The sequence below is a fragment of the Nocardioides renjunii genome, from assembly GCF_034661175.1.
GTDB lineage: Bacteria > Actinomycetota > Actinomycetes > Propionibacteriales > Nocardioidaceae > Nocardioides > Nocardioides renjunii.
The window spans coordinates 2,930,169-2,985,246 of record NZ_CP141058.1; the positions used below are offsets into that span (position 1 = coordinate 2,930,169).

The following is a 55,078-nucleotide window of genomic DNA, read 5'->3' on the forward strand; positions in this document are numbered from 1 at the left end:
GTGACGATGGCCGTCGCGATGGTCACCGCCGGCGACTGACCGGCTCCGCTCAGATGCGGTCCAGCAGCCAGGAGGGGCTGAGCACCTGCGCCGGGGACACGTTGGCGGCCAGCGCGCGGTCCGCGGTCACCACGACCACGTGGGCACCTCGCCCGGCCGCGCGGCTCGCCTGCGACCGGATCTCGGCGTCGCCGTCGCGCGCCGCGTGCACGGTGGTGACGTGGGCGTCGCGGCCGGCCCTCACGCCCGCCTTGGCCTGGCCCTCGAGGACCAGCACCACCTCGTCGTACGACGTGTCGCCCACCAGCAGCCGCTCGTGCAGGCGACGGGCCGCGCCGGCGCGGTCCTTCCACCAGCCGTCGGGAACGGAGCCGACGACGTTGGCGCCGTCGACGACCAGGACCGAGCTCACTTGAGGAACTGGGAGAAGTCCTTCGGGAGGTTGAGCTGCTCGGCGGCCTTCTCGTAGTCGATGTCCGCGCCGTCGGGGTTGCCGAACGGGTTGGCCGCCTTCTCGCTCGCGGCGGCCTTCTCGGCCGCCTTCTGCTGGGCCGCCTTCGCCGGGTTGCCGGAGACCCGCTTCTTGCCCTTCTTGGCCTTGGCCTGCGCCGGCTGACGACCGCCGGAGCGCTTGCCGCCGCCGAGGCCCGGCATCCCGGGCATGCCGGGCATCCCGGGCACGCCGCCGCCGCGGGCCATCTGCTCCATCATCTTGCGCGCCTCGAAGAAGCGGTCGACGAGCTGGTTGACGTCGCTGACCTGGCGCCCCGAGCCCTTGGCGATGCGGGCGCGGCGCGAGCCGTCGATGATCTTGGGGTTCTCCCGCTCGGCGGGGGTCATCGACTGGATGATCGCCTGGATGCGGTCGATCTCGCGCTCGTCGAAGTTCTCGAGCTGGTCGCGGAACTGCCCCATGCCCGGGAGCATCCCCATGATCTTGGTCATCGAGCCGAGCTTGCGGATCTGCATCATCTGCTGGAGGAAGTCCTCCAGCGTGAAGCCGCCCTTGGTGCCGAGCTTCTCCGCGGCCTTCATGGCCTGCTCGGAGTCGAAGGCCTTCTCCGCCTGCTCGATCAGGGTGAGCATGTCGCCCATGTCGAGGATGCGCGAGGCCATCCGGTCGGGGTGGAAGAGGTCGAAGTCGGTCATCTTCTCGCCGCTCGAGGCGAACATGACCGGCTTGCCGGTGATCGAGCGGATCGAGAGCGCCGCACCGCCGCGGGCGTCGCCGTCGAGCTTGGTGAGCACGACGCCGTCGTAGCCGACGCCGTCGAGGAAGGCCTGCGCGGTGGTGACCGCGTCCTGGCCGATCATCGCGTCGACGACGAAGAGCACCTCGTCGGGCTGCACGGCGTCGCGGATGTCGGCGGCCTGCTGCATGAGCGTCTCGTCGACACCGAGCCGGCCGGCGGTGTCGATGATCACCACGTCGTGGAGCCGGCGCCTGGCCTCCTCGATGGAGGCCCGTGCGACGTCCACCGGGTTGCCGGTGCCGTTGCCCGGCTCGGGGGCGAAGACCGGGACGCCGACGCGCTCACCGTTGACCTGGAGCTGCTGGACGGCGTTGGGCCGCTGGAGGTCGGCCGCGACGAGCAGCGGCGTCTTGTCCTGGTCCTTGAGCCACAGCGCGAGCTTGGCGGCGAGGGTCGTCTTGCCGGCGCCCTGGAGGCCGGCCAGCATGATCACGGTGGGGCCGGACTTGGCGTAGCGCAGCCGCCGGGTCTCGCCGCCGAGGATGGTGACGAGCTCGTCGTGGACGATCTTGATGATCTGCTGCGCGGGGTTGAGGGCGCCGCTGACCTCCTCGGAGCGGGCCCGCTCCTTCACCGCACCGACGAACTCCTTGACGACCGGCAGCGCGACGTCGGCCTCGAGCAGCGCGATGCGGATCTCGCGCGCGGTGGCGTCGATGTCGGCCTCGGAGAGCCGGCCCTTGCCGCGGAGGTTCTTGAAGGTGTCGGCAAGGCGGTCGGAGAGTGTGGCGAACACGGTGTGGGTCTGTCCCTCGCATCGGTGGCTGAGTCAGGGCTGTCGTCAGAGGTGGAGTCAGGGGTGGAGTCAGGGGTGGTACGACGACCAAGACTAACGGCCCGACCCCGCCCGGACAGCCTCGACGGCCACACGGGGCGGAGCGCGGCTCAGCCGCCGAGCGCGGTGCGGACGGCGTGGGCCGCGGCCGCCGCCCTCTCCTCCGAGGGGCGCACCCCGCCCACCTCCTGGACGTAGAACACGTCGACCGCCTGCGGGCCCAGCGTCGAGACGTGCGCGGAGGCGACGGTGAGCCCGAGCCCGGCCAGGGTGGTGAGCACCCGGTGGACGACGCCGGGACGGTCGGAGGTGCGGATCTCGAGCACGAGCGAGGCGCGCGATGCGTCCGGTCGGACCTCCACGATCGGCGGCAGCTCGTCCTCCCGCCGGGGCGGGAGGTCGGGCAGCTGCTGGGTGCCCTCGACCACCCGGCGGATCCGCTCGCGCACCACGGCGGGATCGAGGTAGGCGTCGGGAACCTCCCACGCGCTGACGCCCCACTCCCCCTCGCCGTCGACCTGCGACCAGGCGCGGGCGGCGTGCACCGGCACCCGCATGGCGGCGAGCCCGCCCGCGACGGCGGCGAGCAGCCCCACGCGGTCGGCGGCGATGACCGTGACGGTCGCGCCCACCTCGTGCGGGGTGATCTCGACCGACACCGCCCCGGCCTCGCGGCGTACGACGTCCGGCACGGGCAGCGACTCGACGGGGACGACGTGGGTGATCTCGGCGCCGAGCGCGTGCCCGGCGCGCGACACGAGACGGTCGACCAGCGAGGCGCGCCACGAGGTCCACGCGGCGGGCGACGCCGCCCGCGCGTCGGCCTCGGTGAGGGCGCGCAGGAGCTCCAGGCTCGCGGCGTCGGGCACGTGCGTGAGCAGCTCCGCGGTGGTCGCCGGGTCGTCCGGGTCGCGCGTGGTCGCGAGGTCGGCCAGCAGGAGGTGCCAGCGCACGAGGGACGCCACCACCTCGGAGTCGAGGTCGGTGAAGCCCATCCGGGCGACGACCTTGCGGGCCACCGGCTCCCCGGCGACCGAGTGGTCGTGGAGCGAGCCCTTGCCGATGTCGTGGAGCAGTGCCGCGACCAGCAGGAGGTCGGGCCGCCGGACGCCCCGGATCAGCGCGCCCGCCTCGGCGCAGGTCTCGACCACGTGGCGGTCGACGGTGAAGCGGTGGATTGCCGAGGCGTGGGGCAGCAGGCGGATCTGCTCCCACTCGGGGAGGAAGGTGGCGATGCCCTCCACCTCGTCGAGGGTCTCCCACACGGGCAGCAGGGCGGGACCGCTGGCGAGCAGCCGGACCAGGGCGTCGCGCGCGGGCGCCGGCCATGGCGCCGGGAGCTCGGCGCCCTCGCGGACCAGCCGGGCGGCGGTCGTGGGCGCCAGCACGGCGTTGCGGCCGGCCGCCTCCGCGGCGGCCCGCAGCAGCAGCGTCGGGTCGTCACCGGGCCGGGTGCCTGCGTCCAGCACGACCTCGCCGCGCGAGAGGGCGATGCCGGGGGCGACACGTTCGAGGGCGGGCGTGCGACGCCCCTTCTCCCCCGTCGGGCGGACCAGCACCGCGTCGGTGCGCCGCCACGCCAGCCGCGAGAGGTGGCCGATCCGGCGGCCCAGGGAGCGCACGTGGCGCTGGGCGGCCTCGGCGTCGGCCAGGTCCAGCCGCTCGGCCAGCGGACCCCACATCTCCGGGGCGATCCGGTCGCTGGGCCGCCCGGCGAGGTCGTGCACCTCGTCGCGGACGTCGAGCAGCATCAGGCGCGCGGTCTCGAGCGCGGGCGTCGAGGCGTCCACCAGCCAGCTGGCCTCGATGGCCCTGAGCACGCCGGCGTCGCGGAGGCCGCCCTCGGCCTCCTTCACGTCGGGCACCGCCACGTGCGCGAGCTCGCCGGTGACGCCGTGGCGCTTGCGGGTCATCGCCTGGAGGTCCGGCAGCCGGGTGCGGGCCTGACGCCGCCAGTCGGCCAGCATGGTCGTGCGCAGCCGCAGGCTCAGGCCTGGGTCGCCGGCGAGGTGCCGCGCGTCGAGCAGGCCGAGCGCCACCCGGAGGTCGGCCGCGGCCTCGAGCACCTCGCTCATCGAGCGCACCGAGTGGTCGAGGCGGCGCCCGGAGTCCCACAGCGGGTACCACAGCGTGCTGCCCAGCTCACCGATCTCGACGTCGTCGTCGTGCACGAGCACCACGTCGAGGTCGGAGTGCGGGGCGAGCTCGGCGCGTCCGTAGCCGCCGACGGCGACCAGGGCCACCCCGGCGGCGGGCCCGCCGGAGGCGGCGTACGCCTCGCGGCAGAGCTCGTCGGCCGAGGTGGCCCTGGTCTGTCGTCCTGCTGCGCTCACGCGGCTGGTCCCGAGACGAGCACCATCAGAGCGCGGACGCGTCCTGCTCGCCGGTGCGGACCCTCACGACGGTCTCGACCGGGCTGACCCACACCTTGCCGTCGCCGATGCGACCGGTCTGCGCGGTCTTGACGATGATCCCGACGACGTCGTCGGAGTCGGCGTCGTCGACGACGATCTCGATGCGGATCTTGGGCACGAGCGCGATGTCGTACTCGGCACCGCGGTAGACCTCGGTGTGGCCCTTCTGACGGCCGTAGCCGCTCACCTCGGACACCGTCATCCCGGCGACGCCGAAGGTCTCGAGCGCCTCGCGGACGTCCTCCCACTTGTGCGGCTTGATGACCGCGGTCACGAGCTTCATGCGCTGGCTCCTTCAGTCTTGGTGGTCGTCGCGGCCGGGACGGTGGAGGCAGCGAGGACGCTGCTGCTGCCGCCGCTGGTGCCGCTGTGCAGGTCGTAGGCCGACTCGCCGTGGGCGACGAGGTCGATGCCGTTGACCTCGTCCTCCTCGTCGAGGCGCAGGCCGATCGTGTACTTGATGGCCAGGGCGATGACGGCGGTGAGGACACCGGAGTAGACGACGGCCACCAGGACACCGAGGGTCTGGTCGCCCAGCGAGCCGAACCCGCCGCCGTTGATGAGCCCGTCGACGCCGCCGGCGCCCTCAGCGGTGGAGAAGACACCGATGAGCAGGGTGCCGATGACGCCACCGACGAGGTGCACGCCGACCACGTCGAGGGAGTCGTCGTAGCCGAGCTTGTACTTCAGGCCGACGGCCCAGGCGCAGACCGCGCCGGCCACGGCGCCGATGGCCACCGCGCCGCCGATGTCGACGGCACCCGCGGCGGGGGTGATCGCGACCAGGCCGGCGACGATGCCGGAGGCCGCACCGAGCGAGGTGGCCTTGCCGTGCAGGAGGCGCTCGATGAGCAGCCAGCCGAGGATCGCGGCGAAGGTGGCCAGGGTGGTGTTGGCGAAGGTGCGGCCGGTCTCGGAGTAGAACTGCGAGAGGAAGGCGTCGGGGTCCTCGTCGAAGGTGGTGCCGAAGACGATCGAGCCGACGTTGAAGCCGTACCAGCCGAGCCAGAGCATGCCCGCGCCGAGCATGGTGAGGGTGAGGTTGTGCGGGCGCATCTGCTCGCGCGGCCAGCCGATGCGCTTGCCGAGCAGGAGGACCAGCACGAGGGCCGCGACGCCGGCGTTGATGTGGACGGCCGTGCCGCCCGCGTAGTCCTGGGCACCGATGCGGCCGCAGATGAGCGAGTCGTCGGTGCAGCTGAAGACCATGTGGGCCATCGGGAAGTAGACGATGACCGCCCACAGCGGGAGGAAGACCAGCCAGGCGGAGAACTTGAGCCGGTCGGCCACCGCGCCGCTGATCAGCGCGGCGGTGATGATCGCGAACGTCATCTGGAACATGACGTAGATGTAGTTGTCGGTGGTGACACCGTCGAGCCACAGCAGCTCGAACGGGTTGGCGAAGAAGGTGCCGTCCCCGCCGAAGCCCATCGACCACCCGACGGCGACGTACAGGATGCCGACGATGGCGGCCGCGATGAACGACATCATCATCATGTTGAGCACGGACTTCGACCGTGACATGCCGCCGTAGAACAGGGCCAGTGCGGGCACCGTCATCATCAGGACGAAGGCAGTCGCCACCAGCATGAAGGCGTAATAGCCGTCCACAGAACCTCCAGGAAACGTACGGGTGCGGTCCGCCTGGGCCATGACGCCGGTGTCATGCAGGGGTCCACTCGTTCGTCGGAAGCCTGCGGCGAGGAGGTTTCGCGGGGCCGCGACGGATGTTGCGCGCAGGCAACGGAATCGGCCGTCGTGTTACGGGTGTGTGAACAGGTCGGCCCGCGAGCCCGCCTTGTTAGGGTTCGGCCGTGTCCAGACTGGCCGTGATGGCGCACTACGACGTCGCCGGGGAGCTGCGACCGCACGTGCGTGGGCAGGTGGAGGCGCTGGCCGCCTCGGTGGACACCCTGCTGGTCTGCACGACCGCGCAGCTGCAGGACTCCGCCCGCGCCTGGCTGTCCGAGCGCGCGGTGGTGGTCGAGCGCGCCAACTACGGCTACGACTTCTTCAGCTACAAGGTCGGCCTCGACGCGGCCGGCGACCTCACGGCGTACGACGAGGTGGTGGTGTGCAACGACACCTACGTCTTCGCCCTCGACTCCTACGCGCCGGTGTTCGCGGAGATGGACACCCGGCCGTGCGACTTCTGGGGGCTCACGGGCGCCGAGCGCGTCGCGCCGCACATCCAGTCGTTCTTCATCGCCTTCCGGCCCTGGGTGGTGGGCTCGCGGGCCTTCACCACCTTCTGGGAGGAGATGGAGCCGATCTCCAAGCGGCGCCAGGTGATCCGCCGCTACGAGGTCGGCATGTCGCGACGGCTCTACGAGGCCGGGTTCATCTCCGACACCTACTTCGTGGAGACCAGCGAGGACCGGCGCATCGCCCGGGAGCGGATGCGGTGGTGGGCGGCGCACCGCTCGCACTTCCCCCGCACCCGCGCCGAGGTCCGCGAGTGGCGCGAGCGCGCCAACGAGCCGTGGAACCCGGCGCGGAGCCTGGCCGACCGGGTCCTCGACAACGCGCGGCTGCCCTACGTCAAGATCGACACCCTGCGCTACGACCCCTACAACCTCGACGCCAAGCGGCTCCTCGAGCTGTGCGAGCGGCGCTTCCCCGAGCGCTTCGCCGGCGTGCGGGAGTTCCTCGAGGAGACCGCGCAGTACTACCCCCTGCGCGACACCGAGCGGCTGCTGCCGACCCCGCTGGCCCTCGAGCCGCTGTTCCCCCGCGTGAGGTACTCCGATGCGCGGTGAGCGTCGCCACCAGGTGAGGCTCGACGACGCGACCGAGGTCCTGGTCGCGTCCGGGCTGGTCGACACCGACTACGTCGCCGCCCAGCTCGGCACGACGTTCGCCACGGTGCAGGAGGCGGCGCGTGCCGCCGTGGCCGCCGGTGACGTCTCCCCGCACCCGCTCTTCGAGGCGCAGTGGATCGGCCGGCGGCGCTCGTGGCAGCGCCTGGGCCAGCACCCGGTGCTCTGGTACGTCTCCGAGCGGCGCCGCCGCAACCGGATCTCGCCGCACCCGCTGGTCGACCCGCGGATCATCTTCGCGGCCTACCCCGAGGCCCGGCACCACCCCTACGGCGCGCTGTCCTACTGGCTCTCGGTCTCCGGCGGCGGTACGCCGCTGCCCACCCGCACCCTGCCGCGGAAGGTGTCCTGGGCGACCTACCGCGCCGCCGCGATCGCCGCGGCCGCCGACTGGCGCGCGGAGGTGGTCCTCGAGCGGCCCGAGCTCGTCGGCCCCACCCCCGCCCTGCCGGATCGGCTCACCACCTCCCCCGCCGTGACGGTCGTGATGTCGGCCCAGGACGCCGGCCCCCTGGTCCACCAGACCGTCGCGTCGCTGCAGGCGCAGACCCTCACCGACTGGCACCTCGTCGCGGTCGACCGCGGCTCCCTCGACGACACCGCCGCCGTCCTCCAGGGCGTCGCCGCCTTCGACGACCGGGTCACCGTGGTCCGCGAGGGCCGGTGCGGGCACGCCCAAGCGCTCAACGTCGCCCTCGAGCACAGCACCGCCGAACACGTCGCCTTCCTGCCGCTGGGCCGCGAGTGGCTGCCGGAGATGCTCGAGGAGCTCCTCGCCCACGCGCACCACTCCGGCTCCTCCGCCGTGCTGGCGGGCGTCGGGGCGGTGGGCCGTTCCCGGCTCGAGCTCGTCGGCGGCCGCCCGGTCGACCTGGCCACCGCCCTGCTGAGGCGGGCGGCCATCAAGGACGTCGGCGGCTTCGACGAGACCCTCGGCGCGTCGGTCGAGCGCGACCTGCTGCTGCGGCTCACGCGCGACCAGGAGCCGCTGCCGGTCGACGTACCCGTGCTCCGGCGGCCCGACCCGGTCCCCCACGGCTTCGGCGACGACTGGCGCTCCGCCGTCCTCGAGCGCCAGCTCGTCGACTGGGACGCCGCCGCGGCGCGCAAGACCTCCGAGGACCTCGTCAGCCACGTGCTGCCGGTGGGTCCCGAGCCTCGACGCACCGTCGAGTGGCTCAGCTCGGTGCCCCGCGACGGCTCGGAGCTGATCCTCGTCGGCGTCCGGCTGCGCCGCGCGCACCACGTGCTGGCCGCCAGCGTCGCCGCGGTCATCGCCGGGGCGCGCTTCGTCTCCGTCCCCGCCACCGTGTCGATGTCGGCGGCCCTCAACGCCGGCATCGCGCAGGCCGCCGGCAGCACCGTGCTGCTGGTCCGGCCCGAGGCGATGCCGCCGCGGCAGCCGATCGCCGAGCGCCTCGCCGAGGTGGTGCGCCAGCCGGACGTCGCGACGGCGCAGCCGCTGGTCGTCGACCTCGACGGCGTCGTCCTGAGTGCCGGCGCGCGCTTCAGCCGCGGCAACCCGCACCCGGAGCTGTTCCTGGCCGGCCTGCCCACCAGCGACGCCGTACGCATCGGGCAGAGCACCGTGGCCGCCCCCGCCGCACCCCTGGTGGCGCTGCGCACCGACACCGCCGTGGCGCTGCGCGGGGTCAGCCCGCGATTCCACTCCGTGCTCGCCGAGACCGACCTCGGGCTCCGGGCCGAGCGGGCCGGCCTCGGCCGGTCGGTGGTCGTGCCCGACACGGTCATCACCTCCCGCACCCCCTACGCCGGCGACGAGGAGCTGATCGGGGCGATGGGCTCGCTGCGTGCGTCCGTCGAGTCGCTGCCCGACGGCGTGCCCGGGGCGCACGACGACCGGGCCCCCGACCTGCTGCTCCGCGCCGGGCTCGAGGTGACCGACCAGCGCAACCGCCGGGTCTCGGGCGACCCCGAGGACCGCACGGCCCCCTCCGTGCTGGTGCCCGAGCTGGTCGTACGCCCCGTCGACGGCATCCGCGAGTCCCCGCCCCGCCTGCGGTGGGCTGTCGACATCGCCGCGCCGGCCGCCCAGCGCGGTGACCGGTGGGGCGACACCTACTTCGCCCGCTCGCTGGCCGACGCGCTCGAGCGCCGCGGGCAGCACGTGGCCATCGACCGCCGCGACGCCCGTGAGCGCGACTCACGCGACTTCGACGACGTGCTCCTCGTGCTGCGCGGCCTCGACCGGGTCACGCCGCGTCCGGGGCTCCTCAACGTCGAGTGGATCATCAGCCACCCCGACATGATCGCGCCCGAGGAGGTCGCCGGGTTCGACCTCGTCTACGCCGCGAGCACCACCTGGTCGGCGCGGATGACCAGGGAGTGGGGCACTCCCATCCAGCCGCTGCTGCAGTGCACCGACACCCGGTGGTTCCACCCCGACCGCGCGGAGCCCGACACCGGTCCGGCCCTGCTCTTCGTCGGCAACTCGCGCGGCGTCTACCGCTATGCCGTGCGCAGCGCGCTCGCGATCGGTGCGGACCTCACCCTCCACGGCAACGACTGGACCGAGTTCGTCGAGCGCGACCAGATCGCGTCCGGTGGCGTCGCCAACGAGGAGGTCGGCGTCCTCTACGCCTCGGCCGGCATCGTCCTCAACGACCACCACCTCGACATGCGCCGCGACAGCTTCGCCTCCAACCGGCTCTTCGACGCCGCGGCGTGCGGTGCCCGGATCCTCAGCGACCGCATCGACGGCCTGGAGGAGACCTTCTCCGGGCTGGTGCTCCCCTTCGACAACGAGCACGAGCTCGCCCGGCTCGTGCAGCCGCCCTACGACGCCTTCCCCGACAACGAGACCCGCCGCCGCATCGCGACGCGGATCATCGCCGAGCACAGCTTCGACAAGCGCGCCGAGACGCTGATCGACGACGCCGTACGCCTCCTCCTCGCCCGCCGCTGAGCCAGGGCCGGGCGCCTCACACGTGTCCGAGATGTGGCCCTCGATCGAGGTCGCCCCGGGGCCGCGCCTGGGACACGTGTCCGAGATGTGCCCCTCGACCGAGGTCAGCCGGGGCCGCGTCGCGGACACGTGTCCGACTTCTGGCCCTCGCCCGAGGTCGCCCGGGGCAACATCTCGGACACGTGTCCGGCCCGCGGAGCAGCCGAGCGCCCAGCCCCTCAGCCCAGGAGCGCGTCGACGAAGGCGGCGGGGTCGAAGGGGGCCATGTCGTCGGGACCCTCGCCGAGGCCGACGAGCTTGACGGGTACGCCGAGCTCGCGCTGCACCTGCACGACGATGCCGCCCTTGGCGGACCCGTCGAGCTTGGTGAGGACGATGCCGGTGACGTCGACGATCTCGCTGAACACCCGGGCCTGGATCAGGCCGTTCTGGCCGGTGGTGGCGTCGAGCACCAGCAGCACCTCGGTGACCGGGGCCTGCTTCTCGATCACGCGCTTGACCTTGCCGAGCTCGTCCATCAGGCCGGCCTTGTTCTGCAGGCGGCCGGCGGTGTCGACCAGGACGGTGTCGATGCCGTTCTCCGTGCCGTGCTTGACCGCCTCGAACGCGACGCTGGCGGGGTCGCCGCCCTCGGGGCCGCGCACCACCTCGACGCCCACACGCTCGCCCCAGGTCGCGAGCTGGTCGACAGCGGCGGCGCGGAAGGTGTCGGCCGCACCGAGGGTCACCGTGAGGTCCTCGGCGACGAGGATGCGGGCGATCTTGCCGACCGTGGTGGTCTTGCCGGCGCCGTTGACTCCCACGACCAGCACGACGCCGGGCCGGCCGTCGGTGCCGGTCACCTGGACGCGGCGGTCCATGTCGGTGCCGACGAGCTCGATCAGCTCCTCGCGCAGCACCGCCCGGGTGTCCAGCGCCTGGCCGCCATCCACCCGCAGCCGGGTGCGCAGCCGCTCGACCAACGCCTGCGTGGGGGCGACGCCGACGTCGGCGGTGAGGAGCGTGTCCTCGATCGCCTCCCACGTGTCCTCGTCGAGCCGGTCACGGCTCAGCAGCGCCAGCAGGCCCTTGCCCAGGCCGCCCTGCGAGCGCGACAGCCGCTGCCGCAGGCGCACCAGCCGCGAGGCCGTGCTCTCCGGCTTCTCGATCGCCGGGGGCTCCTCGACGAGGGTCCCAGTGGTGTCGACCGCGGGCTCCGGTGGCGCCTCGGTGGCGACGTCGGTGTCGCTCGGGGGCGGGACGATGACGTCCGTGCCGCCGGCCGGCGGCTGGACGCCACGGCGTCGCCCGGAGGTCAGCAGCCCGGCGAGCGTGATGACGCCGACGACCGCGATGCCGATGATCAGATAGAGCCAGTCACCCATGGCGCCATCCTTTCAGAGGCGCGTGAGGCGCTGCAGCCGGGTGATCACCCGGTGCCGTCGCCGCGGCGTGACCTCCTCGAGCCGGGCTCGCAGGGCGTCGCGCGTGGCCGCGAGGCGGTCACCGCGGGCGCGGGCCCGCTCGAACCTGTCCTGCACGTGCGCCAGCTCGGCCAGCAGGGCGTCGAGGGCCGCGGTCAGCCCCGACGCGGACGCACCGGCCACCATCGGGGCGGCCGTCCCCCGCCCCGGACCCGCGATCCAGACGACCTCGTGCGGCATCAGCCTGAACCACCGCACGGCCGCCTCGCCCAGGAGCGCGGGCGGGGTCACCCGGACCGACGAGAGTCCGGCGGCCGAGAGCCGGTCGTCGAAGTCGTCGCCGTACCAGCGCACGTGGTCGCGCTGGCCGAAGCGGCGCTCGCACTCCTCCGGCGAGCACCCGAGGTCCTCCTCCGTCGCGACACCGACCTTGATCGGGACCTCGAGCAGCGCGATCCCCCGAGGACTCAGCACGCGGGCGACCTCGCGCATCGCCGCGCCGTCGTCGGGCACGTGCTCGAGGACGTGGTAGCAGACGAGCAGGTCGACGGAGCCGTCGCGCAGCGGCAGCCGGTCGATGCTGGCCAGGGCGTCGACCTCGCGGGCGTCGTAGCCGGCGTCGAGGCTGATCCGCCTCCGCGCCCCCAGCCGCTCGAGCAGGCGCGTCGACTGCTTCGACGGCGCGATCTCGACCACCAGGTCGAGGTCGCGCAGGCGCGGAGCGAGCGTCCCGAGCAGGAGGGAGAGGAACCGGTGCCGCTCCAGGCTGCCGCACCGCGGGCACGTCGCCCCGGGACGCCCGTCGGGGCCGGGGCGGAACGGCCGGTGCACCATCGCGTCGCACGCGGCGCAGTAGCTCACCGGGACCTGCGGTCGTGAACCGGTCACGTCGGCAGGCTAGTGGCACCGCCCCTCCAGCGGCGGTGCCGCGCCGAGGTCGCCACGAGGCGGAGGCCGCGTCACGAGCGGCTCACTGACGGCTCACTGACGGCTCACTGCCGGCTCTCGCTGTCCTCCAGCGTCGGGAGCGTGTCGACGCCCTTGCGCATCGCGCTGCCGAGCTGCGGCGCGACGGGCATCTCCTCGCCACGGTGGGGGTAGGCGACGTAGACGGCCACGGCAGCGGCGACGAGCACGCCGATGGTCATCATCACAACGATCGCGAGCACGGGGATCCTCCGAGGTGGTCCGGGCAGGTGGTTCGAGCAGGGACCTCCACCGTGACACACCCCGACCGCCGGACCGGCACCGGCGAGGGACCTCGGCGCGTCGCCGTGGCGGGTGTCACGCCTCCCGCAGCAGCGGTACGACGGCCGCGCGGACGACGTCGGGCATCGGGACCACCGGCCGGTCCCCGGCGCCGCGGGAGTTGTCGACGTAGACGTGGACGAAGCGCCCCTCCGCCGCCGCCTCGTCGGACGACCCCTGGAACAACCCGATCCGGTAGACGACCGAGCTGGTGCCGACCTTGTCCACGACCAGGCCCATCTCGACGGGCTCCGGGAAGCCGATCTCGCGGAAGTAGCGGCACCCGGTCTCGGCGACCACCCCGATCTGGGGCAGGGCACGGACGTCGACGCCGGTCGCCTCGTAGAGGTGGGCGTTGACCGCGGTGTCGAACAGCTCGTAGTAGGTGGCGTTGTTGAGGTGTCCGTAGGCGTCGTCGTCGCGCCAGCGGGTGGTGGCGGTGCGCCAGGCGACGTAGTCGGCCCGGGTCGGCAGCTCAGGGGGCATGCCGCGCATCCTCCCAGCCGGGTCGGCGGGCCCGAGCAGGTGGCCGGACCGGTCAGGTGGCCGGACCGAGCAGGCGGCCGCACCGAGCAGGTGGCTCAGCGCGACTCGAAGGCCAGCCGGAGGCCGAGGGCGGCGAAGGCGGCGGCGAAGAAGCCCTGGATGCGCTCGACGAGCCGGGGCCGCGCCAGCACGCGCTCGCGCAGCAGCCCGGCGCAGACGCCGTAGGCCGCGAAGACGAGGAACGTCAGCGCCATGAAGACCAGGCTCAGCACGAGCATCCGGCCGGTGGCGTGGGGGGTGGACGCCGGGACGAACTGGGGCAGGAACGCGAAGAAGAACAGCGTCAGCTTGGGGTTGAGCAGGTTGAGGGTGATCCCGGACGCCATGACGCTCCAGGTGGAGCCGGGGCGCTCGTCCGTGCCGGTGATCGGCTCGCGACGGTGCCGCCAGGTGCTCCACGCCATCCAGAGCAGGTAGGCCACGCCGAGGTACTTCAGCACCGCGAAGGCCACGCCGCTGGCGTGCAGCACCGCCGCCAGCCCGGTGAGCGCCGCGACGAGGTGCGGCACCGTGCCCACGGTGCAGGCCAGCGCCGCGACGACCGCGGCCTTCGGTCCGCGGCCGAGACCGGCCGCGATGGTGAAGACGGCGCCGGTGCCGGGCGTGGCGACGATGACCAGCGCGGTGGCGAGGAAGGCCCAGGACATGGAGCCATGCTGCCAGAGCTCAGGCCGTCGTGGCGCGCTCCAGCCGCTGCGAGATCACCGCGGAGACGCCGTCGCCACGCATGGTGACGCCGTAGAGCGCGTCGCCGACCTCCATCGTCCGCTTCTGGTGCGTGATCACGAGGAGCTGGGAGTTCTCGCGCAGCTCCTCGTAGATCTGCAGCAGGCGGCCCAGGTTGGTGTCGTCGAGCGCGGCCTCGACCTCGTCGAGGATGTAGAACGGCGACGGCCTCGCCTTGAAGAGGGCGACCAGGAAGGCGACCGCGACCAGCGAGCGCTCGCCACCGGAGAGCAGCGAGAGGCGCTTGACCTTCTTGCCGGGCGGGCGGGCCTCGACCTCGACACCGGTCGCCAGCATGTCGCCGGGGTCGGTGAGCACGAGCCGTCCCTCGCCGCCGGGGAACAGCCGGGCGAAGGTCTGGTCGAAGGCCTTCTCGACGTCGGCGTAGGCCTCGGTGAAGACCTGCTCCACACGGGCGTCGACCTCGCGGACGATGTCGAGGAGGTCCTTGCGGGTGCGCTTGAGGTCCTCGAGCTGCTCGGTGAGGAACTTGTGGCGCTCCTCCATCGCGGAGAACTCCTCGAGCGCGAGCGGGTTGACCCGACCGAGCATCGACAGCGCCCGCTCGGCGCTGCGCAGCCGCTTGACCTGCTCCTCGCGGACGAACGGCGCCGGCTCGGGCGCCTCCTCGCCCTCGGGCACCTCGCCGCTGAACGGGACGGGGTTGGCCGGGCCGTAGTCAGCGACCAGGCCGTCGGGGTCGAGCCCCAGCTCCTCGAGCGCGCGCTCCTCCAGCTGCTCGATGCGCATCCGCTGCTGGGTGCGGGCCATCTCGTCGCGGTGCACGGAGCTGACCAGCTCGTCGTGCTCACGGCCGAGGTCGCGCAGCCGGGTGCGCACCGTCATCAGGCGCTGCTCGCTCCCCTGACGCGACTCCTCCACCGCGGCGCGCTCGTCGGCGGCCAGCATCACGGAGCGCTCGAGCTGGTGCAGCACCACGCGGACGGCGACGGCGACCGCCCGGGCGGCACGTCCCTCGCGGAGCAGCCGCTCCCGGCGCTCGGCGGCGCGGGCGCGGGACTCACGCTCGGCCTGGGCGGCGCGGAGCAGCGAGTCGGCGCGGCCGTGCAGCGCGCGGGCGCGCTCCTCGGCGGTGCGCAGGGCGAGGCGCGCGTCCATCTCGCCCTGACGGGCCTCGCGGGCGGCGTCGGCGAGCTTCTCCCGGTCGGAGGTGTCGGGCTCCTCGTCGGTCACGTCCTGAGCCGCCGCGAGCCGGGCCTCGAGCTCGGCGAGGCCGGCGAGGTCGGCCTCGCGCGCCTCGCGCGCCGTCACGATGGCCCGCTCGAGCCGGTCGGCCTCCCCCTTGGCGGCTCGCGCCTGGGACCCGTGCTGGCCGAGCTCCTCGGCCACCGCGGCCAGGGTGGCGTCGGACTCGTGCAGCTTGGCGAGGGCCACGTCGACCCGCTTGAGGGCGTCGTGGCGCGCCGCCTCGAGGCGGGAGATCTCGAAGCCGAGCCGCTCGGTGGCGGCCGTCGCGTCGGCCAGCATCGTCGTGGCCTCGTCGACCGCGGCCTGCACCTCGATGAGGCTCGGCTGGCTGCTGGAGCCACCGGCCGCGAAGTGGGAGCCGAGGACGTCACCCTCACGGGTCACGGCCACCACGTCGGGCAGCTCGGCGACCAGCTGCCGGGCGGCGGCGAGGTCGTCGACCACGGCGACCCGGTGCAGCAGACGCACCAGCGCGGGGCGTACGTCGTCGGGCGCGGCGACCACGTCGACGGCGTACGTCGCGCCGTCGGGCAGGCCGGGCCAGTCGCGGTCGCCGGCCGGGGCTCCACCCAGCACCAGCCCGGCTCGGCCGAGGTCGTCGTCCTTGAGGTGCGTGATCGCCGCGACGGCGGCGTGGGCGTCGGTGACGACGACGGCGTCGGCGGCCGTGCCGAGCGCGGCCGCGACGGCGGTCTCGAAGCCGTGGTCGACTCCGAGCAGCGCGGCGACCGAGCCGAGCAGTCCGTCGACGCTGTCGGTGGCGGCGAGCAGGGCGCCCGCGCCGTCCTTGCGGTTGAGGCCGATCTCCAGGGCGTCGCGGCGAGCGACCAGGCCGGCGCGCTCGCGGTCGGCGCGCTGGGCGTCCTCGCGCGCCCGGGCGAGCTGCTCCTCGACGTCGTCGAGGACCGCCACGGCCTCCTCGTGCTCGGAGTCGAGACCCTCCTCACCCGCGTCGAGGCCGGCGACCTTGGTCTCCAGCGCCAGGAAGTCGCGCTGGGCGCGCTCGGCGCGGGTGGCGGCGTCCTCGCGGGCGTCGGTGAGGCGGCGGATCTCGGCGTCGGCGGCCTCGGCGCGGGACGTGAGGGCGTTGACCTGGCCGGTGAGCCGGGCCAGCCCCTCCCGCCTGTCGGCGGCAGCGCGCTGGAGGCCGGCGATGCGCTTGTCCTCCTGCGCGGCGGCCTCCTCGGCGGCGCGCCGGGCGACGACGGCGGCGTCGAGGGCGGCGCGCTGCTGCTCGACCTGCTCGGCGATCTCCGCCTCCTGCCGGCGGACCCGGCCGGCCTGCTCCTCGAGCTCGTCGGGGTCGCGCCCGGAGTCGACGGTGTCGCCCTCGGCGGCCCCCGCGGCGTTGCGGATCCGTTCGTCGGCGAGCGACGCGGTCCCGCGGAGCCGTTCCTTGAGCCCGGACAGCGCGAACCACGTCTCCTGGGCGGCCGCGAGCCGCGGCAGGTCGTCGCGCAGCGCCGCCTCGAGCCGCGACTCCTCCTCACGGCCCGCCGCGATCTCGGCCTCCACCTGCTCGCGGCGCTCGAGCAGCACCGACTCGTCGGCGAGCTCGGTCTCGAGCGCGGTGCGGGCGGTGACGAGGTCGTCGGCGAGCAGGCGGGCGCGGGCGTCCCGCACGTCGGCCTGGACCGTCTGGGCCTGGCGCGCGACCTCCGCCTGGCGCCCGAGCGGCTTGAGCTGGCGGCGGATCTCGGAGAGCAGGTCGGCCAGCCGGGTCAGGTTGCCGTCGGTGGCGTCGAGCTTGCGGAGCGCCTTCTCCTTGCGCTTGCGGTGCTTGAGCACCCCCGCGGCCTCCTCGATGAAGCCGCGTCGGTCCTCGGGGGTGGCGTGGAGGATCGAGTCGAGCTGGCCCTGGCCGACGATCACGTGCATCTCGCGGCCGATGCCGGAGTCGCTGAGCAGCTCCTGCACGTCGAGCAGCCGGCAGGACTGCCCGTTGATGGCGTACTCCGAGCCGCCGTTGCGGAACATCGTCCGGCTGATCGTGACCTCGGCGTAGTCGATCGGCAGGGCGCCGTCGGAGTTGTCGATGGTCAGCTGCACCTCGGCGCGGCCCAGCGGCGGCCGGCCGGACGTCCCGGCGAAGATGACGTCCTCCATCTTTCCGCCGCGCAGGCTCTTCGCGCCCTGCTCACCCATGACCCAGGCGAGCGCGTCGACGACGTTGGACTTGCCCGACCCGTTGGGCCCGACGATGCAGGTGATGCCCGGCTCGAGCTGCAAGGTGGTCGAGGACGCGAAGGACTTGAACCCCTTGAGGGTCAGGCTCTTCAGGTACAACGCGTGCTCCTCACCGGGTCAGGCCAACTCCCACCGCCACGTGGGTCACTGAAGACTGGGGAAGCTCAGCGCGGATCACCCTACGACACGCACCGCCGCGGCAGCCGTTGCGCGTGGGCGTGCCACGAGGCCATGCTGGGTCGATGCGGCGGACCGTCACGAGGACCATCGTCGGAAGGGTGGTCGGCAGGGTCGTCGCGCTGGTGACCCTCGGTGCGCTCGTCGGAGCCGTCGTGGCACCGACGACCGCGGGGCGGGCGGACGCGGCCCCGGGGCCCGTGACGCGGGAGCACCTGCTCACCCGGGCCGACGTCGAGTCGGTCCACCCCGAGACCCGCGACCCGCTGCGGATCGTGCTGCGCTCGCCCGTCTTCGCCCCACGCGGGTGCGAGGACCAGGCGCAGGTCGTGCGCGGCAGCAGCGTGATCCTGGCCAGCTTCTCCCCCAGCGTCCGGCGCCGCTCCCTGTCGATGGTCGACCACCACGTCGTCCGCTTCTCCTCCGTCGGGCAGGCGCGCTCCCTCGTGCAGCGCTACCGGCACTTCAGCAGGAGGTGTGTCGGCGACGTCGACACCGACGACGGCGAGGGCGGCGCCGTACGCCTCAAGTACCGCGCCTGGTTCCCGCCGCGGGTCGGTCAGGAGTCCGCCGGGATGCTCGTCGGCTGGTTCTCCCGCGGGTCCGCCGACTGGCGGCGGGTGCTGGTGAGCCGGGTCGGGCGGACGGTGTCCGTGCTCGACGTCAGCTTCACCGACGTCCGCCCGCCGAGGTCCGGGGTGCTTGAGCTGGGCGAGATCGCGGTCGACCGCCTCGGCTGACGGTCCGACGGGTGCGCTCCTAGAGGTCGCGCTTCATCTGCTGGGCCGTCACGCCGTAGCCGAGCGAGTCGTAGAGCCGGATGGCCGTCGTGTTGTGGCCGAAGACGTTGAGCCCGATGGTGGTGGCCCCGAGGTCCCGCGACGCCTCGTGGAGGGCCTCCATCAGGGCGCGGCCGAGGCCCTCGCCGCGGCGCCCCGCGACGACCTCGACGTCGTAGATCCACGCGGAGACGCCGGCCGCCCGCCGGCGCACCTCGATCCACCCGACGCCGACGGCGTCGCCCGTGTCGCCGTCGAGCGCGGTCCACAGGTGCATCCCCGGGCTCGACAGTCCGTCCGGCAGCAGCTCGGCGAGCTGGACCGCGGCCCGCTTGGCGGCGGCGTCCGCGTCGAGCTGGCCGGAGGCCGCCATCTCCGCGGCGTACTCGTGCTCGGACCGCTCGCGGTAGGCGGCGTACTCCTCCGGGGTCATCGGCCGCAACCGGATACGCTCAGCCACGACCGAGCACCTCCCGCAGCGCGGCGAGCACCAGCAGCACGGTGTCGGGCCGGGCGTTGCGGCCCATCAGGCCGATCCGCCACACGCTCGCGGCGTACGCGCCGGCGCCGGCGCCGATCTCGATGCCGTGGCGCTCGAGGAGCTCGCGCCGCACGGCGGCGGAGTCCACGCCGTCGGGCACCCTCACTGTGGTGAGCTGCGGCAGCCGGCTGCCCTCGGCCGCGAACAGCTCGAGCCCCATGTCCTCGAGCCCCGCCTGCAGGGCCTCGCCGGCGGCCCGGTGGCGGGCCCAGACGGCGTCGAGCCCCTCGTCGAGGACGCGCGCGAGACCGGCGTGGAGGCTGGCGACCATCGCCGTGGGGGCCGTGTGGTGGTAGGTCCGCTGACCGCCCTGGACCCCGGCCTCACCGACGTAGCCGCCGAGCATGCCCAGGTCGAGGTACCACGACCTCGGCTTCTCGACCCGGCGCTCGAAGGCCCGCTCGCCGATGGTGAACGGCGCGAGCCCGGGCGCGACGCCGAGGCACTTCTGGGTGCCGGCGTAGGCGACGTCGACGCCCCAGTCGTCGGCACGCACCTCGATGCCGCCGATCGACGTCACGGCGTCCACCAGCAGCAGGGCTTCGCTGCCCTGCGCCCGGAGCGCCGCTCCGAGCGCGGCGATGTCGGAGCGGACACCGGTCGAGGTCTCCGCGTGCACCGCGGCCACGATGGCCGGCGCGGGATGCGCGGCCAGCACCCGGTCGACGTCGACCGGGTGACCCCACTCGTGCTCCACCGCGACGACCTCCGCGCCGCAGCGGGCGGCCACGTCGGTCATCCGCTGCCCGAACAGGCCGTTGACCGCCACCACCACCACGTCACCGGGATGGACGGTGTTGACGAAGGCCGCCTCCATGCCGGCCGAGCCGGTGGCGCTGAGCGGGAGCGTGCGCGTGTTGGTCGTGCCCCACACCGTGCGCAGCATCTCGCAGGTGTCGTCCATGATCCGGAGGAACTCCGGGTCGAGGTGGCCGAGCAACGGCTGGGCGAGGGCGCTGGTCGCCTCGGGATAGGGGTTCGAGGGACCGGGACCGAGGAGGTGGCGCTCGCGGATCATGGGACCGAACCTAGCCAACCGGTCGCGCTCAGAGCACCGCACCGGGGTTGAGGATGCCGTCGGGGTCGAGGGCGTCCTTGATGCGCCGCGTCAGCGCCATCACGTCGTCGCCGAGCATCTCCGGCAGCGCGACCTTCTTGGTCCGGCCCACGCCGTGCTCGCCGGTGATCGTGCCGCCGAGCCGGATCGCCGCGCGCAGCACGTCGTCGAAGGCGGCGCGGGCGCGACGCTCGGAGTCGGCGTCACCGGCGGTGTAGACGATGATCGGATGGGTGTTGCCGTCGCCCGCGTGGGCGACCGTCGGGATCTCCACGCCGTGGCGCACGCCGATCTCCGTCACGGCCGCGAGCAGGTCCGGCAGCAGCGGCACGGCCACCCCGACGTCCTCCAGCAGCAGCGCGCCGCGGGCCTCGACCGCCGGGAACGCCGCACGCCGCGCCGCGACGAACATCTCGCCCTCCGCCGGGTCGTCGGTGACGACGACCTCGGTGGCGCCGGCGGCCGTGCACGCCGCCTCGACGGCCACGACCTCCGCCGTACGGGCGTCGCCGGGGGCGTCGGACTGCACGACGAGGAGGGCGCCGGCCCGCCGGTCGAGCCCGCGTGGCGAGAAGTCCTCGACGGCGTTGATGGAGGCCCGGTCCATCAGCTCCATCATCGACGGGCGCAGTGTCCGGCGTACGGCGACGACGGCCGCGGCCGCGGCCACGACCGAGGGGAAGGACGCCACGAGCGTCGCCGGGGGCAGCGGCAGCGGGACCAGTCGCAGGATCGCCCGGGTGACGATCCCGAGCGTCCCCTCGGAGCCGACGAAGAGCTTGACGAGGGACAGGCCGGCCACGTCCTTGATCCGCTTGCCGCCCAGGGTCACCAGCGTGCCGTCGGCGAGCACGACGTCGAGGCCGAGGACGTAGTCGGTCGTCACGCCGTACTTGACGCAGCACAGCCCGCCGGCGTTGGTGGCGACGTTGCCGCCGATGGAGCAGATCTCGAAGGACGACGGGTCGGGCGGGTACCACAGGCCGTGCTCGCGGACCGCCGCCTTGACCTCGGCGTTGAGGGCACCCGGCTCCACCACCGCCACCTGGCAGTCGGCGTCGACCTCGATCGCGCGCATCCGCTCCAGGCTCAGCACGATGCCGCCGTCGACGGCGCTCGCGCCACCGGACAGCCCGGACCCGGCGCCGCGCGGGACCACCGGGACGCCGTGCGTCGCGGCCCACCGCACGGCGGTCTGCACCTGCGCGGCGTCCTCGGCGCGCACCACCGCCACGGGCGTGCCCGCGGCGGTGTCCCGCGCCCAGTCGAAGCGGTATCCGGCGACGGTGGCGGGGTCCGTGGCGACCACGCCGGCCGGCAGCGAGGCCACGAGGTCGGCGAGGGCTTCCACCCGGCCATCGTGGCACGGACGGGGCCCTATGCTCCCGGGCATGGACGACACCGCCGCCGCCATCGTCGCCACCCGGCGCCAGCACATCCTCGACGGCACGGACGTCACGCAGGGCCGCAGCCTGGAGATCGGCCCCCTGGCCACCCCGATCCTCACCCGCGACATGGGCGACGTCCGCTACGTCGACGTGGTCGACCTGGCGGGGCTGCGGGAGCACTACGGCACCGACGCCACCGTGGTGACCGAGGACATCGTGGAGGTCGACTTCTGGCTGACCCGCGAGGACGGCAGCGTCAGCACCCTCGCCGACGCGGTGGCCCCCGACGGTCCCTACCACCACGTGGTGGCCAGCCACGTGATCGAGCACGTCCCCGACATGGTGCGCTGGCTCCAGGACGTCGCCGACGTGCTCGTCGACGGCGGGTCGCTGCTGCTCGCCGTGCCCGACCGGCGCTTCTGCTTCGACGCGCTGCGCTCGCCGGCGACGGTCGGGCAGGTGCTGCAGGCACACCACGACGGCGACCGGATCCCCTCGGTGCGCGCCGTCTACGACTACGCCCGCACCTCGGTCGAGTTCCCCACCGCGGCCGCCTGGGCCGGCGCATGGCCGCCCGAGCAGCGCACCGCGCCGCTCGATCGCGCCCGGACGATGGTGGCCCAGCAGCAGCAGGGGCTCTACGTCGACTGCCACGTCTGGCCGACCAGCCCCGTCGGGCTCGCCGACCTCCTCGCCGACCTCGTCGAGCTCGGCCTCGTCGACTTCGGGGTGGAGCGCGTCACCGCGACGCAGCGCGGGCACCACGAGTTCTACGTGACCCTGCGCCGCTTCCACCGCGGCCGCGACCGGCACGTCCAGGCCGCCGAGGCGGTCGCCGCGCTGGCCGGCCTGCGCGCCGACCTCCCCGACGAGGACCGCACGTGGCCGCACCAGGTCCGCGAGGCGGAGCTGCTCGAGCAGCAGCAGGTGCTCGAGCGCCGGCTGGCGCGGGCGGAGGCACGGCTCGCCACGGCCACGGCGGCCCGCGACCGGGCCCGCGAGCAGCGCGACCGCGCCCGCAGAGACCGCCGGCGAGCGCGGGCGCGTGCCCGTGAGCTCGCCGCGCTCGTGGAGCCGCAGCGGACCCGGCCCGCCGTACGCCTCGTCGGCGGCGTGCGCCGCCGGCTGGGCCGGCTACGCCCCGGGCGCGGCTGACCCGGGCGCCGCTGACTCGGGTGCCGACTCGGGTCCCGACTCGGTTGCAGGCTCGGCCGCCCGCGCTGCCACGACCTCGTCGTTGTGCGCGATCTGGGCGAGCGAGCGCCACACCAGCGCCAGGGTGACCCCCGAGCCGACGAAGGCGAACCACCACGGCGCGGTCAGCCCCCAGACATCGGCGATGAGCCCGCCGAGGAGCGAGCCGACGAGCATCCCGCCCATCACGCAGATCATGTAGACCGAGCCGACCCGGCCCTGCAGCTCGCTGGGGACCGCGCGCTGGCGCACGGACTGCGAGAGCGTGCCCCACACGAACGCGTACGCCCCGAAGAAGAACAGGAGCAGGTACGCCGCCCACGGCGAGGTCGTGAGGGCCATCGCCAGGTGGAAGAGCACCTCGGCGAGCAGCACCGCCCGCATGAGCGTGGCGAGCGGGACGCGCTTCTCGAGGCGCCCGTAGGCGAACGTCGCGAGGAGCCCGCCGAGGGCGGAGGCGGTGATGAGCAGCCCGAACCCGGCCTCGTCGATGCCCACGCGCTCAAGCGCCCAGAGCACGAGCACCGACCACGGCGCCGCCCAGGTGACGTTGAAGACGACGATGATGACGGCGAGCGTGCGGACCGGCGGGTTGCCCATCAACCACCGCACCCCGTCGGCGATGTCCTGGCGGACGTGGGTGTCGAGGTCGGCGCGGACGGGGCCGGGTGGCGTGCCGATCCGGGACACGAGCACGACGCCGACCGCGATGCACACCACCGTGACGGCGAACGGCCACACCATCCCGACCGTGAAGAGCACGGCGCCGACGGCGGGGCCGACGAGCTGGTTGCCGGTGATCATCCCGGCCATGAGCCGGGAGTTCGCGATGCCGAGGTCCCGCTTCTCGACGAGCATCGGTGTGAGCGTGCCGGCGGTGGCGTCGACGAACACCTCGGCCGTCCCGAGCGCCAGCATGGCGCCGAGGACGATCGCGATGTTGACGTGCCCGGTCGCCACGACGACGCACAGCCCGGCGAGGACCACCGCCCGCGCGGCGTTGGCGGCCATGATGACGCGGCGCCGGTCGAGGCGGTCGGCCATCGCGCCGGCGAAGAGGCCGAAGAACAGCCACGGGGCCTGCAGCGCGATCATCGCCGCGGAGACGAGGACCGGGCTGCGGGTCTGGGAGGCCACGAGCAGCGGGCCCGCCGCGATGAGGATCCCGTCGCCCAGGTTGGTCACCCACGACGACCCGACGAGCCAGCGGAACCCGCTGCCGAGACGCGTCGGGAAGATCGTCTCGACGAGGGCGCTCACAAGCACCGGACCCTACGTGGCGCGCCGGCGCCGACGCACCGGGATATCAGGCGGGCTGCAGGTCCTCCACGGTGAGCTCCTGCTCGCGCGCGGCCGCCGCGAGGCGGTCGTTGTCGGCCTGGAGCCTCAGGACGAGGGCCTCGAGGTCGGCGACGCGGCGCCGGAGACGGCGGTTCTGCACGGCGAGGACGGCGGTGCTCCGCACGTCGTTGTCGATGTGACCCATCAGCGCCTTGGCCATGGGGAGCCTTTCGGGACAAGGTCCGGACACGAGCGGCTGGCCACGGGGACCGGCCGTCTCCAAGAGTCCCACCGCGCGACGGGCGGGTCAACGCCTCAGGGGCGGGGACGGGCCCGCGGCGGGCGCTGGCAGGTGGGGCAGAAGAACGACGACCGGTTCATGAAGGCGACGCGGCGGATGGGCGTGCCGCACCTGCGGCACGGCTGGCCCTCCTGGCCGTAGGCGTCGAGGGACCGGTCGAAGTAGCCCGACTCGCCGTTGACGTTGACGTAGAGCGCGTCGAACGACGTGCCGCCCTGGGCGAGCGCCTCGCCCATGACGGCGCGGACGTGGCCGAGCAGCTCGCGCAGCACCGGCCCGGTGAGCCGGTCGCCGGGGCGCTCGCCGTGCAGCCGGGCGCGCCACAGCGCCTCGTCGGCGTAGATGTTGCCCACCCCGGAGATGAGGCCCTGGTCGAGGAGCAGCCGCTTGACCGCGGACGTACGCCGGCGGGCGCGGCGCACGAACTCCTCGTCGTCGAAGTCGGGGTCGATCGGGTCGCGGGCGATGTGCACGATCTCGGTCGGCAGCCCGGCGCCGCCGTCGGAGACGACGAGGCCGCCGAACATGCGCTGGTCGACGAAGCGCATCTCGAGGGGCCGTGCCTCGGAGGCGCCCTCGGCCGGGGTGAGGAGGAACCGCACCCGCAGGTGCCGCTCGTCGGGTGCGCCGGGCTCGTGCAGCAGCATCTGCCCGCTCATGCCGAGGTGGCCGAGCAGGGCGTCGCCGATCGACTGCCCCGGCTGCGGCGCCAGGGCGAGCCAGAAGTACTTGCCGCGACGGCGCACGGCCGTGATCCGCTGGCCGACCAGCGCGGCGACGAAGCCGGTGGAGCCGCGGTGGTCGCGGCGCACGGGTCGCGGGTGCAGCACCTCGACGGCCGCGATGGTGCTGCCGACGACGTGGCGCTCGAGGCCGGCGCGGACGACCTCGACCTCGGGGAGCTCGGGCACGGCTCAGGCGTCGGTGCCCACGGGAGCCGCCTCGGGCTCGACCGCGGTGCCGTCGGCGTGGGCGGCGTGGGCGGTCCGGATCTCCCGGTAGGCCGTCTCGGCGGCGCCCTGCTCGGCCTCCTTCTTGGAGCGGCCCTTGCCGTTGCCGAGGACGAGGTCGCCGACGCGGACCCGCGCGACGAAGGTCTTCATGTGGTCGGGGCCGTCGTCCTCGATGAGGTACTCCGGCACGCCGAGGCCGAGGTCGGCCGACAGCTCCTGCAGGGAGGTCTTCCAGTCGAGGCCGGCGCCCATCGAGGCGGCTGCCTCCATCACCGGGTCGAACAGCCGGTGGACCACCTTGGCGGCCTCGTCCATGCCGCCGCTGAGGTGGATCGCGCCGATGACCGCCTCGACGGTGTCGGACAGGATCGAGGCCTTGTCGCGACCGCCGGTCGTCTCCTCGCCCCGGCCGAGCTTGATGTGCCGGCCGAGGTCGATCTCGCGCGCCACGTCGGCCAGGGCGCGCGCGTTGACGACCGCCGCGCGCAGCTTGGCCAGCCGGCCCTCGGAGAAGTCCGGGTGGGTGGTGTAGAGCGTCTCGGTGACCACCACCCCGAGCACCGAGTCGCCGAGGAACTCCAGGCGCTCGTTGGTGGGGATCTGCCCGTTCTCGTAGGCGTACGAGCGGTGCGTCAGGGCACGCTGCAGCAGCTCGGGATCCAGGACCGGATCACCGAGCGCTGCGCGGAGCTCGTCGGTGGTCAGAGGACCTGGCGACGGTCGGCCCGGGCGCCGTACTGGCCGCACTGGCCGCACGCGCGGTGCGGGAGGTGCTTGGCGCCGCAGGCGGGGTTGGCGCAGGTCACGAGGGTCGGCGCGACGGCCTTCCACTGCGAACGGCGGTGACGCGTGTTGCTGCGCGACATCTTCCGCTTCGGAACAGCCATGGTGTGTCTCCTGTTGCTTCGGCTTGCTGGTCAGCCGGGGATTCCCGGTGAGTGGTCAGTCCTGGTCGTGCGAGTCCTGCTGCAGCCCCTGCAGCCCTGCCCACCGCGGGTCGATCGGCGCGTCGTGCGCGTGGTCGGGGTCGTCCGCGAGCCGCGCACCGCACTCGGTGCACAACCCGGGGCAATCGTCCATGCACAGCGGCTGGAACGGTAGTGCGAGCACCACCGCGTCCCGCAGCAGGGGCTCGAGGTCGAGCAGGTCGTCCTCGAGCAGGCTGGTCTCGTCGTCGAGGTCACGGTCGTCGTGCTCCGTGGCCTTGTCGTGCTGGTCGGGGTAGACGTACAGCTCCTGCAGCCGGGCGTGGATCTCGTCCTTGATCGGCTCCAGGCACCGCACGCACTCCCCCTCGAGCGTGGCCGTGGCCGTGCCCGTGAGCAGCACGCCCTCCATGACCGCCTCCAGCCGCAGGTCGAGCTCGACCGGCGATCCTTCGGGGACACCGAGGACTTCGATGCCAAGTTCTGCTGGTGCCGGAACGGTCAGCTCGAGCTCCCGCTGGGACCCCGGGCGGCGGCCGAGCTCGCGAGTATCGAGCACGAGCGGCGCCCTCGGGTCCAGGCTGGTCACGACGAACTCCCACATCTGGACACCAACACAACCTCGGAATCGTATCGGTCGCCCCACCGGCGGGGCAAAACGAGTGGCGGGTGGGGCGGCCCGGGCCTCAGCCGCGGCGCTCGGCGAGACGGCGTACGAGCTGCTCGCGGACCGGCTCGGGCAGCAGCCCGCGTACGTCTCCACCGAGGCCGGCGACCTCCTTGACGAGGCTCGAGGAGACGAACGCGTTGCCCACGGCGGTGGGCAGGAACACCGTCTCCACCCCGGTCAGGTGCGAGTTCATCTGGGCCATCGGGAGCTCGTACTCGTAGTCGCCGGGGCCGCGCAGGCCCTTGACGATCGCGACGGCGTCGAGCTCGCGGCAGAAGTCGACGATCAGGCCCTCGAAGCCGGCCACCCGGACGTTGGCCATCCCGGCCGTGGCCTCCTCGAGCATGGCGATGCGCTCGTCGGGGGTGAAGAGCCGGTTCTTGGACATGTTGGTGCCGATGGCGACGACCACCTCGTCGAACAGCCCGGCGGCCCGGGCGACGATGTCGAGGTGGCCGTGGGTCACCGGGTCGAAGGACCCGGGGCAGACGGCGCGACGCACGCGGACTCCCTTCGAGCGGAGGCTCCAGGACGGGTGCGGTGGAGGCTGGCCGTCAGGGTGCCGGGGTGGCGTAACCGTACCAAAGCGCGGTCTCGCCGTAGCGCTTCGTACGGTCGCCCTCGATGCCGTCGGGCCAGGTGACCGCGCTGCGCTTGGCGGCGCGCTCGACGACCACGAGCGCACCGGGCACGAGCCAGCCGTGGGCGACGAGCGCGACCAGGTCGGCGCGGACGTCGCCGTCGGGCATCGGGTAGGGAGGGTCGGAGAACACCACGTCGTAGGGAGCGGCGGGCGAGCTGGCGAGGAAGGTCGACACGCCCGCGGCCACCACGCGGGCCCGGCCGAAGCCGAGGGTCGTGGCGTTGCGGCTGATCAGCGCTGCCGTGCGCCGGTCCTGCTCGACCATGGTGACCACGCCGGCCCCGCGCGACCACGCCTCGAGGCCGACCGCGCCGGAGCCGGCGTAGAGGTCGAGGAAGCGCAGCCCGTCGAGGGACCCGGTGCGCGACTCGACGGCCGAGAACAGGGCCTCGCGCACCCGGTCGCTCGTCGGGCGGGTCGTCTGGCCGCGCGGCGTCTCCAGCCGGCGGCCGCCCGCCGTTCCCCCGATGATCCGAGTCATGTCGTCGCGATCAGCCCTTCTCCATGAATCCCGACGCCGCCGAGCGCTCGACCTCGGCGACGGCGTCGGCGAGCTCGGGCGCCTGCGCCAGCGCAGGGTCTTCGGAGAGTAGCGCCTCCGCTGCCTCCCGGGCACGCACGATGGTCTTCTCGTCGCGCAGCACCCGCAGCGTCACCAGCCCGGACCGGAAGCCGGACTGGCTCGCCCCGAGCACGTCGCCCTCGCGGCGCTGCTCGAGGTCGACGCGGCTCAGCTCGAAGCCGTCGGTGGTCGACGCGACGGCGTCGAGCCGGTCGCGCGCCGGCGACCCGAGCTCGGCGTGGGAGACGAGCAGGCACAGGCCCGGGAGCCCGCCCCGGCCGACGCGGCCGCGGAGCTGGTGCAGCTGGGAGACACCGAACCGGTCGGCGTCGAGGAGCACCATCATGGTGGCGTTGTGCACGTCGACGCCGACCTCGATGACGGTCGTGGAGACCAGCACGTCGACGTCGCCGGCCGCGAAGGCGCGCATGGTGCGGTCCTTCTCGTCGGGCGCGAGCCGGCCGTGCAGGACGGCGGTGCGCAGTCCGCGGAGCGGTCCGGCCGCCAGCTCCTCGTGGACGTCCTCCACCGCGGCCAGCGACCGCTTGGGCGGCGCGATCTCGGCGCCCTCCTCGTCGAGGTCGACCTGGTCGGTCTCCCCCTCCTCCCCGGAGTCGCCGGAGATCCGCGGGCACACGACGTAGACCTGGTGGCCCTTCTCGACCTCCTCGCGGACGCGCTGCCACACCCGCTCGATCCAGCTCGGCTGGTCCGCGAGGGGCACGACGTTGGTCTGGATCGGCGCGCGGCCGGCGGGGAGCTCGGCGAGGACGGACGTCTCGAGGTCGCCGAAGACCGTCATCGCGACCGTGCGCGGGATCGGGGTCGCGGTCATCACCAGCACGTGGGGCGGCGTGCCGGCCTTGTCGGTGAGCGCGGCCCGCTGCTCCACGCCGAAGCGGTGCTGCTCGTCGACGACCACGAGCCCGAGGTCGGCGAACTCGACGCGGTCCTCGAGCAGCGCGTGGGTGCCGATCACGATCCCGGCCTCGCCGGTGACGATCCGCAGCATCGCCTCCTGGCGGGCCGCCCGGCCCATCGAGCCGGTGAGCAGGACGACCGAGGTGGCCTCGGCCGCCCCGCCGAGCATGCCGCCCTGGGCGAGGTCGCCGAGCATGGCCGAGATCGAGCGGTGGTGCTGCTGCGCGAGGACCTCCGTGGGCGCGAGCAGCGCCGCCTGCCCGCCCGAGTCCACGACCTGCAGCATCGCGCGCAGCGCGACGAGCGTCTTGCCGGAGCCGACCTCACCCTGCAGCAGGCGGTTCATCGGGTGGTCGCGGGCGAGCTCCTCGGCGACCAGCTCGCCGATCTCGCGCTGGCCGCCGGTGAGCTCGAACGGCAGCCGCTCGTCGAACGCCGCCAGGAGCCCGCCGGGACGACCGGCGCGGGACCGGGCGCCCTGGGCCCGGTGGGCGGCGCGCCGCCGGGCGAGGGTCAGCTGGAGGACCAGCGCCTCCTCGAACCGGAACCGCTTCTGGGCCGCGCCGAGCTGGCTCCACTCGTCGGGGGCGTGGATCCACCGCAGCGCCTGCATCACGCCGAGGAGCTCGTAGCGCTCGCGCAGCTCGGGGGTGAAGACGTCGGGGACCCCGGTGACGAGGTCGAGGGCGGCCGCCACGACCTTCTGCAGGTCCCAGGAGTAGAGCTTGGCGGTGAGCGGGTAGACCGGCATCAGCTTGCTCATCGAGGCGGCCTCGGCGCCGTCGAGCGCGAAGCCGTGGGGCTGGTCGAGCTGCCAGCTGCCGCGGAACTGCTTGGCCTTGCCGGTGAAGACCGCCCTGCTGCCGGGGCGGAACTCGGCCTCGTGGCGGTCCGCCAGGCCCTGGTAGGGGCTGAACAGGGTGACGGAGAAGTCGGGCCCGTCGGTGCGCAGCCGCACCGTCGTACGGAACTGGCGCCGGTTGCCGCCGAAGAACGAGGCGCTCTCGCAGGACCGCACCTCGCCGACGATCGTCAGCTGCTCCCCGACGACCGGCGTGGCGACCTCGGAGAGCTCGGTGGCGGCGACGTAGCGGCGCGGGAAGTGGCGCAGCAGGTCGCCCACCGTGGCCAGGCCGAGGCCCTCCTCGGCGAGCTTGCGCTTCTTGTGGTGGGAGCCGAACACCGCTTGGATCGGGCTGTCAGGCGTGATCGCGACCATGGAGGAATCCTGCCGGAGGGGTGCCGGTCACTCGACGCTGACGAGCAGCGGGTAGCGCGGCTGGCCGCCCTCGTGGACCGCGACGTCGACGTGCGGGTGGCGCTCCTCGACGCGCGCGCAGACCCGCGCGGCGAGGTCGCTGCCGTCCTCCCCCGCGACGATGGTGACGAGCTCGCCACCGCCGGCGAGCAGGCGCTCGAGGACCTCGTGGGCGACAGCCTCGAGGTCGGCGCCGACGACCGCGAAGTCGCCCGCGATGACACCGAGGGCGTCACCCGGCTCGCACGGCCCGGCCATGGTGATCGCCTGCCGGGCGGCGACCGTGACGGCGCCGTGGCGGGCGTGGCGGGCGGTTGCGGTCATCTCCCGGACGTCGGCGTCGAACGTGCGGCCCGGCTCGTGCACCGAGATCGCCGCGAGGCCCTGCACCTGGGCCTGGGTGGGGATCACCTCGACCGACACGTCGTGCTCCGCCTCGGCGGTGCGGGCCGCGATCTCGGCGGCGCGGACGGTGTCGCCGTCGTTGGGCAGCACGACCACCTCGGAGGCGCCGCACCCGGTGATGGCCTCGAGCAGCTGGCCGGTCGAGGGACGACGGCCGGGACCGCCGGGGACGACGAGGGCACCGGCGGACTCGAAGAGCTCCGCCAGCCCGGGTCCGGCCGCCACCGCGACGACCCTGCGGCCGGTGCGGGCGGTGCGGCCCGAGGCCCGGTGCCGGGCCTCGGCCGCCTGGTCCGCGAAGTGGGTGACCCGGATCCGGTGCGGCCGGCCGGCGACCACGCCCGCCTCGATCGCCGCACCGACGTCGTCGACGTGGACGTGGACGTTCCACAGGCCGTCGCCGCCGACGACCACGAGGCTGTCCCCCAGCGCCCCCAGCGCCTCGCGGAGCGCGGGGATCGCCTCCTCCTCGGCGTCGCGCGCGGTCTCGAGGAGGTAGATCACCTCGTAGCCCGGGCCGTCATCCGCCGGGTCACCGCCCGACGAGCCGTCGGGGAGGGTGACCGGGATGTGGTGCGTCCCGATGGGCGCGGCGAGCTGCATGGGGCGCCGGCCGGTCGCGGTGGTCTCGACGGCGTCGAGCACCACGGTGAGGCCGCGACCCCCCGCGTCGACGACACCGGCACGGGCCAGCACGGGGAGCTGCTCCGGCGTACGGGCGAGCGCGGCGCGCGCCGCGGCGGCCGCGGCGGTGAAGACGTCACGGGCGCGGGCGCCCGGCCGGTGCGCGGCCACGCGGGCGGCGTCGGAGGCGGCGCGCGCCACCGTGAGGATGGTGCCCTCGACGGGGGTGCCGACCGCGGCGTAGCTGGCGTCGGTCGCCGCCTGCATGGCAGCCGCGATCGTGTGCGCGCGCCGGTCCTCGAGGCCCGCGCCGGCCAGGTGGGTGACGTAGGCGCGCAGCATCTGGCTCAGGATCACCCCGGAGTTGCCGCGGGCACCCATCAGCGCGGCACGCGCCAGCAGCGCCAGCCCCTCCTCGATGCCCAGGCCGGGGTCGGCGGCGCGGGCGGCGCGCAGCTCGTCACGGGCGGCCGAGACGGTGAGGAACATGTTGGTGCCGGTGTCGCCGTCGGGGACGGGGTAGACGTTGAGCGCGTCGATCTCCTCGCGGGCCGCGGAGAGTGCGTCGGTGGCGATGTCGACGAACCGGGCAACCGCGTCGAGGTCGATGCCGTGGGTGACTGGCTCCATCGAGTCGGTGTGCTCCCGGGTGTGCGTGGACGGGTCGAACGGGGCGGTCGGTCTGGTGGGATGATCGGCGGGTTGTGGTGCGCGCCACAGGGTAGTGCCCGCCTCCGACCGTGCTGCGATTTCATCTCGTCGCCGGTCCTCGGCTACTCTTTCCCGGTTGCCCGCTGCCGCCCTCGGTGGCTCGGGCCCTTCAGAACATCACCCTCGAACGGATCGGAGTGCACGGTGGCTGCCGTCTGCGACATCTGCGCCAAGAAGCCGGGCTTCGGAAACAACCGTCCCTGGTCGCGCAAGATCACGAAGCGTCGCTTCAACCCCAACATCCAGCGCGTCCGGGCGACCGTCAACGGCACGCCCAAGCGCCTGAACGTCTGCACCGGCTGCCTCAAGGCCGGCAAGGTCACCCGCTGACCTGAGTCCCAGACCTCGTACGAGCCCCCGTCGCACTGCGGCGGGGGCTTCGTCGTCGGTGGGGGTGGCTTGCTCGTGGTTTCCCCGCATATGCGGGGAAACCCGAACTTCTGGGGGTGTACACACCTCGAGAAGTTGGAGACTCGCCCAAGAAGTCGGTCGTGAGTCTCTGGGCGACTCACGCGCGAGGGCGGCTCAGAAGTGCGTCCAGCCGGTTGGCCCGTCGTACGCCGCGTCGTCGACCGTCACACCCTCCCCCTCGAGCACCTCGCCGACCACCTGCCAGCCGGCGGGCACGGACGCGGTGTCGGGGAAGGTCGCGAGCAGGGAGTGGTCGTCTCCCCCGGTCAGGATGAACTGCATCGGGTCCGCGCCGAGGGCGGCGCCGACCGCCTGGAGCGGCTCGGGGATGTCGAAGGAGCCGCGGCGCACGTCGACGGCGACCCCGCTCGCCTCGGCGATGTGGCCGGCCTCGGACAGCAGACCGTCGGAGACGTCGATGAGGGAGGTGGCGCCGGCCTCGGCGGCCTCGCGGCCGGCGGCGTACGGCGGCTCCGGACGGCGGTAGGCCTCGACGAGGACCCGCGGCGAGCGGAAGCCCCGGCCCAGGACGGCCAGTCCCCCGGCCGCCCAGCCCTGCCGGCCGGTCAGCGCGAGCACGTCGCCCGGCCGGGCGCCGGAGCGCAGCACCGGCGCCTGCGTGCACTGCCCGATCACCGTCACGGCGATGACGAGCTCGTCGGCGCGCGTGACGTCGCCCCCGACGACCGTGGCACCGACGATCGCGCACTCCTCGGCGAAGCCACGTGCGAAGTCGAGGGCCCACGCCACCGGGAGGTCGGCCGGGGCGGCGAGGCCGATGGTGAGGTGGCGACCGGTGCCGCCCATCGCGTTGATGTCGGACAGGTTCTGGGCGGCGGCCCGGTGGCCGACGTCGGCGGCGTCCGCCCAGTCGCGGCGGAAGTGGCGGCCCTCGACCATGAGGTCGGTGGAGACGACCACGTGGCCGTGCTTGATGCGCAGGACGGCGGCGTCGTCGCCCGGTCCGACGAGCACGTGCTCGTCGCCCTCGAAGATGTCCACGAGCTGGGAGATGAGGCCGAACTCGCCGGTCTCGCCGAGGGTTGCGTCCGATGCGGGAGCCATGACCTCATCCCACCAGACCGGAGCCGTGACCACAGTCACCCATCCCCTGTCGGGTGGCCAGCGCCGCGCGGTAGGTTGTGCCGGTCACACCCGATGAACGAGACCGAGGAGTCCACGATGGTCGTCCAGGCCTACATCCTGATCCAGACCGACGTCGGCAAGGCAGCCGAGGTTGCCCGCGAGATCGCCCAGATCAACGGCGTCACCCTCGCGGAGGACGTCACCGGTCCCTACGACGTGATCGTCCGCGCCGAGGCCAAGAACGTCGACGAGCTGGGCAAGCTCGTCGTCTCGAAGGTGCAGAACCTCGACGGCATCACCCGCACGCTCACCTGCCCGGTCGTCCACATCTGATCCGCTGACCAGCACCCGACGACGCGTGCAGCCACGACGACGCCTCGGCCCCGCGGGCCGGGGCGTCGCCGTGTCCGCGGCCGCCTGCGTCCTCCTCGCCGCCTGCAGCGGGGGCACGCCGGAGATCGAGGAGCGCGACCTCGACGACGCCGACCGCGCCGCCTGCGAGGCCCTCGTGGCGGACCTGCCCGACACCCTGGCGGGCCAGGAGCGCCGCGACGTCGAGCCGGACGGCGCGCTCGGAGCCGCCTGGGGCGACCCGGCGTACGTCCTCACCTGCGGCGTCCCGGAGCCGGAGGACTACGAGCCCACCGCGACGTGCAGCGTCATCGAGGGCGTCGGCTGGTACGTCACCGACGACCAGCTCAGCGACCTGCAGGAGGACGCGACGCCGATCGCGCTGACCCGCACGCCCTACGTTGAGCTGCGGGTGCCCACCGACTACCGCACCGAGGGCATCGACCGCGCCCTCGCCGACCTCGCCCCGGCGCTGGAGGAGCACCTGCGCGAGGGGCTCCCCTGCCTGTAGCCCCAGAGGACTCGTACAGGCTCGAGCAGGCTCAGCGCAGGCCGGTGTCGCGGCGCAGCGCGAGCTGGATCAGCCGGTCGACCAGCTCGGGATAGCCGAGCCCGGACGCGGCCCACATCTGCGGGTACATCGAGGTGGGCGTGAAGCCCGGCATCGTGTTGAGCTCGTTGATCACGAGCGAGCCGTCGGGCATGACGAAGAAGTCGACCCGCGCCAGGCCCTCGCACGACAGCGCCTCGAAGGCACGCACCGCCATCGCGCGCAGCGCCTGCTCGGTCTCGGCCGGCAGGTCGGCGGGGATGTCGATCTCGGTGTGCTGGTCGGCGAGGTACTTGGCCTCGAAGTCGTAGAACTCGTGGTCGCCGCCGGTGCGCACCTCGCCCGGACGGGACGTCTCGGGCGGCCCCTCGACGGTGCCGAGCACGCCGCACTCGACCTCGCGCGCGCCCTCCATCGACTGCTCGACGAGGACCTTGGGGTCGTGGCGGAACGCCTCCTCGAGCGCGTCCTCGATCTCCGCGGCGTCGTGCACCTTGCTGATGCCCATGCTGGACCCCGCCCGGGCCGGCTTGGCGAAGGACGGGAAGCCGAGGTCCTCGACCCGGGCGCGGCAGCCGAGCGGGTCCTGCTGCCACTCCGAGCGGGTGACGACGATGCCCGGCGTGACCGGGAGGCCGGCCGCCTGCAGCACGACCTTCATGTAGGCCTTGTCCATCCCGACCGCCGAGGCGAGCACGCCCGAGCCGACATAGCGCACGCCCGCCATCTCGAGCATCCCCTGCAGGGTGCCGTCCTCGCCCCATGGGCCGTGGAGCAGCGGGAAGACCACGTCGACCTCGCCGATCACCGACGGCACGCTCGACGGCTCGGTCACCACGAGGTCGGTGCCGCTCGTCGCGCCCATCAGCGCGACGGGCGAGCGGTCGGCGTCCACAGACGGCAGGTCGTTGCCGCGGATGGCGAGCCGGGAGGGCTCGTCGGCCTCGAGGACCCACCGGCCGTCGGTGGCGATGCCGACCGGCACGACGTCGTACGCGTCGCGGTCGATCGCCGCCAGCACGCTGCCCGCCGTCACGCACGAGATGCCGTGCTCGGAGGAGCGCCCGCCGAAGACGACGGCGACGCGGGGCTTGCGTGCGGTCTTGTCCTGCGAGGTGTCGTTCATCGGCTCGACCCTATCCACCTACGCTGGCGCGCATGGCAGCAGACACGACCCCCGACCCGGCCGGCCCGTCCCTCAGGCCCGGCACGATCGCCGTCACCGCCGGACGTCCCGAGCGGACGCCGGACGCCCCGCTCAACACGCCGATCACCATGGCGGCGACGTACGTCGCCGGCGGCGAGGTGGAGTACGGCCGCTACGGCAACCCGACCTGGACCGCCCTCGAGGACGCCCTCGGGGCGCTGGAGGGTGGGCGCTGCCTGACGTTCGCCTCCGGGCTGGCGGCGGTGGCGACGGTGCTCGACCTGGTCGGCGCCGACGGCACGGTGGTCGTGCCCCGGCACGCCTACACCGGCACGATGATGCAGCTCGCCGACCTCGAGTCACGCGGCCGGCTCAAGGCCGAGCTGGTCGACATCACCGACACCGAGGCCGTCGTCGCGGCGTGCGCCGACGCCGCGCTCGCGTGGCTCGAGTCGCCGACCAACCCGGCGCTGGAGGTCGCGGACATCGCGACGATCACGGCCGCCGCCCACGAGGCGGGGGCGTACGTCGTCGTCGACAACACCTTCGCCACTCCCCTGCTGCAGCGTCCGCTGGAGGACGGCGTCGACCTCGTCGTGCACTCCGCCACGAAGTACCTCGCCGGGCACTCCGACGTGCAGATGGGCGCGATCGTCACCCGCGACGACGAGCTGCACGGCGTGATCAAGGGCCGCCGCGACCTGGTCGGCGCGATCCCCGGCCCGTTCGAGGCGTGGCTGACGCTGCGCGGGCTGCGCACCCTGCACCTGCGCGTCGAGCGGGCACAGGCCAACGCCCAGGAGCTCGTACGCCGCCTCGGCGAGCACCCCGCGCTGTCGGAGGTCCGCTACCCGGGGTTCGGCGGCATCGTGAGCATCGTGCTCGCCCAGGGCGAGATGGCGGCCGACCTGCTCAGCCGCAAGACGCGCCTGTGGGTCCACGCCACCTCGCTCGGCGGCGTCGAGTCGACCCTCGAGCGCCGTCGGCGTTGGAAGGCCGAGGCGGCGACCATCCCCGAGGGGCTCGTCCGCCTCTCCGTCGGCGTGGAGGACGTCGAGGACCTCTGGGAGGACCTGCGCGACGCGCTGGACGGGTGCGTGGGCTGAATCCCTACCCCATCTCCGCCTTGGTGTCCCGGGCGATGAACGAGTTCATCATGTCGAGCGCCGTCATCTTGCCGTCGACCACCGCGTCGACGGCCTCGGCGATGGGCGCGTCGACGCCGGTCTGGCGGGCCAGGGCGAGCAGCGACTTGCAGGACTTCGCGCCCTCGGCGACCTGGCGGGTGGAGGCGTAGATCTCCTCGGTCGTCATCCCCTGGCCGAGGCGCTCACCGAAGGTGCGGTTGCGCGACAGCGGGGAGGAGCAGGTGGCGACCAGGTCGCCCAGCCCGGCCAGACCCATGAGGGTCAGCGGGTTGGCGCCCTGCGCGGTGGCGAGCCGCGCGGTCTCGGCGAGGCCGCGGGTGATCACCGAGGCGGTGGTGTTGTCGCCGAAGCCGAGGCCCACGGCCATGCCGACGGCGAGGCCGACGACGTTCTTGTAGGCGCCGCCGATCTCGCAGCCCAGCACGTCGACGGACGTGTAGGGCCGCCACGACGGACCGTGGGTGATGGCCTGGATCTGCTTGGCGCGCTCCTCTTCGAGGCACGCCACGACGGAGGCGGCGGGCTCGCGGCGCGCGATCTCGCGGGCCAGGTTGGGCCCGCTGACGACGGCGATCCGGTCGGCGGGTGCGTCGGTGACCTCCTGGATCACCTCGCTCATCCGCAGGAGGGAGCCGAGCTCGACGCCCTTCATCAACGACACGAGGGTCGCCTTCTCGGGCAGGACCGGCGCCCAGTCGGTGAGGTTCTCGCGCAGGGTCTGCGAGGGGACGGTGAGCACGACCAGGTCGGCGTCGGCGGCGACCTCCTCGGCGTCGGTCGACGCGCTGATGGACGGCGGCAGCTCGATCCCCGGCAGGTAGTCGGTGTTCTCGCGGCGGTCGTTGATCGCCTCGACGACCTCCTCGCGCCGGCCCCACAGCGACACGTCGTTGCCGGCGTCGGCCAGGACCAGCGAGAAGGCCGTGCCCCACGATCCGGCGCTGAACACTGCGATCTTCGTCATCGGCTGTGCTTCCTCCTCGTGCGGGGACTGGCCCGGCGGGCGTCGTCGTGGGGGTTGCCGGTCTCGCGTACGCCGCTGAGGCGCGGGTCGAAGCGCTCGCTCGGCGCCACCTCGCCGCGCAGGTCGGCGACGATCCCGGTGATGGCGGACATGATCCGGTCGGTGGCCTCCGCCGTCGTCTCCGGGGTGGTGCGCGCCGCGACCAGGTCGTCCAGCGGCACCGGGTCACCGGCCTTCATCACGATGTTCTTGCGCGGCACCAGGTGCGGCGTCTTGGTGTAGGGCGGCAGCACCTCCTGGGCACCCCACTGCCCCACCGGGATCACCGGGCACCCCGTGGCGAGCGCGATCCGCGCGGCGCCGGTCTTGCCCTTCATCGGCCACAGGTCGGGGTCGCGGGTGAGCGTCCCCTCCGGGTAGATGATGAGGCACTCGCCGTTGCCGATGGCCTCGACCGCCGCGTCGTACGCCCCGACCGCGTTGCGGCTCAGCCGCTCGACGGGGATCTGGCCTAGGGCGGTCAGGAAGCCGCCGAGGTGCTTGTTGCGGAACAGCCCGGACTTCGCGAGGTAGCGCGGCAGCCGGCCGTGGTCGTAGACGAAGTGCGCCGACAGCAGGGGGTCGACGTGGGAGATGTGGTTGAGGGCGACGATGCAGCCGCCCGTGGCGGGGATCTTCTCGCCGTCGATCCAGGTGCGCGAGGTCGCGGTGAGCAGCGTCGGCTTGAGGATGCTCGCTGCCACCGTCATGGCCCAGCCGCGATCCTGCTCCAGCTTCCTGACCCGCACGCGTCCCCCTCCTCGTCGCTCTCCCGGGGCGCTCGTGCTCGGTCCCGCCCTGACGCTCCCTCGTCGCGAGCAGGCTACTCGGTCGCCAGGCCCCGGGCGCCCCACCGCCGCGCTGTCCCGGGTGGCAGGATCCGGGTGATGTCCAACCACCCGCCGACCCCTCCGACGCCCGCGCGGTGCGTGGTCGTCGTACCCGTCAAGCCGCCGGCGTTCGGCAAGTCCCGCCTCGGCGGCGACGCCCAGCACGGGCTGCCGGACCCGCAGCGGCGTGAGCTCGCCGAGGCCTTCGCGCTCGACACCGTCCGGGCGGCCGCCGCCACGCCGGGCGTCGAGGCCGTGCTCGTCGTCACCGACGACTTCCGCCTGGCCGCGGCGATGCGCGACCTCGGCGCCGAGGTGATGCCCGACGGCGCCAGCGAGGACCTCAACGCCACCCTCGTCCAGGGAGCCGCCGAGGTGGCGCGGCGGTGGCCGCACTCCGTGCCCGTGTCCCTCGTGGCCGACCTGCCGGGCCTGCTCCCCGAGGAGCTCGCCGCCGTCCTCGACGAGGTCGTGGAGCACGTCGACGCCGGCCGCGCGGTGTTCGTGCGCGACCGCGCCGGGGTCGGTACGACGCTCTACGCCGCGCCCCCGGCCCGCTTCGAGCCCGGCTTCGGGCTCGGCTCGGCGGCGCGCCACGCGGGGTCCGGAGCGGTCGAGGTGGGGTCCGCGGCGACCAGCGTCCGCGCCGACGTCGACGACGTGGCCGACCTCGGCGCCGCTCTCGTCGCCGGCGTGGGCCCGCACACGTCCCGGGCAAGCGGAAGGCGGGCCACCCACGAGGGGTGACCCGCCTGCACTGGCGGCGCAGCGGTGCTGCGGCGTCAGGACTTCTTCGCGGTCTTCTTGGCCGGCGCCTTCTTGGCCGCCGTCGTCTTGCTGGCCGTCGACTTGCTCGCGGACGTCTTGCTCGCGGACGTCTTGCTCGCCGAGGTCTTGGCGGCCGACGTCTTGGCCGGCGCCTTCTTCGCGGCGGTCTTCGACGTCGTCGAGGCCTTCTTGGCCGGCGCCTTCTTCGCGGCGGTCTTCGACGTCGTCGAGGCCTTCTTGGCGGTGGTCTTCTTGGCCGGTGCCGACTTCTTCGCGGCCGTCGTCGACGTCGTGCTCGTGGACGCGGTCGACTTCGCCGGGGCCTTGGTCGCCGCGGCCTTCTTGCCCGTCACGGACGACACGGCGGCGGCCGCGTAGCGCACACCCGGCGGCTTCGGCATGGTGGCGGCAGTCAGCCGGGGCAGCTTCTTCGCACCCGAGATGACGTCCTTGAGCTCCTTGCCGGCGGAGAACTTCGGCACGGCCTTCTTCTTCGACTTCATCCGCTCGCCGGTCTGCGGGTTGCGCACCCAGCGCGCGTTGCGCACCGCCTTCTCGAAGGAGCCGAAGCCCGTGATGGCGACCTTCTCGCCCTTCGCGACCTCACGGGTGATGGTGTCGAGGACCGACTCGAGGGCGTGTGCCGCCTGCTTGCGGTTTCCCTCGTAACGCGCGGCGAGCGCGTCGATGAGCTCTGTCTTGTTCACTAGCTTCCCTTCCAATGAACCACGGGATGCCGAGCTCGTGCCCGGCCCTCTGCGAGGCACGCTAAGCACATGGAAGGGTGAGGACAATCACCGAAGCCCTTATTTGCAGGGCTTTTTCAGAGGGTGGCGGGCTTCCAGCTCGGACGCTCACCCTCAAAGGCGGCGATCACGTCGTCGTGGCCCAGGGTGATGCCGATGTCGTCGAGGCCCTCGAGCAGGCGCCACCGGGTGTAGTCGTCGATGTCGAAGGAGTCCTCGACGGCGTCCTCGCCGACGCCGGCGCGCACCGTGCGGCTCTCGAGGTCGACGGTGATCTCGCCGCCAGGGTTGTCCTCGAGCCAGTCCCACAGGCGCTGCACGACCTTCTCGTCCACCTGCGCGGCGAGCAGCCCCGCCTTGCCGGAGTTGCCGCGGAAGATGTCGGCGAACCGTGAGGAGATGACGACCCGGAAGCCGTAGTTCTGCAGCGCCCACACCGCGTGCTCGCGCGAGCTGCCGGTGCCGAAGTCCGGACCCGCGACGAGCACCGAGCCGGCGGCGTACGTCGGGTCGTTGAGCACGAAGTCGGGATCGTTGCGCCAGGCCGCGAAGAGCCCGTCCTCGAAGCCGGTGCGCGTCACCCGCTTGAGGTAGACCGCCGGGATGATCTGGTCGGTGTCGACGTTGCTGCGCTTGAGCGGAACGCCGACGCCGGTGTGGGTGGTGAACCTGTCCATGGGTCAGACCTCCTGCAGGTCGGCGGGGCTGGAGAGCGTGCCGCGCACGGCCGTGGCCGCGGCGACGGGCACCGAGACCAGGTGCGTACGCCCGCCCTTGCCCTGGCGGCCCTCGAAGTTGCGGTTGGACGTGGACGCGCTGCGCTCGCCCGGGGCCAGCTGGTCGGGGTTCATGCCCAGGCACATCGAGCAGCCGGCACCGCGCCACTCCGCACCCGCGGCGACGAAGACCTTGTCGAGGCCCTCGGCCTCGGCCTGCAGGCGTACGCGCACGGAGCCGGGCACGACGAGCAGGCGGGTGTCGGCGGCGACCGTGCGGCCGTCGAGGATCGACGCCGCGAGGCGCAGGTCCTCGATGCGGCCGTTGGTGCACGAGCCGACGAAGACGGTGTCGACCTTGACCTCGCGCAGCGGCGTACCGGCCTCGAGACCCATGTACTGCAGAGCCTTCTCGGTCGCGACCTTGTCGCTCGGCTCGTCGAAGTCGTCCGGGCCGGGCACGGTCGCGCCGAGCGGCGCGCCCTGCCCGGGGTTGGTGCCCCACGTGACGAACGGCGTCATGGTCGACGCGTCGAGCTCGATCACCTTGTCGAAGACGGCGTCGTCGTCGGTGCGCAGCGTCCTCCAGTGCGCGACGGCGGCGTCCCAGTCGGCGCCCGTCGGCGCCTCCGGCTTGCCCTCGATGTAGTCGAACGTCGTCTGGTCGGGGGCGATCAGCCCGGCCTTCGCGCCCCACTCGATCGACATGTTGCACACGGTCATCCGGCCCTCCATGGAGAGCTCCTCGATCGCCTGTCCGCGGTACTCCACGATGTAGCCCTGGCCACCACCGGTGCCGGTGTGCGTGATGAGGGTGAGCACGAGGTCCTTGGCGGTGACACCCTCGGGCAGGCTGCCGTTGACGGTGACGGCCATCGTCCTCGGCTTGGCCTGCATGAGCGTCTGGGTGGCGAGGACGTGCTCGACCTCGGAGGTGCCGATGCCGAACGCGATCGCGCCGAACGCGCCGTGCGTCGAGGTGTGCGAGTCGCCGCACACGATGGTCATGCCGGGCTGGGTCAGGCCGAGCTGGGGGCCGACCACGTGCACGATCCCCTGCTCGACGTCGCCGAGGGGGTGCAGGCGCACGCCGAAGTCGGCGGCGTTCTTGCGCAGGGTCTCGACCTGGGTGCGGCTCACCGGGTCGGCGATCGGCTTGTCCCAGTCGAGCGTGGGGACGTTGTGGTCCTCGGTCGCCAGCGTCAGGTCGGGCCGGCGGACCGTACGGTTGGCGAGCCGGAGGCCGTCGAAGGCCTGCGGCGAGGTGACCTCGTGCAGCAGGTGGAGGTCGATGTAGAGCAGGTCGGGCTCTCCGGGGGCACTGCGGACGACGTGCTCGTCCCACACTTTCTCGGACAGGGTCTTGCCCACGACGTGTTCTCCTTCGGGTCAGGCGATGCACCGACCATACGGCTTGCATCCCACTGGTTGAGATGAGAATATCGGAATATGGACAACGGATCTGGCGTCGGAGTGCTCGACAAGGCCGCTCTCGTGCTCGCCGCCCTCGAGGCCGGACCGGCCACCCTGGCCGGGCTCGTGGCCGGCACCGGACTGGCTCGACCCACCGCGCACCGCCTCGCCGTCGCCCTCGAGCACCACCGCCTGGTCGCCCGCGACATGCAGGGCCGCTTCGTGCTCGGACCCCGCCTGGCCGAGCTGTCCGCCGCCGCCGGCGAGGACCGGCTCCTCGCCGCCGCGGGCCCCGTGCTGGCCCGGCTCCGCGACATCACCGGCGAGTCCGCCCAGCTGTGGCGCCGGCAGGGCGAGCACCGCGTGTGCGTCGCGGCAGCCGAGCGCCCCTCCGGCCTGCGCGACACGATCCCCGTCGGCTCGCAGCTGACGATGAACGCCGGCTCCGCCGCGCAGATCCTGCTCGCGTGGGAGGACCCGGAGCGGATGCACCGCGGCCTGCAGAACGCCGCCTTCTCCGCCACCGCCCTGTCCGGCATCCGCCGCCGCGGCTGGTCGCAGTCCGTCGGCGAGCGCGAGCAGGGCGTGGCCTCGGTCTCCGCCCCTGTCCGCTCCCCCGGCGGCAAGGTCATCGCCGCCGTGTCGGTCTCCGGCCCCCTCGAGCGCCTCTCCCGCCAGCCCGGGCGGATGCACGCGCCCGCGGTGCTCGCTGCCGCCGACCGGCTCTCGGAGTCGCTGCGCCGCGCTGCCTCCGAGTAGCCGAGCGGGCACGTCGTGCCCGTCCTGACCCCCCACCGGGCACTTCGTGCCCGTCCCGGCCGGCTGACCGGCACGAAGTGCCCGCTCGCCGTGCCGGACGGGCACGAAGTGCCCGCTCACGTGTAGGTAGATCCGTGGCAGGGTGGGCGCCATGGCAGACCTCGTGGACCTCGTGGACCTCGGGCCCGCCGGCGAGCGCCTGCTCGCCGTCGCCGCCAACGTCACCGACGACCAGCTCGGCGCACCGACGCCGTGCGAGGGCCGGAGCGTCGGCCAGCTCGTGCAGCACCTCGTCGGGCTGACCGGCGCCTTCCGCGCCGCTGCCGACAAGGACTTCGGCCCCTGGACCGACACCGACCCCGACGATGCCGACTGGCCCGACCCGGAGCCGGGGTGGCGCGAGTCGCTGGGCCGGCACGTGCCGGCGCTCGTCGCGTCTTGGCGCGACCCGCAGGCCTGGGAGGGGATGACCCGAGCCGGTGGCGTCGACCTGCCGGGCCAGGTGGCCGGACTGGTGGCGCTCGACGAGGTGGTGCTGCACGGGTGGGACCTCGCCCGCGCCACCGGACAGACCTACGACTGCGACGACGCCACCGCAGAGGCGTGCATGGCCTTCGTCGGCGGGTTCGACGAGGGCGGGACGCCCGGCCTGTTCGGTCCGTCGGTGCCCGCCGCGCCCGGTGCGTCCGCCTTCGAGCAGGTCCTGGCCCGCTCCGGCCGCGACCCCCAGTGGTCCGCGACCTGAGCCCGCGGGCGGGTGCGGGTGCCGAGCGGCCGCAGGAGCGTGGCGGCATGAGCCACGTCGTCGCCGTCCTCGTCCGCCTCGCCGTCCTCGCGATCGGCCTGACCCTCTACACCGTCCTCGTGGTGCCGGCCATGTCCGAGTCCGGTGACGCCGACATCGGCGCCGGCCTGATCGCCTTCGGGGCGCTCGTGCTGGTCGGGTTCGCCGGCGGGCTGGTCGACGCCCGGCGTCGCGGGGCGCTCGTCGCCGTCGCGTGGTGGCTCGCCGTCGCGGCGGGCCTCGCCCTGGGCTGGTGGCTGGTGCCGCCGCTGCTGGACCGGAGCGGCGACGCGTCCTACGGCGAGCTGCTCGCCATGGACGCCGGGATCGTCACCTTCTTGTTCGGCCTCGTCGCCGTGCCCGCAGTGATCGGGGCAGTGATCGGCGCGGTGATCGGTCGCTCGCTCGGGACGGCCGGGCGCCGCGCGTGATGCGACCCGGGCTCAGAACAACGCGTCCTGCTCCAGCTCGAGCAGCTGCTGCTTGCGCTCCAGCCCGCCGGCGTAGCCGGTGAGCGTGCCGTTGGCGCCGATGACGCGGTGGCACGGCACGACGATCGGGATGGGGTTGCGGCCGTTGGCCAGGCCGACCGCGCGGGAGGCGGCGTTGGTCATCCCGAGCAGGCCGGCGACCTCGCCGTAGGACGCGGTCCGGCCGTAGCCGATCTTCTCCAGCTGGGTCCACACCCGCCGTTGGAACTCGGTGCCGACCGGCGCGAGCGGCAGGTCGAAGTCGGTGAGGGTGCGGTCGAAGTACGCCGTCAGCTGGCGCACCGTCTCCACGAGCACCGGCTCGTCGTCGGCGCGCGGGCCGAGCGGGCGGCCGTCGGCGGGCTGCCGGAACGGGGAGAACTCGATCGCGACGATCGCTCCGTCCCGCTCCACGATGCGCAGGTCGCCGATGGGCGAGGGCATCACGGTCCACATGTCAGTTCTCCTTCGGAGCGGGGGTGTCGGGCATCAGGGTGTTCCAGAGGTGCATCAGGGCGTACGAGCGCCACGGCCGCCACCGCTCCGGGTCGGCCGAGCCGCCCAGGTCGGCGAGCAGCCTGCGCACGGCGAGGTCGGTGGGCAGGAAGACGTCGGGGTGCCCCAGCGCGCGCATGGCGACGTAGTCGGCGGTCCAGGGTCCGATGCCGGGCAGGGCGACCAGCGCCCGGCGTACGTCGTCGCGGTCGGGGCTGCGGTCGAGCGCGACCGTGCCGTCGGCGAGCGCCGTCGCCAGGCCGACGAGGGCGCGACCACGCGCGCGCGGCATCGGCAGGGTCTCGGGGTCGACCGCCGCCAGCGTGGCGGCGTCCGGGAAGAGGTGGGTGAGGCCGGGCACGTGCGCCTCCACCGGCCGGCCGTGCGCGGCGACCAGGCGGCCGGCGACGGTGCGGGCACCGGTGACGCTGACCTGCTGGCCGATGACGGTGCGCACCGCGGTCTCGTCGCCGTCGACCTGGCCGGGCACCCGCAGCCCGGGCGTCGCCCGGACGAGGTCGCCCAGCGCAGGGTCGGCGCCGAGGTGCTCGTCGACCGCGCGCGGGTCGCAGTCGGCGTCGAGGAGCCGGCGTACGCGCTCGCTGGCGGCGGCGGTGTCGCGCAGGTCCTCCAGCCGGAAGTCGGCGACGACGTGCCCGGTGCGACCGTCGGCGGGGAGGTCGGCGAGCTCGAGGCGGACCGTCCCGGGACCGTGCGGCAGGTCGAGCGTGCGGGCGTACCAGCCGGGACCGGCGGTCTCGACGCCCGGCACCAGGTGGTAAGCGAGGAAGTCGAGCAGCCGCCGACCGGCGAACGGCGTACGGACCGCGAGGCGCATGGTGACGGTGCCGTGGCCGGCCGCCGCGCCGCGCCGGCCGCGCAGCTCGGTCGGCGACGCGGCGTAGATCTCGCGGAGCGTCTCGTTGAACTGGCGCACGCTGGCGAAGCCAGCCGCGAAGGCCACGTCGGTGAGCGGCAGGTCGGTCGTCTCGATGAGCACCCGTGCGCTCTGCGCACGGCGGGCCCGCGCGAGCGACAGCGCCGACGCGCCGAGCTGCTGGGTGAGCAGCCGGCCGAGGTGGCGCGGGGTGTAGCCGACGCGGCGGGCCAGGCCGTCCACGCCCTCGCGGTCCACGAGCCCGTCGGCGATCAGCCGCATCGCCCGGCCCGCGACGTCCGCGGCGACGTCCCACTCGGGGCTGCCGGGCGTCGCGTCGGGCAGGCAGCGCTTGCAGGCGCGGTAGCCCGCGGCGTGGGCGCTGGCGGATGTGGGGTGGAAGGTGACGTTGCCGGCGGCCGGGGTCCGTGCCGGGCACGAGGGCCGGCAGTAGATGCCGGTGGTGCGCACGGCGGTGTAGAAGACGCCGTCGAAGCGACGGTCACGGCTCTGCACCGCGCGGTAGCAGGCCTCGGTGTCGAGGTGTCCGGTCGGCGTCATGGCACCAGTCTGGACCGTGACCGGTGGACCGGACCAGCGGAAATCGGACACGGCCGTCCGCCGGACCGACGGGCGTCAGCCGCCGCTCCGGTAGCGGCGCTCCGGCCGGCCGGCGCCGCCGTACTGCAGCCGCACGGACACCTGGCCGCGCGCGACGAAGTGCTCGAGGTAGCGCCGCGCGGAGACCCGCGAGATCCCGACGACATCGGCGCACTCGGCGGCGGACAGCTCGCCGGCCTGGCGCAGCGCGGCGAGCACGGCGTCGGCGGTCTCGGGACTGAGGCCCTTGGGGAGGCTGACGGCGGCGGGCGGGACGGTGGCGGCGCCGAACACGGCGTCGATGTCCTGCTGGCCCGGTGCGCCCGACCCCGAGAGCGCCAGGTGCGCGGACCTGAAGGACTCGAGCCGGACCCGCAGGTCCTCGTAGTCGAAGGGCTTGACGAGGTAGTGCACCGCTCCCCCGGACGCCGCGGCGCGCACGGTGTCGGCCTCGCGGGCGGCGGTGACCACCAGCACGCCGACGTCGTCGCCTCCGGCCCGCAGCCGGCGGAGCACGTCGATGCCGGTCATGTCCGGCAGGTGCACGTCGAGCAGCACGAGGTCCGGGCGCAGCCGCGCGACGTCGTCGAGGGCCGCCTGGCCGCTGCTGGCGACGCCGACGACCCGGAAGCCGTCGGTGCGCTCGACGAACTGCGTGTGGATGCGGGCCACCATGAAGTCGTCGTCCACCACGAGGACCGTCACCTCGCCCGGCTCGCCGCTCATCCGACCTCCGCTCCCGGGAGTCGCGCCTCGAAGACGGCGCCCGTGCCGTCCGGGCGCGGACGGACGGTGACCGCGCCACCCCGACGCTCGCAGACGACCTGCACCAGCGCCAGTCCGACGCCCCGTCCCTCGTCGGTGGCCGCCTTGGTGCTCCAGCCGCGGCGGAAGATCTCGCCCACCCGGTCGGGCGGCACCCCGGGCCCGGTGTCGGAGACGGCCAGGCACACCGTGCCGGCGTCGAGGTGCAGCTCGACCTCGACGCTCGTGCCCCCGACCGAGACCGACGCGTCGACCGCGTTGTCGACCAGGTTGCCCAGCACCGTGCCGACGTCGGTCGACGTCTCGGGGTCGAGGCGGGGCAGCTCGCTGCCGCCGGTCACCTCGAGGTCGACCCGGCGCTCGGCGGCGAGGCTGGTCTTGGCGATGAGCAGCGCCGCCACGGCCGGGTCCTCGACGCGGGACGTGACGGCGTCGGAGATCTCGGCGCGGCGGCGGCTCAGCGTGCCGACCAGCCGGGACACCTCGTCGTACTCCCCGAGCTGCACCAGGCCGGAGATCGTGTGCAGCTGGTTGTGGAACTCGTGGGTCTGCGCGCGCAGCGTGTTGGTGATCGACTCGCGGGCGCTGAGCTCGCTCTGCAGCGCCAGGAGCTCGGTGCGGTCGCGCAGGGTGGTGACCGACGCGACCCGCCGCCCGCGCTCGACGACGGGGTTCCGATTGACGACCAGCACCCGCTCCCCCAGCACGACGACGTGGTCGCGGATCGCGGTGTCGTCGGCGAGCAGGTCGCGCACGGCCGGGTCGAGGTCGAGGTCGTCGACGCGGCGCGACTCGACGTCGCCGTCGAGACCGATCAGCTCGCGGGCGCTGTCGCTCATCACCGTGACCGTGCCGTCGTCCGCCACGGCGAAGACACCCTCGCGGATCGAGTGCAGCAGGGCCTCGCGCTGGTCGGCCAGCGCGGCGATCGCGGCCGGCTCGAGACCCCGCGTACGCCGCCGGATCAGCCGCGAGAGCAGCAGCGAGCCCGCCACCCCGAGCCCGAGCCCGAGGCCGGCGAAGGTGATGAGGTCGGGCAGGACGCCGCGGGCGCGCTCGGCCCACGACGGGTAGGTCTGGGCGACCATCGAGATGCCGACGAGCTCGCCGTCGTCGTCGATGATCGGCACCTGCGCGGCGATCGCGCGGTCGCCGAAGTCGTCGACGTCACCGGTCCAGGCCCGCAGCCGCTGGACCGTGCTCCCGTCGAGGTCGATCTTCTCGCCCCGCCCCGCGATGTCGCTGCTGACGAGGACCACGCCGTCGGCGTCCGCGAGGTAGACCCCACCGGCCTGGTAGTTGCCGCGGGTCCGCTGGGTGTAGGACGTCAGCGTCCCGCGGTTGCTCTCGATCCGGTCCTCGACGAACGCGTCGCGGATCGCTGCGGTGTTGGCCAGCGACTCGGCGGCGTCGCGCAGGAGCGCGCCCCGGGTGTCACGGAAGTCCGCGTCGCTCTGCTGCACCGAGACCACGCTGGCGACCGCGACCACGGCCAGCAGCACGGTCAGCTGGAGCACCAGGAACTGGCCGGCCAGGGTCGCCGGCCACCAGCGCGAGCGTGACCACAAGTTCCACAACCTCCATTGCTTACCCAAGCGTGACGGACGCCACACGCAGTCTCCACCATCGTGTGGTCGGCCCCTCCGGGACGACGGACGAACCCTGACAGAGAACGGAGTGCCCATGCTGCGCCAGAGGACGAGGCGGACAGCCGCCACGGTCGTGGCCCTCGCGAGCACGCTGCTCCTCCCGACGGGGTGCGGGGTCACCCGCGGTGCGGCGAGCAGCGACATGACGATGCTCATCCCCAACAGCCCCGGCGGTGGCTACGACCAGACCGGACGCACGGCGATCGCGGTGATGGAGGAGTCCGACATCACCGGCGGGTCGTTCGAGGTCACCAACGTGATCGGCGCCGGCGGCTCGGTCGCGATGGCCCGGCTGATGAACGCCGAGGGCGACGAGCGCACGATGATGACGGCCGGCCTGGGCGTCGTCGGCTCGCTCTACTCCTTCGCCGCCCCCTACAAGCTGCAGGACGCGACGCCGCTGGCCCAGGTCATCGAGGACCAGGAGGGCGTGCTCGTCCCTGCGGACTCCCCGTTCGAGACCATCGACGACCTCGTGGCGGCGTGGCAGGACGACCCGGGATCGATCGTCGTCGGCGGCGGGTCCTCCCCGGGCGGCCCCGACCACCTCTTCCCGATGCAGCTCGCGACCGCGATCGACATCGATGCCCGCGACGTGCGCTACGTGCCGTACGACGGTGGTGGCCCGCTGACCAGCGCCCTGCTCGGCAACAAGATCGACGTCGGCTTCTCCGGCGTCGGCGAGTTCGAGGGGCCGCTGTCCGAGGGCGAGCTGCGGTTGCTGGCGGTCTCCGGCGAGGAGCGGCTCGAGGGCGAGATCATCGGCGACGCCCCCACCCTCCAGGAGTCCGACATCGACCTGGTCTTCACCAACTGGCGCGGCGTCTTCGCGCCCCCCGGCATCAGCGACGAGCGCCGCGACGAGCTGATCGCGATGCTCGAGGAGATGCACGACACCCCCGAGTGGCAGCAGGCCCTCGAGGACAACGGCTGGATCGACGAGTTCAAGACCGGCGACGAGTTCACCACGTTCCTCCAGGAGCAGGACGAGCGCGTCGCCACCACCCTCGAGGAGCTGGACCTGCTGTGAGCACACCACTCGACACCCCCACCTCCCCGGCCGCGCCGGGGACCACCGACGGTCCCGACCGTGACATGGCCCAGCTCGGCCTCGCCGCACTGCTCGTCGTCGTCGGTGCCTACACGCTCTACGACGCCACCACGCTGCGGGTCGGGTTCGGCGACCCCGTCGGCCCGCGCCTGTTCCCCTACGTCATCGGGGCGGTCACGGTCGTCCTCGGCCTGCTGCTGGTCCTCGCCACCTTCCGCGGCGACGTGCCGGAGGGCGAGGGCGGCGAGGACGTCGACCTGCGCCAGCCGGCCGACTGGACCACCGTCCTCAAGCTCGTCGGCGTGCTGCTCTTCACGGTGCTGACCATCTCGTTCCTGGGCTGGGCCGTGAGCGGAGCGCTGCTCTTCGTCGGTGCCGCCTGGTCGCTCGGCAGCCGCACGCTGGTGCGTGACGTGATCGTCGGCCTCGTCCTGTCGGTCAGCAGCTGGTACTTCTTCCACGAGGGGCTGGGCGTCATCCTGCCCGCCGGGATCCTGGACGGGGTGCTCTGATGGAGAACCTCGGCCTGCTCGCGGACGGCTTCGGCGCCGTCCTCACCCCGGAGAACCTGCTGTACGCCGTGATCGGCGTGCTGCTGGGCACCTTCGTCGGCGTCCTGCCGGGCATCGGCCCGGCCATGGCGGTCGCGCTGCTGCTGCCCGTCACCTACGGCCTCGACCCCATCTCGGCGTTCATCATGTTCGCCGGCATCTACTACGGCGGCATGTACGGCGGCTCGACGACGGCGATCCTGCTCAACACGCCCGGTGAGTCGGCGTCGGTGATGACCGCCCTCGAGGGCAACCTGATGGCCCGGGGCGGACGGGCCGCGCAGGCCCTCGCGACCGCTGCCATCGGCTCGTTCATCGCGGGCACCATCGGCACCCTGCTCGTGGTCTTCTTCGCTCCCGCGCTGGCGTCCGTGGCCGTCGAGATCGGCGCCCCGTCCTACTTCGCGCTCATGGTGCTCGCGATGATCATGGTGACGAGCGTGCTCGGTGGCTCGCCGCTGCGCGGCTTCATCGCGCTCTTCCTCGGCCTCACCATCGGGCTGGTCGGCCTCGACCTCAACACCGGGCAGACCCGGCTGAGCTTCGACCAGCCGCTGCTCGCGGAGCGGATCGACGTGGTCGTGGTCGCCGTCGGCATCTTCGCCCTCGGCGAGGCGCTCTGGGTGGCTGCCCACCTGCGCCGCACGCCCGCCCACGTGATCCCGGTGGGGCGTCCGTGGATGAGCGGCGAGGACGTCAAGCGGTCATGGGGCCCCTGGCTGCGCGGCACGGCGTACGGCTTCCCGTTCGGCGCGCTGCCGGCCGGCGGCGCGGAGATCCCGACGTTCCTCTCCTACGTCACCGAGAAGCGGATCGCCGCCCGCAAGGGTCGAGACGAGTTCGGCGAGGGTGCGATCGAGGGCGTTGCCGGGCCCGAGGCGGCCAACAACGCCTCCGCGGCGGGCACCTTCGTGCCGCTGCTCGCGCTCGGCCTGCCGGTCACGGCCACGTCGGCCGTCATGCTCGCCGCCCTGCAGGGCTACGGCATCGAGCCCGGCCCCGGCCTGATGACCGACCAGCCCGAGCTGGTGTGGGCGCTGCTGGCCAGCCTGCTGATCGGCAACGTGCTGCTGCTGGTGCTCAACCTGCCGCTCGCGCCGGTCTGGGCCAAGCTGCTGCAGGTCCCGCGGCCCCAGCTCTACGCCGGGATCCTGTTCTTCGCCGCGCTGGGCGCCTACGCCGCCAACCTCCAGGCCTTCGACCTGTTCCTGCTGCTCCTCCTCGGCCTGCTCGGGCTGATGATGCGCCGGTTCGGGCTGCCGGTGCTGCCGCTGATCCTCGGCGTCATCCTCGGGCCGCTCATGGAGTACCGCCTGCGCGAGGCGATGGCTATCTCGGGCGGCGAGGTGTCCGCGCTCTGGAGCGAGCCGCTCGCGATCGTGATCTACGTGATCGTGGCGATCGCCGTGGTGGCGCCGTTCGCGGTCCGCCGGATCCGTCCCACGCCGGCCGCAGTGGCCGAGGACCTCAGCACGCACACGCACGACACGGACGAGGAGAAGGTGCGATGACGACCATCGTGGTGGGCTGGACGCCCGACGAGTTCGGCGAGGCCGCCCTGGCGCGCGGCGTCGAGGAGGCGACCCTGCGCGGGGGACGGCTGGTGGTGGTCAACGCCACCCGCGGCGACGCCCTCGTCGACGAGCGCTACGCCGACGACGACCAGCTGTCCCGGCTGACGGCCGACCTGGCCGGCCGCGGGGTCGAGGTGGACGTACGACGCTCGATGGGCGCCGACGTGGGCGACCAGGTGCTGTCGGTCGCCGAGGACGTGTCGGCCGACCTCGTCGTGATCGGCCTGCGCCGGCGCTCACCGGTCGGCAAGCTGCTGATGGGCAGCGTGGCGCAGCGGATCCTGCTCGGCGCCGAGTGCGCGGTGCTCGCGGTGAAGCCGCCCAACTGAGCGGCCCGCCCGAACCTACCCCGAGCACGACGAAGGGCCCGGTCTGCTGACCGGGCCCTTCGTTGCTGCGTTGGTACCCCCGACCGGATTTGAACCGGCGTTACCGCCGTGAGAGGGCGACGTCCTAGGCCGCTAGACGACGGGGGCTTGCAGGTGCCGCTCCTGCGAGCGACGGAGCGAGACTCTACCGAAGTCGGAGTGACGCTCCAAATCCGGGGCTCTCGCACCGGATCCGCTGGGGTACTAGGACTCGAACCTAGAACAACTGGACCAGAACCAGCCGTGTTGCCAATTACACCATACCCCATGGGGGTATCAGTTCGATCGAGTCGCGATCGGCCTGACCACCACGTCGTTCCTTGCGGAACGACCCCGAACGTTACACGCGAGGAGGCTGACCGACCAACTCGGGGTGGTCCGGCGGAGAGGGCGGCGGTAGTGCTCCTCCGACCGGCGGGCCGACCTCGACCAGCCCCATCGCCCGGGCCACCCAGCTCGCCAGCGCGAGGTAGACGAGCGACTGGGTGAGGGTCGACAGGATCATCCACCAGCTGCTGCCGCCGGTCGCGTTGAGGGCGGTGGTGAGGTCACCGAAGGCGAGCGCCAGGCCGAACGCCAGGAAGTTGTTGAGGACGTGCATCGCGATGGGCGCCTCGAGCCCGCCCGTGCGGATGACGAGGATGCCGGCGACGACCCCGAAGGCGAACCGGTCGAAGAAGACCGGCCAGTCCTGGGACAGCCCGTGGAAGAGCGCGAAGATGAGGGCCGGACCCAGCACGGCCAGCGCCTGCGAGGCGCGCCGAGCCCACACCAGCGAGCCGAACGCCTGGGTGAGGTAGCCGCGGAAGAGGTACTCCTCGCCGGCCGCCTGCAGCGGCGTCAGGAGCAGGATCACGATGAGGAAGTCGCGCGTGCGGGCGGTGAAGTCGTTGACCTCGCCGATCGGCGCCTCGCCCGGCGCGACCGGCAGCAGCAGGGCGACGAGGAGGGACGCCACCAGGGCCACGACCGAGAGGCCCACGCACACGAACAGGTAGCGCCAGCGGATGCGCGGTGCCACCGAGGACACCCAGCGCGGCTTGAGCCGGTGCAGCCACCACGTCACCGCGAACGTCGCGGGGATGGCGGCCGCGATCACCACGTTGAGCAGGGCCAGGCCCGCCGGGGTCGCCTCCGCCGTCACGTCGAGGACGGCCGCCGCCTCGTCGCTCGTGCTGCCCGTGGCCAGCAGGAGCGCGAACGCGACCAGGCCGGCGACGAGCGGGACGAGCCCGAAGACCGTGAGCAGGAGCAGGACGGCGCCGACGAGCGAGCGCCAGACACCGGGACGCCCGACGCGGTGCAGCTGGTGGTAGTGCGGCCGGAAGTCGGGCGCCAGCGGAGCGGGCATGGCCTCAGGCCAGCGCGGACCGGAGCCGCGCCAGGCTCCGCACGCGACCCAGCAGCTCCATGGACTCGAAGAGCGGCGGGCTCACCCGGCGCCCGGTGACGGCGACGCGGACCGGGCCGAACGCGACGCGGGGCTTGAGCTCCATGCCCTCGATCAGCGCCACGCGCAGCGCCTCCTCGATGGCGGCCGTCGACCACTCGCGCAGCCCCTCGAGGGCGTCGTACGACGCCTGGACCACGCCGCGGCCCGTCTCGTCGAGCAGTTTGGCGACGTCGTCGGGGTCGCGCGTGAAGTCAGCCTCGTCGACGAAGAGGAAGCCCAGCATCGGGGCCGCCTCGGTGAGCTTGTTGATCCGCCCGGCGACGAGCGGCATGGCGAGCTCGAGCAGCTGCGCGTCGGCGTCCGACACAGGGTCGCTGACGACCCCCGCCTCCTTGAGGAACGGCAGGGCCCGGTGGGTGATGTCCTCGACCGACAGCAGCCGCATGTGGGAGGCGTTGATGGCCTCGGCCTTCTTGAGGTCGAAGCGGGCGGGGTTGGGGTTGACGTCCTTGATGTCGAACGTCTCGACCATCTCCGCGACCGTGAAGATGTCGCGGTCCGCGGCGATCGCCCAGCCGAGCAGGGCGAGGTAGTTGAGCAGCCCCTCGGGCAGGAAGCCCTGGTCGCGGTAGGCCAGCGCGTGCGCCTCGGGGTCGCGCTTGGACAGCTTCTTGTTGCCCTGCCCCATCACGTAGGGCAGGTGGCCGTAGGCCGGCACGTCCTGCGCGATGCCGAGCGCGACGAGCGCCTCGAAGAGCGCCAGCTGGCGCGGCGTGCTGGAGAGCAGGTCCTCGCCGCGGAGGACGTGGGTGATCTGCATCAGCGCGTCGTCGACCGGGTTGACCAGCGTGTAGAGCGGGTCGCCGTTGGCGCGCGAGAGCGCGAAGTCGGGGACGTTCTCGGTCTCGAAGGAGATCTCTCCGCGCACCAGGTCGTCCCAGGCGATCGAGCCATCGGGCATCCGGAACCGGACGACCGGCGAGCGGCCCTCCGCCTCGAACGCCGCCCGCTGCTCGGCGGACAGGTCGCGGCAGAAGCCGTCGTAGCCCTGCATCTTCGACCCCGCCGCCTTGCGCCGGGCGTCGACCTCGGCGGGCGTGCAGAAGCAGTCGTAGGTGTAGGACGACTCGTGCAGCCGGGCCAGCACGTCGCGGTAGACGTCGCCACGCTCGCTCTGCCGGTAGGGCCCGTGCGGTCCGCCGACCTCGATCCCCTCGTCCCAGTCGAGGCCCAACCAGCGCCACAGCTCCAGGATCGCGTCGTAGGACTCCTGCGTGCTGCGCTCGCGGTCGGTGTCCTCCATGCGGAAGACGATCGTGCCGCCGTGGCGGCGCGCGAAGGCCCAGTTGAACAGGGCCGTGCGCACCAGGCCGACGTGCGGCGAGCCGGTGGGCGAGGGACAGAATCGGACGCGGACGTGGGACGTCATCGGGGTGCTCAACTTCTCTGGTCGGAACTGCGGCGGGCGACGGGGTTGGTCAGGGCGCCGATGCCGGCGACGGAGATCTCGACCTCGTCGCCGACCTCCATCGGGCCGACGCCCTCGGGGGTGCCGGTGAGGATGACGTCGCCGGGCAGCAGCGTCATCACCGACGAGACGTGGGCGACCAGGGTCGGCACGTCGAAGATCATGTCGGCCGTCGAGCCGTCCTGGACGAGGTCGCCGTTGAGGTGGG

Annotated in this window: 55 protein-coding genes and 2 tRNA genes (2 of these 57 only partly in view); 17 read left to right on the plus strand and 40 right to left on the minus strand. The window is 73.3% G+C overall.

The genetic code is table 11. The features are described from left to right. Positions 1-39, plus strand: the end of a protein-coding gene (locus SHK17_RS13980; RefSeq protein WP_172264671.1) for an ROK family protein. The gene continues 1,146 nt to the left of window position 1, outside the view; 39 of the gene's 1,185 nt are visible here — the last part of the coding sequence; the start codon falls outside the window, past its left edge; the stop codon is at positions 37-39. Positions 40-49: 10 nt separating this feature from the next. Here the strand turns inward: SHK17_RS13980 and SHK17_RS13985 are convergent, their stop codons facing one another. The 5 genes from SHK17_RS13985 to SHK17_RS14005 form a co-directional block, all read right to left on the minus strand. After that, positions 50-412, minus strand: coding sequence for a hypothetical protein (locus tag SHK17_RS13985; RefSeq protein ID WP_172264674.1), 363 nt, complete (start codon positions 410-412; stop codon positions 50-52). After that, positions 409-1,989, minus strand: a complete 1,581-nt coding sequence (gene ffh / locus SHK17_RS13990) for a signal recognition particle protein (protein ID WP_172264677.1) — start codon at positions 1,987-1,989, stop codon at positions 409-411. Before ffh ends, SHK17_RS13985 begins: the two co-directional genes overlap by 4 nt. A 149-nt stretch (positions 1,990-2,138) precedes the next feature. After that, positions 2,139-4,361, minus strand: coding sequence for a [protein-PII] uridylyltransferase (locus SHK17_RS13995; RefSeq protein WP_322919623.1), 2,223 nt, complete (start codon positions 4,359-4,361; stop codon positions 2,139-2,141). A 25-nt stretch (positions 4,362-4,386) separates the two neighbouring features. After that, on the minus strand, positions 4,387-4,725 hold the full coding sequence (locus SHK17_RS14000) for a P-II family nitrogen regulator (protein ID WP_135840769.1): 339 nt from the start codon (positions 4,723-4,725) through the stop codon (positions 4,387-4,389). Beyond that, on the minus strand, positions 4,722-6,053 hold the full coding sequence (locus SHK17_RS14005) for an ammonium transporter (RefSeq protein ID WP_322425563.1): 1,332 nt from the start codon (positions 6,051-6,053) through the stop codon (positions 4,722-4,724). The genes SHK17_RS14000 and SHK17_RS14005 overlap by 4 nt, the downstream gene beginning before the upstream one ends. Positions 6,054-6,256: 203 nt before the next feature. Between SHK17_RS14005 and SHK17_RS14010 the strand changes: the two genes are divergently transcribed. Both SHK17_RS14010 and SHK17_RS14015 read left to right on the plus strand, forming a co-directional pair. Continuing rightward, a complete protein-coding gene (locus SHK17_RS14010; protein ID WP_172264684.1) occupies positions 6,257-7,201 on the plus strand; it encodes a rhamnan synthesis F family protein in 945 nt (314 codons plus the stop codon). Then, positions 7,191-10,187 carry a glycosyltransferase gene (locus SHK17_RS14015; protein ID WP_322919624.1) on the plus strand — a complete coding sequence of 999 codons (2,997 nt, stop codon included), beginning with the start codon at positions 7,191-7,193 and terminating at the stop codon, positions 10,185-10,187. The genes SHK17_RS14010 and SHK17_RS14015 overlap by 11 nt, the downstream gene beginning before the upstream one ends. Positions 10,188-10,405: 218 nt before the next feature. Here the strand turns inward: SHK17_RS14015 and ftsY are convergent, their stop codons facing one another. From ftsY to smc, 6 genes are all read right to left on the minus strand, one after another. After that, positions 10,406-11,551 (minus strand): signal recognition particle-docking protein FtsY, encoded by a 1,146-nt coding sequence (gene ftsY, locus SHK17_RS14020; protein WP_322425565.1) that lies wholly within the window; start codon positions 11,549-11,551, stop codon positions 10,406-10,408. A 12-nt stretch (positions 11,552-11,563) separates the two neighbouring features. Then, on the minus strand, positions 11,564-12,478 hold the full coding sequence (locus SHK17_RS14025) for a methyltransferase domain-containing protein (protein WP_322425566.1): 915 nt from the start codon (positions 12,476-12,478) through the stop codon (positions 11,564-11,566). A gap of 104 nt (positions 12,479-12,582) precedes the next feature. Beyond that, the gene (locus tag SHK17_RS14030; RefSeq protein WP_172264693.1) at positions 12,583-12,759 is read right to left on the minus strand and encodes a hypothetical protein; all 177 of its coding nucleotides are present in this window, start codon (positions 12,757-12,759) and stop codon (positions 12,583-12,585) included. A gap of 115 nt (positions 12,760-12,874) precedes the next feature. After that, a complete protein-coding gene (locus SHK17_RS14035; protein ID WP_172264695.1) occupies positions 12,875-13,324 on the minus strand; it encodes an acyl-CoA thioesterase in 450 nt (149 codons plus the stop codon). 95 nt (positions 13,325-13,419) lie between these two features. Further along, positions 13,420-14,031 carry a LysE family translocator gene (locus SHK17_RS14040; RefSeq protein WP_322919626.1) on the minus strand — a complete coding sequence of 204 codons (612 nt, stop codon included), beginning with the start codon at positions 14,029-14,031 and terminating at the stop codon, positions 13,420-13,422. A 19-nt stretch (positions 14,032-14,050) separates the two neighbouring features. Next, on the minus strand, positions 14,051-17,605 hold the full coding sequence (gene smc / locus SHK17_RS14045) for a chromosome segregation protein SMC (RefSeq protein WP_322919627.1): 3,555 nt from the start codon (positions 17,603-17,605) through the stop codon (positions 14,051-14,053). Between the two features lie 143 nt (positions 17,606-17,748). Between smc and SHK17_RS14050 the strand changes: the two genes are divergently transcribed. Next, positions 17,749-18,423 carry a hypothetical protein gene (locus SHK17_RS14050; protein ID WP_322919628.1) on the plus strand — a complete coding sequence of 225 codons (675 nt, stop codon included), beginning with the start codon at positions 17,749-17,751 and terminating at the stop codon, positions 18,421-18,423. 19 nt (positions 18,424-18,442) lie between these two features. Here the strand turns inward: SHK17_RS14050 and SHK17_RS14055 are convergent, their stop codons facing one another. The 3 genes from SHK17_RS14055 to SHK17_RS14065 are packed head-to-tail and all read right to left on the minus strand — an operon-like array spanning position 18,443 to position 21,411. After that, the gene (locus SHK17_RS14055; protein WP_322919629.1) at positions 18,443-18,922 is read right to left on the minus strand and encodes a GNAT family N-acetyltransferase; all 480 of its coding nucleotides are present in this window, start codon (positions 18,920-18,922) and stop codon (positions 18,443-18,445) included. Continuing rightward, positions 18,915-20,021 carry a pyridoxal-phosphate-dependent aminotransferase family protein gene (locus SHK17_RS14060; RefSeq protein ID WP_322919630.1) on the minus strand — a complete coding sequence of 369 codons (1,107 nt, stop codon included), beginning with the start codon at positions 20,019-20,021 and terminating at the stop codon, positions 18,915-18,917. Before SHK17_RS14060 ends, SHK17_RS14055 begins: the two co-directional genes overlap by 8 nt. A gap of 28 nt (positions 20,022-20,049) precedes the next feature. After that, entirely contained in the window at positions 20,050-21,411 is a 1,362-nt protein-coding gene (locus SHK17_RS14065; protein ID WP_322919631.1) for an FAD-binding oxidoreductase, read from the minus strand. Between the two features lie 40 nt (positions 21,412-21,451). Here SHK17_RS14065 and SHK17_RS14070 point away from each other — a divergent pair, with 40 nt between their 5' ends. Beyond that, on the plus strand, positions 21,452-22,603 hold the full coding sequence (locus SHK17_RS14070) for a methyltransferase domain-containing protein (protein ID WP_322919632.1): 1,152 nt from the start codon (positions 21,452-21,454) through the stop codon (positions 22,601-22,603). Here the strand turns inward: SHK17_RS14070 and SHK17_RS14075 are convergent. From SHK17_RS14075 to SHK17_RS14120, 10 genes are all read right to left on the minus strand, one after another. Further along, positions 22,583-23,902, minus strand: coding sequence for an MFS transporter (locus SHK17_RS14075; protein ID WP_322919633.1), 1,320 nt, complete (start codon positions 23,900-23,902; stop codon positions 22,583-22,585). The two genes, SHK17_RS14070 and SHK17_RS14075, sit on opposite strands and share 21 nt — an antisense overlap. A 46-nt stretch (positions 23,903-23,948) precedes the next feature. Further along, on the minus strand, positions 23,949-24,143 hold the full coding sequence (locus tag SHK17_RS14080; RefSeq protein ID WP_172264722.1) for a hypothetical protein: 195 nt from the start codon (positions 24,141-24,143) through the stop codon (positions 23,949-23,951). Between the two features lie 95 nt (positions 24,144-24,238). Further along, positions 24,239-25,135, minus strand: a complete 897-nt coding sequence (mutM, locus tag SHK17_RS14085; protein WP_322425575.1) for a bifunctional DNA-formamidopyrimidine glycosylase/DNA-(apurinic or apyrimidinic site) lyase — start codon at positions 25,133-25,135, stop codon at positions 24,239-24,241. A 3-nt stretch (positions 25,136-25,138) separates the two neighbouring features. Then, positions 25,139-25,924 carry a ribonuclease III gene (gene rnc / locus SHK17_RS14090; RefSeq protein WP_172264728.1) on the minus strand — a complete coding sequence of 262 codons (786 nt, stop codon included), beginning with the start codon at positions 25,922-25,924 and terminating at the stop codon, positions 25,139-25,141. Next, positions 25,879-26,064: a 50S ribosomal protein L32 gene (gene rpmF / locus SHK17_RS14095; protein WP_056906555.1), complete on the minus strand. Its 186-nt coding sequence runs from the start codon at positions 26,062-26,064 to the stop codon at positions 25,879-25,881. The genes rnc and rpmF overlap by 46 nt, the downstream gene beginning before the upstream one ends. A gap of 55 nt (positions 26,065-26,119) precedes the next feature. Next, positions 26,120-26,692: a YceD family protein gene (locus SHK17_RS14100; RefSeq protein ID WP_322425576.1), complete on the minus strand. Its 573-nt coding sequence runs from the start codon at positions 26,690-26,692 to the stop codon at positions 26,120-26,122. Between the two features lie 97 nt (positions 26,693-26,789). Further along, positions 26,790-27,275, minus strand: coding sequence for a pantetheine-phosphate adenylyltransferase (coaD, locus tag SHK17_RS14105; protein WP_322425577.1), 486 nt, complete (start codon positions 27,273-27,275; stop codon positions 26,790-26,792). Between the two features lie 52 nt (positions 27,276-27,327). Next, positions 27,328-27,897, minus strand: a complete 570-nt coding sequence (gene rsmD / locus SHK17_RS14110; RefSeq protein ID WP_322919634.1) for a 16S rRNA (guanine(966)-N(2))-methyltransferase RsmD — start codon at positions 27,895-27,897, stop codon at positions 27,328-27,330. A 10-nt stretch (positions 27,898-27,907) separates the two neighbouring features. Then, positions 27,908-30,118 (minus strand): ATP-dependent DNA helicase RecG, encoded by a 2,211-nt coding sequence (locus tag SHK17_RS14115; protein WP_322919635.1) that lies wholly within the window; start codon positions 30,116-30,118, stop codon positions 27,908-27,910. Positions 30,119-30,145: 27 nt separating this feature from the next. Continuing rightward, entirely contained in the window at positions 30,146-31,816 is a 1,671-nt protein-coding gene (locus SHK17_RS14120; RefSeq protein ID WP_322919636.1) for a DAK2 domain-containing protein, read from the minus strand. Between the two features lie 225 nt (positions 31,817-32,041). On the opposite strand from SHK17_RS14120, the gene rpmB reads away from it, so the two are divergent. Continuing rightward, on the plus strand, positions 32,042-32,227 hold the full coding sequence (gene rpmB / locus SHK17_RS14125) for a 50S ribosomal protein L28 (protein WP_129473193.1): 186 nt from the start codon (positions 32,042-32,044) through the stop codon (positions 32,225-32,227). 195 nt (positions 32,228-32,422) lie between these two features. On the opposite strand, the gene SHK17_RS14130 is transcribed toward rpmB, so the two are convergent. After that, complete coding sequence (locus SHK17_RS14130; RefSeq protein WP_322919638.1) at positions 32,423-33,373, minus strand: thiamine-phosphate kinase; 951 nt, start codon at positions 33,371-33,373, stop codon at positions 32,423-32,425. 117 nt (positions 33,374-33,490) lie between these two features. Between SHK17_RS14130 and SHK17_RS14135 the strand changes: the two genes are divergently transcribed. Together SHK17_RS14135 and SHK17_RS14140 are read left to right on the plus strand one after the other, a co-directional pair. Then, complete coding sequence (locus SHK17_RS14135; RefSeq protein WP_172265396.1) at positions 33,491-33,727, plus strand: Lrp/AsnC family transcriptional regulator; 237 nt, start codon at positions 33,491-33,493, stop codon at positions 33,725-33,727. 25 nt (positions 33,728-33,752) lie between these two features. Continuing rightward, a complete protein-coding gene (locus SHK17_RS14140; RefSeq protein WP_322919639.1) occupies positions 33,753-34,256 on the plus strand; it encodes a DUF3515 domain-containing protein in 504 nt (167 codons plus the stop codon). Positions 34,257-34,287: 31 nt separating this feature from the next. Here the strand turns inward: SHK17_RS14140 and SHK17_RS14145 are convergent, their stop codons facing one another. Further along, positions 34,288-35,421 carry a D-alanine--D-alanine ligase family protein gene (locus SHK17_RS14145; RefSeq protein WP_322919640.1) on the minus strand — a complete coding sequence of 378 codons (1,134 nt, stop codon included), beginning with the start codon at positions 35,419-35,421 and terminating at the stop codon, positions 34,288-34,290. A 32-nt stretch (positions 35,422-35,453) separates the two neighbouring features. Here SHK17_RS14145 and SHK17_RS14150 point away from each other — a divergent pair, with 32 nt between their 5' ends. Then, the gene (locus SHK17_RS14150; RefSeq protein ID WP_322919641.1) at positions 35,454-36,548 is read left to right on the plus strand and encodes a trans-sulfuration enzyme family protein; all 1,095 of its coding nucleotides are present in this window, start codon (positions 35,454-35,456) and stop codon (positions 36,546-36,548) included. 4 nt (positions 36,549-36,552) lie between these two features. On the opposite strand, the gene SHK17_RS14155 is transcribed toward SHK17_RS14150, so the two are convergent. Further along, positions 36,553-37,554 carry an NAD(P)H-dependent glycerol-3-phosphate dehydrogenase gene (locus tag SHK17_RS14155; protein ID WP_322919642.1) on the minus strand — a complete coding sequence of 334 codons (1,002 nt, stop codon included), beginning with the start codon at positions 37,552-37,554 and terminating at the stop codon, positions 36,553-36,555. Further along, positions 37,551-38,342 carry a lysophospholipid acyltransferase family protein gene (locus SHK17_RS14160; RefSeq protein WP_322919643.1) on the minus strand — a complete coding sequence of 264 codons (792 nt, stop codon included), beginning with the start codon at positions 38,340-38,342 and terminating at the stop codon, positions 37,551-37,553. The genes SHK17_RS14155 and SHK17_RS14160 overlap by 4 nt, the downstream gene beginning before the upstream one ends. Positions 38,343-38,480: 138 nt before the next feature. Between SHK17_RS14160 and cofC the strand changes: the two genes are divergently transcribed. Then, a complete protein-coding gene (gene cofC / locus SHK17_RS14165; protein ID WP_322919644.1) occupies positions 38,481-39,170 on the plus strand; it encodes a 2-phospho-L-lactate guanylyltransferase in 690 nt (229 codons plus the stop codon). Between the two features lie 35 nt (positions 39,171-39,205). On the opposite strand, the gene SHK17_RS14170 is transcribed toward cofC, so the two are convergent. From SHK17_RS14170 to leuC, 3 genes are all read right to left on the minus strand, one after another. Then, positions 39,206-39,898 carry an HU family DNA-binding protein gene (locus tag SHK17_RS14170; protein WP_322919645.1) on the minus strand — a complete coding sequence of 231 codons (693 nt, stop codon included), beginning with the start codon at positions 39,896-39,898 and terminating at the stop codon, positions 39,206-39,208. A gap of 116 nt (positions 39,899-40,014) precedes the next feature. After that, entirely contained in the window at positions 40,015-40,614 is a 600-nt protein-coding gene (leuD, locus tag SHK17_RS14175; protein WP_322425587.1) for a 3-isopropylmalate dehydratase small subunit, read from the minus strand. A gap of 3 nt (positions 40,615-40,617) precedes the next feature. Beyond that, positions 40,618-42,024 carry a 3-isopropylmalate dehydratase large subunit gene (leuC, locus tag SHK17_RS14180; RefSeq protein ID WP_322919647.1) on the minus strand — a complete coding sequence of 469 codons (1,407 nt, stop codon included), beginning with the start codon at positions 42,022-42,024 and terminating at the stop codon, positions 40,618-40,620. A 78-nt stretch (positions 42,025-42,102) separates the two neighbouring features. Between leuC and SHK17_RS14185 the strand changes: the two genes are divergently transcribed. From SHK17_RS14185 to SHK17_RS14195, 3 genes are all read left to right on the plus strand, one after another. Beyond that, positions 42,103-42,825 carry an IclR family transcriptional regulator gene (locus SHK17_RS14185; RefSeq protein WP_090972091.1) on the plus strand — a complete coding sequence of 241 codons (723 nt, stop codon included), beginning with the start codon at positions 42,103-42,105 and terminating at the stop codon, positions 42,823-42,825. Between the two features lie 151 nt (positions 42,826-42,976). Continuing rightward, positions 42,977-43,570, plus strand: a complete 594-nt coding sequence (locus SHK17_RS14190; RefSeq protein ID WP_322919648.1) for a TIGR03086 family metal-binding protein — start codon at positions 42,977-42,979, stop codon at positions 43,568-43,570. A 47-nt stretch (positions 43,571-43,617) separates the two neighbouring features. Then, on the plus strand, positions 43,618-44,040 hold the full coding sequence (locus tag SHK17_RS14195; RefSeq protein ID WP_322919650.1) for a hypothetical protein: 423 nt from the start codon (positions 43,618-43,620) through the stop codon (positions 44,038-44,040). A 12-nt stretch (positions 44,041-44,052) separates the two neighbouring features. On the opposite strand, the gene SHK17_RS14200 is transcribed toward SHK17_RS14195, so the two are convergent. The 4 genes from SHK17_RS14200 to SHK17_RS14215 all read right to left on the minus strand — a co-directional run bounded on the left by SHK17_RS14200 (position 44,053) and on the right by SHK17_RS14215 (position 48,384). Beyond that, positions 44,053-44,535 (minus strand): methylated-DNA--[protein]-cysteine S-methyltransferase, encoded by a 483-nt coding sequence (locus SHK17_RS14200; RefSeq protein ID WP_322919651.1) that lies wholly within the window; start codon positions 44,533-44,535, stop codon positions 44,053-44,055. A 1-nt stretch (position 44,536) separates the two neighbouring features. Further along, on the minus strand, positions 44,537-46,012 hold the full coding sequence (locus tag SHK17_RS14205) for an AlkA N-terminal domain-containing protein (RefSeq protein WP_322919652.1): 1,476 nt from the start codon (positions 46,010-46,012) through the stop codon (positions 44,537-44,539). A 75-nt stretch (positions 46,013-46,087) separates the two neighbouring features. Continuing rightward, positions 46,088-46,777 (minus strand): response regulator, encoded by a 690-nt coding sequence (locus SHK17_RS14210; RefSeq protein ID WP_172264781.1) that lies wholly within the window; start codon positions 46,775-46,777, stop codon positions 46,088-46,090. Continuing rightward, positions 46,774-48,384, minus strand: a complete 1,611-nt coding sequence (locus SHK17_RS14215; protein ID WP_322919654.1) for a sensor histidine kinase — start codon at positions 48,382-48,384, stop codon at positions 46,774-46,776. The genes SHK17_RS14210 and SHK17_RS14215 overlap by 4 nt, the downstream gene beginning before the upstream one ends. A gap of 115 nt (positions 48,385-48,499) precedes the next feature. Between SHK17_RS14215 and SHK17_RS14220 the strand changes: the two genes are divergently transcribed. Genes SHK17_RS14220 through SHK17_RS14235 form a run of 4 tightly spaced genes read left to right on the plus strand, consistent with a single transcriptional unit; the run spans position 48,500 to position 51,970 of the window. After that, positions 48,500-49,495: a Bug family tripartite tricarboxylate transporter substrate binding protein gene (locus SHK17_RS14220; RefSeq protein WP_322919655.1), complete on the plus strand. Its 996-nt coding sequence runs from the start codon at positions 48,500-48,502 to the stop codon at positions 49,493-49,495. After that, a complete protein-coding gene (locus SHK17_RS14225) occupies positions 49,492-50,028 on the plus strand; it encodes a tripartite tricarboxylate transporter TctB family protein (protein ID WP_322425595.1) in 537 nt (178 codons plus the stop codon). Before SHK17_RS14220 ends, SHK17_RS14225 begins: the two co-directional genes overlap by 4 nt. After that, positions 50,028-51,578 (plus strand): tripartite tricarboxylate transporter permease, encoded by a 1,551-nt coding sequence (locus tag SHK17_RS14230; protein WP_322919656.1) that lies wholly within the window; start codon positions 50,028-50,030, stop codon positions 51,576-51,578. The genes SHK17_RS14225 and SHK17_RS14230 overlap by 1 nt, the downstream gene beginning before the upstream one ends. Next, positions 51,575-51,970 (plus strand): universal stress protein, encoded by a 396-nt coding sequence (locus tag SHK17_RS14235; RefSeq protein ID WP_322919657.1) that lies wholly within the window; start codon positions 51,575-51,577, stop codon positions 51,968-51,970. Before SHK17_RS14230 ends, SHK17_RS14235 begins: the two co-directional genes overlap by 4 nt. A 71-nt stretch (positions 51,971-52,041) precedes the next feature. Here the strand turns inward: SHK17_RS14235 and SHK17_RS14240 are convergent. The 5 genes from SHK17_RS14240 to SHK17_RS14260 form a co-directional block, all read right to left on the minus strand. Next, positions 52,042-52,117: transfer RNA gene (locus SHK17_RS14240), tRNA-Glu, on the minus strand. A gap of 88 nt (positions 52,118-52,205) precedes the next feature. Next, positions 52,206-52,277 (minus strand) — tRNA-Gln (locus tag SHK17_RS14245). A 72-nt stretch (positions 52,278-52,349) separates the two neighbouring features. Further along, positions 52,350-53,360 (minus strand): CPBP family intramembrane glutamic endopeptidase, encoded by a 1,011-nt coding sequence (locus SHK17_RS14250; protein ID WP_322919658.1) that lies wholly within the window; start codon positions 53,358-53,360, stop codon positions 52,350-52,352. A 4-nt stretch (positions 53,361-53,364) separates the two neighbouring features. Next, positions 53,365-54,831: a glutamate--tRNA ligase gene (gltX, locus tag SHK17_RS14255; protein ID WP_322919659.1), complete on the minus strand. Its 1,467-nt coding sequence runs from the start codon at positions 54,829-54,831 to the stop codon at positions 53,365-53,367. 8 nt (positions 54,832-54,839) lie between these two features. After that, positions 54,840-55,078, minus strand: the 3' portion of a protein-coding gene (locus SHK17_RS14260) for a fumarylacetoacetate hydrolase family protein (protein WP_322425599.1). The gene runs 589 nt beyond the window's last position; the window shows 239 of its 828 coding nt (coding positions 590-828); the start codon falls outside the window, past its right edge; the stop codon is at positions 54,840-54,842.

What these genes read in the sequence shown, in the direction of transcription:
- SHK17_RS14060 (WP_322919630.1), bottom strand. Translation starts at nt 20,021, where the DNA reads ATGATCCGCGAGCGCCACCTCCTCGGTCCCGGTCCCTCGAACCCCTAT.
- SHK17_RS14200 (WP_322919651.1), bottom strand. Translation starts at nt 44,535, where the DNA reads ATGTGGACCGTGATGCCCTCGCCCATCGGCGACCTGCGCATCGTGGAG.
- SHK17_RS14145 (WP_322919640.1), bottom strand. Translation starts at nt 35,421, where the DNA reads ATGAACGACACCTCGCAGGACAAGACCGCACGCAAGCCCCGCGTCGCC.
- SHK17_RS14135 (WP_172265396.1), top strand. Translation starts at nt 33,491, where the DNA reads ATGGTCGTCCAGGCCTACATCCTGATCCAGACCGACGTCGGCAAGGCA.
- SHK17_RS14035 (WP_172264695.1), bottom strand. Translation starts at nt 13,324, where the DNA reads ATGCCCCCTGAGCTGCCGACCCGGGCCGACTACGTCGCCTGGCGCACC.
- rpmF (WP_056906555.1), bottom strand. Translation starts at nt 26,064, where the DNA reads ATGGCTGTTCCGAAGCGGAAGATGTCGCGCAGCAACACGCGTCACCGC.
- SHK17_RS14120 (WP_322919636.1), bottom strand. Translation starts at nt 31,816, where the DNA reads ATGGAGCCAGTCACCCACGGCATCGACCTCGACGCGGTTGCCCGGTTC.
- SHK17_RS14250 (WP_322919658.1), bottom strand. Translation starts at nt 53,360, where the DNA reads ATGCCCGCTCCGCTGGCGCCCGACTTCCGGCCGCACTACCACCAGCTG.
- SHK17_RS14185 (WP_090972091.1), top strand. Translation starts at nt 42,103, where the DNA reads ATGGACAACGGATCTGGCGTCGGAGTGCTCGACAAGGCCGCTCTCGTG.
- SHK17_RS14190 (WP_322919648.1), top strand. Translation starts at nt 42,977, where the DNA reads ATGGCAGACCTCGTGGACCTCGTGGACCTCGGGCCCGCCGGCGAGCGC.
- SHK17_RS14205 (WP_322919652.1), bottom strand. Translation starts at nt 46,012, where the DNA reads ATGACGCCGACCGGACACCTCGACACCGAGGCCTGCTACCGCGCGGTG.
- SHK17_RS14150 (WP_322919641.1), top strand. Translation starts at nt 35,454, where the DNA reads ATGGCAGCAGACACGACCCCCGACCCGGCCGGCCCGTCCCTCAGGCCC.
- SHK17_RS14015 (WP_322919624.1), top strand. Translation starts at nt 7,191, where the DNA reads ATGCGCGGTGAGCGTCGCCACCAGGTGAGGCTCGACGACGCGACCGAG.
- ftsY (WP_322425565.1), bottom strand. Translation starts at nt 11,551, where the DNA reads ATGGGTGACTGGCTCTATCTGATCATCGGCATCGCGGTCGTCGGCGTC.
- rsmD (WP_322919634.1), bottom strand. Translation starts at nt 27,897, where the DNA reads ATGACTCGGATCATCGGGGGAACGGCGGGCGGCCGCCGGCTGGAGACG.
- SHK17_RS14115 (WP_322919635.1), bottom strand. Translation starts at nt 30,118, where the DNA reads ATGGTCGCGATCACGCCTGACAGCCCGATCCAAGCGGTGTTCGGCTCC.
- gltX (WP_322919659.1), bottom strand. Translation starts at nt 54,831, where the DNA reads ATGACGTCCCACGTCCGCGTCCGATTCTGTCCCTCGCCCACCGGCTCG.
- leuD (WP_322425587.1), bottom strand. Translation starts at nt 40,614, where the DNA reads ATGGACAGGTTCACCACCCACACCGGCGTCGGCGTTCCGCTCAAGCGC.
- SHK17_RS14155 (WP_322919642.1), bottom strand. Translation starts at nt 37,554, where the DNA reads ATGACGAAGATCGCAGTGTTCAGCGCCGGATCGTGGGGCACGGCCTTC.
- SHK17_RS14000 (WP_135840769.1), bottom strand. Translation starts at nt 4,725, where the DNA reads ATGAAGCTCGTGACCGCGGTCATCAAGCCGCACAAGTGGGAGGACGTC.
- SHK17_RS14220 (WP_322919655.1), top strand. Translation starts at nt 48,500, where the DNA reads ATGCTGCGCCAGAGGACGAGGCGGACAGCCGCCACGGTCGTGGCCCTC.
- SHK17_RS14040 (WP_322919626.1), bottom strand. Translation starts at nt 14,031, where the DNA reads ATGTCCTGGGCCTTCCTCGCCACCGCGCTGGTCATCGTCGCCACGCCC.
- SHK17_RS14130 (WP_322919638.1), bottom strand. Translation starts at nt 33,373, where the DNA reads ATGGCTCCCGCATCGGACGCAACCCTCGGCGAGACCGGCGAGTTCGGC.
- SHK17_RS14230 (WP_322919656.1), top strand. Translation starts at nt 50,028, where the DNA reads ATGGAGAACCTCGGCCTGCTCGCGGACGGCTTCGGCGCCGTCCTCACC.
- SHK17_RS14235 (WP_322919657.1), top strand. Translation starts at nt 51,575, where the DNA reads ATGACGACCATCGTGGTGGGCTGGACGCCCGACGAGTTCGGCGAGGCC.
- SHK17_RS14070 (WP_322919632.1), top strand. Translation starts at nt 21,452, where the DNA reads ATGGACGACACCGCCGCCGCCATCGTCGCCACCCGGCGCCAGCACATC.
- SHK17_RS14080 (WP_172264722.1), bottom strand. Translation starts at nt 24,143, where the DNA reads ATGGCCAAGGCGCTGATGGGTCACATCGACAACGACGTGCGGAGCACC.
- SHK17_RS14195 (WP_322919650.1), top strand. Translation starts at nt 43,618, where the DNA reads ATGAGCCACGTCGTCGCCGTCCTCGTCCGCCTCGCCGTCCTCGCGATC.
- cofC (WP_322919644.1), top strand. Translation starts at nt 38,481, where the DNA reads ATGTCCAACCACCCGCCGACCCCTCCGACGCCCGCGCGGTGCGTGGTC.
- SHK17_RS14210 (WP_172264781.1), bottom strand. Translation starts at nt 46,777, where the DNA reads ATGAGCGGCGAGCCGGGCGAGGTGACGGTCCTCGTGGTGGACGACGAC.
- SHK17_RS14050 (WP_322919628.1), top strand. Translation starts at nt 17,749, where the DNA reads ATGCGGCGGACCGTCACGAGGACCATCGTCGGAAGGGTGGTCGGCAGG.